The following is a 57,671-nucleotide window of genomic DNA, read 5'->3' as shown; positions in this document are numbered from 1 at the left end:
ATTGTTTTCATCTTAATCCAGTGCGATATCTTATCTGAATACAAGTCGTTGAGATTATAAGGTCTAATCCCAACAGCGGATAGCGTCAAACCAGGTTGGCGGCAAAAGTCAGATTAAACTGGATCCTTGCCCCCGGGCGGCAGAATGGTCAACATGATACCCTAACCTGACAAACCTAAAAAAAGAACTTTGCCATGAAATTGAATACCCGAGCGCAAACTGCACAATCGCCGAACAATAATTCTCCCATCGTACTGGTTCACGGCCTGTTTGGTAGTCTGGATAACCTGGGCGTGCTGGCGCGCGATTTAGCGACCGATCACAAGATCCTCCAGGTTGATATGCGCAATCACGGTCTTTCAGGACGCTCGGAGGAGATGACCTACGCAGCCATGGCGCAGGATCTGCGGGACACCCTCGATGCGAATAATATCCAGAAAGCGACGCTCATCGGGCATTCAATGGGCGGTAAAGCGGTGATGGCGCTTACAGCGCTGGCCCCTGAGCGAATTTCCGGTCTGGTGGTCATTGACGTTGCGCCCGTCAATTACGACGTTCGCCGTCACGATGAGATTTTCGCTGCGATCAATGCCGTGACAGAGTCAGGCGTCTCCACACGCCAGCAGGCGGCAGCCGTTATGCGCGAGCATCTCGATGAAGAAGGCGTGGTCCAGTTCCTGCTGAAATCCTTTGTTGACGGACAATGGCGCTTTAACGTCCCGGTACTGTGGGATCAGTATTCGCATATTGTGGGGTGGGAAAATGTCCCCGCCTGGCCGCACCCTACCCTCTTTATTCGCGGCGGCAACTCCCCTTACGTCACTGACGCGTACCGTGACACGCTGCTGGCGCAATTTCCGCAGGCTCGCGCTCACGTCATCGCCGGTGCCGGGCACTGGGTCCACGCGGAAAAACCGGATGCGGTCCTGCGCGCCATTCGCCGCTATCTTACTGATACAGCGAATTGATTAAAAAGCCAGCGACCGGAAGACGACGGGCTTCCAGTCGTTGGCGTGTGGATTTGGGTGATGTATGATGGCGCGCTTATCGCCCGGGCATTAGCAGGGCGGCGTGTTTCCCCCGAAGTCTCAGAATCATGGCCAAAGAACAAACGGACCGTACGACACTAGATCTGTTCGCGAATGAGCGTCGACCGGGACGACCGAAAACGAATCCGCTTTCGCGCGATGAACAGCTGCGTATCAATAAACGCAACCAGCTTAAACGCGATAAAAATCGTGGGCTTAAGCGTGTCGAACTCAAGCTGAATGCCGATGCCGTCGATGCGCTTAACGAGTTAGCTGACGCGCGCAACATCAGCCGCAGCGAACTGATCGAAGAGATGCTGATCGCCCAGCTTGAGACGTTACGCGGCAAGGCGTGAGTCAGAAAATCCCCAATATTACCTTTTTCATGTAGCACAGAGTGCAGTCCTGCGTGATAGCTGTTTCCGCAGGGTTGCCTGTTCTGCTATTATTGCCCTTATCCGTGGACAATTTGCGCCACCATACCATTAAGTTTCAAGAGGTTATTTTACTCATGGCAATCATCGGCATTTTCTTTGGCAGTGATACCGGCAATACTGAAAATATCGCAAAAAACATTCAAAAACAGCTCGGTAAAGACGTTGCTGATGTGCATGACATCGCCAAGAGCAGCAAAGAAGATCTCGAGGGCTATGACATCCTGCTGCTGGGCATTCCGACCTGGTACTACGGTGAAGCACAGTGTGACTGGGACGATTTCTTCCCGACGCTGGAAGAAGTCGACTTCAACGGCAAGCTGGTTGCCCTGTTTGGCTGTGGCGATCAGGAAGACTACGCTGAGTATTTCTGTGATGCGCTGGGCACTATTCGCGACATCATTGAGCCGCGCGGTGCGGCGATCGTTGGTCACTGGCCAACAGCGGGTTACCACTTCGAAGCTTCCAAAGGTCTGGCAGATGACGATCACTTCGTTGGCCTTGCCATTGATGAAGACCGCCAGCCAGAGCTGACCGCAGAGCGTGTAGAAAAATGGGTTAAGCAGGTTCGTGAAGAACTGAACCTGGACGATATCCTTAACGCCTGATATCCCTGCGGCGCAACTCCGGTTGCGCCCGTTGTCCAGGTAAAACCGATTAAATTAATTGCTACAAACTTTTAACTTTTTCGTCCAGACCTGTACAATATCCCCCTGGTAAAAAGTGGGTGCCATCGAACAAGTTTGTTGGTGATACCACGTTTTTATAAGCATACTTTGCTTGAGACTTGCAGTTTTCATTTAGCCATGGCAGTTCTATAATGAGACGCATTATCCCAAGTGCATTTTCTGTCACTTCTTCTTTTGAAGTGAATCGTTTAGCAACAGGACAGATTCCGCATGACTGACAACAATACCGCATTAAAGAAAGCTGGCCTGAAAGTAACGCTTCCTCGGTTAAAAATCCTTGAAGTGCTTCAGGGGCCAGACAATCACCATGTCAGTGCGGAAGACCTTTATAAGCGTCTTATCGATATGGGTGAAGAGATTGGGCTGGCAACCGTCTATCGTGTGCTGAACCAGTTTGATGACGCGGGCATTGTTACTCGTCATAATTTCGAAGGCGGTAAATCCGTGTTCGAGCTGACTCAGCAGCACCACCACGATCACCTGATCTGCCTCGACTGTGGCAAGGTCATTGAATTTAGCGATGATTCCATTGAATCACGCCAGCGTGAAATCGCCGCCCGTCATGGCATCCGCCTGACCAACCACAGCCTGTACCTGTACGGTCACTGTGCTGAAGGGGATTGCCGCGAAAATGAACATGCGCACGACGCAAAATAAGTCAGTGTTCATACTCTGAGCCAGCCGTGAGGTTGGCTTTTTTTTGCCTGGAAAAAGCCCGGTAAGCGCAGCGCCACCGGGCGTAAAGCAACTTATTTATTGTTATTGCGAATCTCGTCCCAAATCTTATCGCAACGCTTCGCCACTTCCTGATCGTTACCGGTTTTACGCGCCTGAATACAGGCCTGGTAATCCATCACGCGAACGTTTTCCTGCGTGGCGAATTGCTTATGGGCTTTGTCTTTTTTTAGCTCGTTCAGCACGCTTTGACAGGCTTCAATCTTCTCAGGTGAACCTTGTGCGGTATTGATGCACGCGCTGTAGGCCTCTTTAAGACGGGAGTCTTCTTTCGGCGCCTGATCCTGCGCGCACGCCACCAGCCCGAATGCCAGCAGCGCAACGATTACCCTTTTTTTCATCATGTTCAGTCTCCATAACGGCGGGACACAGCCCGCCGCAGCATTCATCAGAAGATGGTAAATGGCGCAATGACCATAAATTTCACGTCGCGCTCATCCTGGAAGATGTTGCCGTAACCGCCCGCGTAGCTCGGGATATCGGAGTGGTTGTCATACTGGGTGAAGTGCAGTTTGAACATCGTGCCTTTCGCACGCCCCTCCTGCAGGGTGTAAATCGCATCCAGACTGTATGAAGACTCTTTCAGACGGTAGTTCGGATCGTAGTAGGCGTCTGGCGTAGCCATATCCGCTGGCTTCGCGTCCCAGGCGTACGCGTAGGACGCACCCACTGCCCAGCCAGGCAGGTTCCAGTTCTTCAGGTCATACATTGCGCCGAAGAAGACCGCTTTTTCACCGTCGGCGTTGAAGTCAGAGCGGTTATCCCACCAGATATCCAGACGACCATTGGAAGAGGCGTAGGTTGGCGTCATACGTTGCAGGAAGTAGCCCTGCTGCCCTTCTGCCTTCACCCATGTACCCTCCAGACGCAAATCAACCTGACCCACTTTGTAGCCGAAGGTCAGCGCCTGTAACCACGCGGTGCCGTCATAAATATCATTTACGCTGCCATCGCTGACCTTGTCGCGCGTACCGTAGAACTGATAGCTGGTGCTCAGCGGGCTACCTGCGATATCAAATTTGTAGCTGGCTTTAGCAAAGTACTGATCGATATAGCCTTCAGCCTGACCAAAAGCCGCTTCCAGCACCAGATCGTTTTTGAAGTCGTACTTCGCCCCCAGCGAGTGGAGATAATCAACTTTGGTTTTTTTATCGTTTTGATAGAACTTGTCCATCTCAATGTGCCACGGCGCTTTGTACTCGTTGGTCCACATATAGGAGAAGCTCAACGCCCCCGCATCGCCGTAGTCAAAATTAGCACCGGCTTCCGCGCCCTGATAGGTACCTGGCATAAAGCTCCAGTGCGGCGCTAACAGCGTCTGACCGGTTGGCTGGATATAACCACCACGCGCCCAGACCGGGCCATATTTGAATTTTGCAGCCGCTTTATACAGGCTGATTCCGCTTTTATCGCCGGACCAGTCTTCGTCGTAAGCTTTATTGCTGGAGGAGAACGCAATTTCGTTCGGATGGCCGCTGTCGCCATTTTCGGCCATTTCAATTGCGGTGAACGCTGCAATATCGATCCCGAACATATCGGCGGCATATCCCGACTGGAAATCCAGGTTGGCGTTCCAGGTCGAGTGAGAAAGGTTAGTTTTGTATTTATCTTCAGTGACGTCTTTACGGTCACGCTCACGTTGCCAGTAATAAATACCGCCCGTAAGGGTGGAATCTTCAATGAAACCTGCTGCTTTTGCCTCTGGCGCAACCACCAGGCCCGACATTGCTGTCACACCGGCGATAGCCAGCGCCAGCGCACTACGTTTGCCACTGAACGTACGCATAGATTATTCCTCTTTGACGAATTAAAACGCCTTAAACGGCGAAAAACAGAAAAGACCAAATGGTCAGGGGTAGTCAGAAATACCCTCGAATTAACTACCGTCTTTAGGTTATTTTTCGCGACGCGAATTATCAATGCTTTTAATCAGGCAAAAGTCAGGATTATGACGAAGAGCACATATTTCGTAGTGCCTTGTAACATTTACCGTGAAGCGAGTACTGGCGGGGGAATACGCTAATTTTCAGTAAGTAACATTGAGATTGAGAATATATTTTTCAGCGTTTCAGTTTTTGGAAAACAACAAACTTTTTTTAAATAAAATAAGTAGCACCACATTGACCTGGAATGTTGGCTTTAAAAGATTATCCCGATGCTTAACGACATGATCGTTAAATAAAAAAACGCCGCATTACGCGGCGTTTGTTTCTCATTGACCAGAGCAGCGTTATTATTCGCCGATCTTAGTCCAGGTATCACGCAGACCCACGGTACGGTTAAATACCGGTTTTTCTGCCGTGCTGTAACGACTGTCCAGGCAGAAATAACCCTCACGTTCGAACTGGAACGCTTTACCGGCTTCAGCGACTTTCAGAGACGGCTCGGCATACCCCTGCTTGATAATCAGCGACTCAGGGTTAATAACCGCCAGGAAGTCTTCCGCTGCGCCTGGGTTAGGCACGCTGAACAGACGGTCGTAGAGACGGATCTCAACCGGCAGCGCATGCTGCGCGCTCACCCAGTGGATTACACCTTTCACTTTACGGCCATCCGCCGGATCTTTGCTCAGCGTTTCTGCGTCGTACGTACAGAAGATGGTCGTGATGTTACCTTCCGCATCTTTCTCTACGCGCTCGGCTTTGATTACATAGGCGTTACGCAGACGTACTTCTTTGCCCAGCACCAGACGCTTGTACTGCTTGTTCGCTTCTTCGCGGAAGTCGGCACGATCGATCCAGATTTCACCGCTGAACGGCACGTCGCGGGTGCCCATTTCCGGTTTGTTCGGATGGTTAGGCATAGAGACCAGTTCGCTCCCGCCCTGCGGATAGTTTTCGATAACCAGTTTCACTGGATCGATCACCGCCATCGCGCGCGGCGCGTTTTCGTTCAGGTCTTCACGAATGCAGGATTCCAGAGACGCCATTTCGATGGTGTTGTCCTGCTTGGTGACGCCGATACGTTTGCAGAACTCACGAATGGAGGCGGAGGTGTAGCCACGACGACGCAGGCCAGAGATGGTCGGCATACGTGGGTCGTCCCAGCCTTCAACGTGCTTGTCAGTGACCAGCAGGTTCAGCTTACGCTTGGACATCACGGTGTATTCCAGGTTCAGACGAGAGAACTCGTACTGACGCGGATGCACAGGAATGGTGATGTTATCCAGCACCCAGTCGTACAGACGACGGTTGTCCTGGAATTCCAGCGTGCACAGAGAGTGCGTAATGCCTTCCAGCGCATCGCTGATGCAGTGGGTGAAGTCATACATCGGGTAGATGCACCACTTGTTACCGGTCTGGTGGTGTTCTGCGAACTTAATGCGGTACAGCACCGGATCGCGCATCACGATGAACGGAGACGCCATATCGATTTTGGCACGCAGACACGCTTTACCTTCTTCAAAGCCACCGGCACGCATTTTTTCAAACAGCGCCAGGTTCTCTTCCACGCTACGATCGCGGAACGGACTGTTCTTACCGGGCTGAGTCAGCGTACCGCGGTATTCACGGATTTCGTCAGCAGAGAGCTCGTCGACGTATGCCAGACCCTTGTTAATCAGTTCAACCGCATAGGCATACAGCTGATCGAAATAGTCTGAGGAGTAGCAGATATCGCCAGACCAGTTGAAGCCCAGCCATTGCACGTCGTTTTTAATCGACTCAACGTATTCGATGTCTTCTTTTACTGGGTTGGTGTCATCGAAACGCAGGTTGCACTGCCCCTGGTAGTCTTGCGCAATACCAAAGTTCAGGCAGATCGATTTGGCGTGACCAATGTGCAGGTAGCCATTTGGCTCCGGCGGGAAACGCGTGTGGACTGTGGTGTGCTTACCACTGGCCAGATCTTCATCGATGATCTGACGAATAAAGTTACTCGGGCGGGCTTCTGCCTCACTCATCGTGGATTCCTCAAAGCGTAAACAACGTATAACGGCATATGATCTTATAAGCCGGACGTAGTGACAACCCTTAAAACGTCCCGGAAGAAAATAATGGGGGCAATTGCTGCAAAAAAAAGCGGCGGAGGATATCCCCCGCCGCTAAAGGCATAACTCTACTCAGGAGCGATTACTTGCCTTTAATCTCATACAGTGGCGTTTGGCCTGCAACTACCTGCCCCTGCGCCTGGATCACCAGACCGCTGAAGTCGTCGATGTTGCTGCACACTACCGGGCTTATCATGGAGCGCGCGTTGGCGTTCAGGAACTCCAGATCCATTTCCAGAATCGGCTGGCCTGCCGCCACTTCAGCGCCCTCTTCCACCAGGCGAGTAAAGCCCTGACCGTTCAGCGCAACGGTATCGATACCCATATGGACAACGATCTCCGCGCCTTTTTCCGTTTCAAGGCAGAACGCGTGGTTGGTGTTGAAGATTTTCACGATAGTACCGGCTGCCGGAGAGACCACGGTTTTGTCCGTTGGTTTCACCGCCACGCCATCACCGACCGCTTTGCTGGCAAACGCTTCGTCAGGCACCTGCTCAAGCGCAACAACGCCACCTGTCACCGGAGAAACCAGCGCAGCGATGGTCACCGCATTTGGCACAGCCTGCGGTTTTGCAACCGGCGCGTCAGCCACTGGCGCGTTATCCGTTGAGGCGGCAGCGACCGGCCCACGGGCAACCACTTTTTTCATTTCATCGCCGATAGATTCGGCTTTCGCACCCACGATAACCTGGATGGTTTGTTTGTTCAGCTTCACCACACCAGACGCACCAAGGCGTTTGCACATTGCATCGCTCACGCGTGCGGAGTCGCCCACGGTCAGACGCAGACGGGTAATACAGGCATCGATCGCTTTCAGGTTGTCGGTGCCACCCACAGCGGCAATATAGCTGGTTGCCAGCTGGGTTAAACCCTCTTCGGTATTGCTGTTGGCTTCACTGGTCACAACATCATCTTTCGTATCTTCGCGGCCCGGCGTCTTCAGGTTAAACATACGAATAACCGCGCTGAACAGAACGAAGTAGATAACGAAGAAGATCAGGCCCATCACCACCAGCATCCAGACGTTGCTGCTTGCCGCTGGCAGGTTGTACATCAACACATAGTCGATAGCGCCTGCGGAGAAGGAGAAGCCTGCATGGATACCCAGAAGGGTGGCAACGAACAGGCTGATACCGGTCAGGATCGCGTGCATCAGATACAGCAGCGGAGCCAGGAACATGAACAGGAATTCCAGCGGCTCGGTCACGCCGGTCAGGAAGGCGGTGATCGCAACGGACAGCAGCATCCCGCCAACCATTGGGCGACGCGCTTTCGGCGCAGCCAGGTACATTGCCAGCGCGGCGCCAGGCAGACCAAACATCATGATTGGGAAGAAGCCGGACATGAACATGCCCGCGGTGCCGTCGCCTGCGTAGAAGCGGTTGATATCACCGTGGAATACCGCGCCAGCCGCGTTGGTGAACTCACCAATCTGGAACCAGGCGATGGTGTTCAGTACCTGATGCAGACCGGTGGGGATCAGCAGACGGTTAATGAAACCGAAGATGCCCGCGCCCATTGCGCCCGCAGATACGATCCACTCGCCACCCGCATGGATAGCATGCTGAACCGGTGGCCAAACGTAGCCAAAGATGGCGGCGAGGATCAGACAGAAAAAGCCCGTCGCAATCGGCACAAAACGTTTACCGCCGAAGAAGCTCAGGAAGTCAGGCAGTTTGATACCCGCCCAGCGGTTGTACACGGCGCCACCGACCAGACCGGTAATGATACCCGCCAGTACACCCATGTTGATTTCCGGGTTGATGGTTACCATCGCTTTCGTGAGGATGAAGTAACCTACCGCCCCTGCCAGTGCCGCAGCACCGGCGCTGTCTTTTGACCAGCTTGACGCCACGCCGATGGCGAAAATCAGCGCAAGGTTGTCAAAAATGGCGCCGCCTGCCTGGGCAATAAACGGCACATTAAGAAGATCGGGTTGCCCGAATCGCAGCAGCAATGCTGCAACCGGTAGCACGGCGATAGGGAGCTGCAAAGCCCTACCGAGGCGCTGGAAAAAACCTAAAATATTCATCCTATTCCCCCTACGAGACCCTTTGTTAAGACTCGCGCATAAACTATGTTTTTATTGTGTCACGAACGATAGATACTGTTGATGATTCACTGGCAGTGTGAGTGTGTGAAAAATTAATTCGTATCGCAAATTAAACACCTATTTTTTGTGATTATTGTCACCAAATATCGTATTAAACCCTCCCTTTCACTGGCTAACCACGAAAACTTATTTTATCATTCAAAAAATCAAGACGGATTGATCCGGCCTGAAAGGTTCCAGGTTACGCTTAGTTCAGGTTGCACTAATCATCCGCCCACTTTTACTTAAACTTTAGAGGTGAATAATGAGACTGATTCCCCTGGCAACAGCTGAACAAGTCGGAAAATGGGCTGCTCGTCATATCGTTAACCGCATCAACGCGTTCAAACCAACAGCCGATCGTCCTTTCGTACTCGGTCTTCCAACCGGTGGTACTCCCCTGACCGCGTATAAGGCTTTGGTTGAAATGCACAAAGCGGGCCAGGTTAGCTTTAAACATGTTGTGACCTTCAACATGGACGAATATGTCGGCCTGCCAAAGGAACATCCGGAAAGTTACCACAGCTTTATGCACCGTAATTTCTTCGATCACGTTGATATTCCGGCTGAAAACATTAACCTGCTGAATGGAAACGCGCCTGATATTGACGCAGAATGCCGTCAGTATGAAGAAAAAATCCGTTCTTACGGTAAAATCCACCTGTTTATGGGCGGCGTAGGCAACGATGGTCATATCGCGTTCAACGAACCGGCATCTTCACTGGCTTCCCGTACCCGTATTAAAACGTTGACCCATGACACGCGTGTGGCTAACTCCCGCTTCTTTGACGGCGACGTCAATCAGGTGCCTAAATACGCGCTGACCGTGGGTGTGGGTACACTGCTGGATGCCGAAGAAGTGATGATTCTGGTGCTGGGCGCAGTGAAAGCGCAAGCGCTTCAGGCTGCCGTTGAAGGCAACGTGAACCATATGTGGACGATCAGCTGCTTACAGTTGCATCCAAAAGCGGTTGTCGTGTGTGACGAACCGTCCACCATGGAGCTGAAAGTGAAAACGCTGAAATACTTCAACGAGCTGGAAGCTGAGAACATTAAAGGTCTGTAATTGAATAACCGCCTCTTTTATCAGGGGCGGTCGCTTTTTTAACCGGGGGTCGTTATGTACGCTTTAACCCACGGTCGGATTTATACCGGCCATGAAATTCTGGATGACCATGCGATTGTAATCGCCAATGGCCTGATTGAACGTGTTTGCCCGCTGGCGGAACTGCCGCCGGAGATCGAACAACGTTCCCTCAATGGAGCAGTAATCTCCCCCGGTTTCATCGACGTACAGCTTAACGGCTGCGGCGGTGTCCAGTTTAACGATACCGCAGAGGCGGTAACGGTTGAAACGCTGGAAATCATGCAAAACGCCAACGAGAAATCGGGCTGCACCAGCTATCTGCCAACGCTGATTACCAGCAGCGATGACCTGATGAAACAGGGTATCCGCGTCATGCGCGAATACCTGGCAAAACATCCGAATCAGGCGCTGGGTCTGCACCTGGAAGGACCATGGCTGAATATGGTCAAGAAAGGCACCCATAACCCGAACTACGTGCGCAAACCGGATGCCGAGCTGGTGGATTACATGTGCGCCAATGCCGATGTGATCACTAAAGTGACGCTGGCACCGGAAATGACCGGCACGGACGTTATCAGCAAACTGGCCGCCGCCGGGATTGTGGTATCTGCGGGCCATTCGAACGCGACGCTTAAAGAGGCGAAGGCCGGTTTCCGCGCAGGTATTACATTTGCCACACACCTTTATAACGCGATGCCGTATATTACCGGTCGCGAACCGGGACTGGTTGGCGCAATTCTGGATGAACCAGACGTCTACTGCGGCATTATCGCCGACGGCTTGCATGTCGATTACACCAACATCCGCAACGCCAAGCGCCTTAAAGGCGACAAGCTCTGCCTGGTCACGGATGCTACCGCTCCGGCAGGAGCGAATATTGACCAGTTCATTTTTGCTGGTAAAACAATATACTACCGGAATGGACTGTGTGTGGATGAGAACGGCACGCTGAGCGGTTCTTCTCTGACGATGATCGAAGGGGTACGTAACCTCGTTGAACATTGCGGCATTGCGCTTGAGGAAGTGCTGCGCATGGCTACGCTTTATCCGGCGCGCGCTATTGGCGTCGATAAACAGCTCGGCGGTATTGCGCCAGGTATGGTTGCAAACCTGACGGCGTTCACACACGATTATAAAATTATTAAGACCATCGTTAATGGTAACGAGGTCGTCACTGAGTAAGTAAAAGTATGACACCAGGCGGACAAGCTCAAATCGGTAATGTCGATCTCGTTAAACAACTTAACAGCGCGGCAGTTTATCGCCTGATTGACCAGCACGGGCCAATCTCACGCATTCAGATAGCCGAACAAAGCCAGCTTGCTCCCGCCAGCGTGACAAAAATTACACGTCAGCTTATTGAGCGCGGCCTGATCAAAGAAGTGGATCAGCAGGCCTCCACCGGCGGCCGCCGCGCGATTTCCATCGTCACTGAAACCCGCAATTTTCAGGCCATTGGCGTTCGCTTAGGCCGTCATGACACCACGCTTACGCTCTACGATCTCAGCAGCAAGGCCATTGCCGAAGAGCACTACCCCCTTCCTGAGCGCACACAGGAGACGCTCGAACACGCGTTACTGAATACCATCGCGCAGTTTATCGAAAGCTGTCAGCGCAAGATCCGTGAACTCATCGCCATCTCGGTGATTTTACCCGGTCTGGTTGACCCGGAAAGCGGCGTTATTCGCTACATGCCGCATATTAAAGTAGAGAACTGGGGGCTGGTTGAGGCGCTGGAAAAACGCTTCAAGCTGACCTGCTTTGTTGGTCACGATATCCGCTCGCTGGCGCTGGCGGAGCACTACTTTGGTGCGAGCCAGGACTGCGAAGACTCTATTCTGGTGCGCGTTCACCGTGGTACAGGTGCGGGTATCATCTCGAATGGCCGCATTTTTATTGGTCGTAACGGTAACGTAGGCGAGATCGGTCATATCCAGGTGGAACCGCTTGGCGAGCGCTGCCACTGCGGTAACTTTGGCTGTCTTGAAACCGTTGCCGCCAATGCCGCCATTGAACATCGCGTCCGCCACCTGCTGGAGCAGGGTTATCAGAGCCGCGTCACGCTGGGCGACTGTAAGATCGGTGCCATCTGCAAAGCGGCAAACAAAGGCGATGCGCTGGCCTGCGAAGTGATCGAACAGGTAGGACGCCACCTGGGTAAGACCATCGCCATTGCCATCAACCTGTTTAATCCGCAAAAAGTGGTGATTGCCGGCGAGATCGTTGAAGCCGAAAAAGTATTACTGCCTGCCATTGAAGGCTGCATCAATACCCAGGCGCTGAAGGCATTTCGCCAGAATTTGCCGGTGGTGCGATCTACGCTCGATCACCGCTCGGCAATTGGCGCATTCGCCCTGGTAAAACGTGCCATGCTCAACGGGATCCTGCTGCAACATTTGCTGGAATCCTGATCGGACCTTATAGTAACGCCTTCTTTTTTTGATGTCGGATTGTCCATGACCATTAAGAATGTAATTTGTGATATCGACGGCGTGCTGATGCACGACAACGTTGCCGTGCCAGGTGCTGCGGAGTTTCTTCACCGCATCATCGACAAAGGAATGCCACTGGTTCTTCTCACGAACTACCCTTCACAGACTGGTCAGGATCTGGCAAATCGCTTTGCTACCGCGGGTGTCAACGTCCCGGACAGCGTGTTTTATACCTCTGCGATGGCGACCGCGGATTTTCTGAAGCGTCAGGAAGGCAAAAAAGCCTACGTGGTTGGCGAAGGCGCGCTGATCCACGAGCTGTATAAAGCGGGCTTCACCATCACCGACGTGAATCCGGACTTTGTCATCGTGGGCGAAACGCGCTCCTTTAACTGGGAGATGATGCATAAAGCAGCCTACTTTGTCGCCAATGGTGCACGTTTTATCGCCACTAACCCGGATACGCATGGTCGTGGTTTTTATCCCGCCTGCGGTGCGCTGTGCGCCGGTATCGAAAAAATCTCAGGCCGTAAGCCGTTTGTTGTCGGCAAACCGAGCCCGTGGATCATCCGCGCTGCACTGAATACGATGCAGGCACACTCAGAAGAAACCGTCATTGTTGGCGACAACCTGCGCACCGATATTTTGGCCGGCTTCCAGGCCGGGCTTGAAACCATCCTGGTGCTTTCTGGCGTTTCACAGCTTGATGACATTGATACGATGCCGTTCCGGCCAAGCTGGATTTACCCCTCTGTCGACGAAATCGACGTTATTTGATTCAGAACCACGCCTCAGGGCGTGGTTTTTCATTTCTGCTGCCTGAAAATATCACTTCATCTAACGAAATCAGCTCTTCATTGAGAAATCATCAATAGAATGGCTTAATGCATACTCTTTTTTTAAGATTCGGCAATTGCCATTGCACTTTTTACGTTTTCATCGGTAAAACGCTTGCGCCCCCTCCCCTTTTTGCGGCATTTTCATAAGCAAGCAACATCACAACGCAACAGGGTTAACGGAGAAGGTTATGTGTTCTATTTTTGGCGTACTGGATATTAAAACTGACGCGGGCGAACTGCGTAAAAAAGCACTCGAATTGTCCCGCCTGATGCGCCATCGCGGTCCGGACTGGTCAGGCGTATACGCCAGCGATAAAGCGATTCTGGCTCACGAACGTCTCTCCATTGTTGATGTCAACGCTGGCGCACAGCCGCTGTATAACGAGAAAAAAACGCACGCGCTGGCTGTTAACGGTGAAATTTACAACCATCAGGCGCTGCGCGCCGAGTACGGCGATCGCTACGCGTTTCAGACCGGCTCAGACTGCGAAGTGATCCTGGCGCTGTATCAGGAGAAAGGCCCGGAGTTCCTCGACGACCTGCAAGGTATGTTCGCCTTCGCGCTGTACGACAGCGAAAAAGACGCTTACCTGATTGGCCGCGACCATATTGGTATTATCCCGCTGTACATGGGACACGATGAACACGGTAACTTCTACGTTGCCTCAGAGATGAAAGCCCTGGTACCGGTGTGCCGCACCATCAAAGAGTTCCCGGCAGGTAGCTACCTGTGGAGTAAAGACGGCGAGATCCGCCCGTACTACCAGCGCGACTGGTTTGATTATGAGGCGGTGAAAAACAACGTGACGGACAAAGCCGAACTGCGTCAGGCACTAGAGGAGTCAGTGAAAAGCCACCTGATGTCAGACGTACCCTACGGCGTACTGCTCTCCGGCGGTCTGGACTCCTCCGTGATCTCCGCGATCACCAAGAAATTCGCCGCACGTCGCGTGGAAGATCAGGAGCGCTCTGAAGCCTGGTGGCCGCAGCTGCACTCCTTTGCCGTGGGTCTGGAAGGGGCACCTGACCTGAAAGCCGCCCAGGAAGTGGCGAACCATCTCGGCACGGTGCACCATGAAATTCACTTCACCGTACAGGAAGGTCTGGATGCGATCCGCGATGTGATCTATCACATTGAAACCTATGATGTGACCACCATTCGCGCCTCCACGCCGATGTATTTGATGTCGCGGAAGATCAAAGCGATGGGCATCAAGATGGTGCTCTCCGGCGAAGGTTCTGACGAAGTGTTTGGCGGTTATCTCTATTTCCACAAAGCACCGAACGCCAAAGAGCTGCATGAAGAAACGGTGCGTAAGCTACAGGCGCTGCACATGTTTGACTGCGCGCGCGCCAACAAAGCGATGTCCGCCTGGGGTGTGGAAGCCCGCGTGCCGTTCCTCGATAAGAAATTCCTCGATGTGGCGATGCGTATCAACCCGCAGGACAAAATGTGCGGCAACGGCAAAATGGAGAAACATATCCTGCGTGAATGTTTTGAATCCTACCTGCCGGCGAGCGTGGCGTGGCGTCAGAAAGAGCAGTTCTCGGATGGCGTGGGTTACAGCTGGATCGACACCCTGAAAGAGGTAGCGGCAAAACAGGTTTCTGATCAACAACTGGAAACTGCGAGCTTCCGCTTCCCGTACAACACGCCAGCCTCGAAAGAAGCGTATTTGTACCGTGAGATCTTTGAGGAGCTGTTCCCGGTTCCAAGTGCAGCCGAGTGCGTACCGGGTGGTCCATCGGTCGCCTGCTCTTCTGCTAAAGCCATTGAATGGGATGAATCCTTCAAAGCCATGAACGATCCGTCAGGACGCGCAGTGGGCGTTCACCAGTCTGCCTATAAATAATGTTCAGAGTATCATCAGGCCCTCCGGGGCCTGATTTTTTTGCCTCTCTTTTCCCCGCATAAAATCGATTAATAACCAATAATTGTCGAATATTCGGCCTCGCTGTTCGCAACCTAACCAAACAGTCACATTCCGGCTATTTTCATTGAAAAAGGTGTTGACGCTGCAAGGGTCTATACGCATAATGCGCCCCGCAACGCCGATAAGGTAACGCGAAAAAAAGATGGCTACGTAGCTCAGTTGGTTAGAGCACATCACTCATAATGATGGGGTCACAGGTTCGAATCCCGTCGTAGCCACCATCTTTTTTGCGGGAGTGGCGAAATTGGTAGACGCACCAGATTTAGGTTCTGGCGCCGCAAGGTGTGCGAGTTCAAGTCTCGCCTCCCGCACCATTCCCAGGTAAGCGTTGCACGGATGGGGTATCGCCAAGCGGTAAGGCACCGGTTTTTGATACCGGCATTCCCTGGTTCGAATCCAGGTACCCCAGCCATATTTCTTCGATCATGCGGTTCTCCGCGGTATTGGGGTATCGCCAAGCGGTAAGGCACCGGTTTTTGATACCGGCATTCCCTGGTTCGAATCCAGGTACCCCAGCCATCGAAGATTGCAGTACTGGCTACGTAGCTCAGTTGGTTAGAGCACATCACTCATAATGATGGGGTCACAGGTTCGAATCCCGTCGTAGCCACCATATTTATGTTATCGAATACGATTCGGTAAACTGAACATTGTTGGGGTATCGCCAAGCGGTAAGGCACCGGATTCTGATTCCGGCATTCCGAGGTTCGAATCCTCGTACCCCAGCCACTTTAAAGTCGTTAAGCAGTTTGTTTAACGCAATTGGGGTGTCGCCAAGCGGTAAGGCTCTGGTTTCTGATACCAGCATTCCGGGGTTCGAATCCCTGCACCCCAGCCACTTAAAACAAACAAGCCCGCTCTGCGGGCTTTTTTGTTTTTGTTGCTCAGAATAGTGCGGCCTGATGCCCTCACCCTAACCCTCTCCCACGGGGCTGAGGGATCCCCAGTAATTTTTTTATGCAGAAGCAATAAAGTTGCTTTCTAAATGACTGAGGGCTGTCAGCGATGCTCTGGTCCGGCTGTAAATCGCTGAGGCGTTTGCCTTCCGGCCGGGGCGAGGCGCAGGGATGCGCCGAGAGGGCGGCTTTACAGGGACGTTACCTCCGCCCGTACCCGATAAGCCGGAAGGAATAAGCCGAGGGCACCGCGAAGCGGGGATTTACCGCCGGGAGCCCGGGTCGCCAGGGTGGTGGCGACTGAGCCACCCTGGCACGTTCACCGGTCATGTCGTTACAAAGTAGCAAGGAACATAAAGTGAACGGAATGACCACCACCGCCGTATGTTCCCCTCACCCTCACCCTCTCCCCGGAGGGGCGAGGGGATTGCTCAGTGCTCGCATTAATATGTGGGGAACCCTCAGCCCACGGGGAGAGGGAATAAAGATTAGAGTCCGAGGGCGTATTTCAGTGCCTGACGCTTCAGACCACCGGCGCGCTCCGCCGCCATCAGTCCGATATTTCGCAATATCCGCACCGGACCCACGTCATTGCTGAACCCGGCATAGAACAGATCCATCCCCGACTGCATAATGAAGTTATCCGCCATACGGCGCGTCTGGTAGCGCTTCAGTACCTCATGGCTGGCCCAGGCTTCCGCGTGGGCGCGAGCGTTACCCAGCACATCCAGTAACGCATCGACGTCACGGTATCCCAGGTTAACCCCCTGCCCCGCCAGCGGATGAATGGTGTGCGCCGCGTCTCCCACCAGGACCAGCCCTTCACGGGCATACTGCAACGCATGGCGTCGCATCAGCGGGAATGCGCCAGCGGCAACCGGGGTCACGTTACCCAGACGGCGCGGGAAGTGCTGGCGGATTTCGCGCTGCAACTGATCCATGGACAGCCCCTGCAACTGTCGAATGCGCGCCGGCTTGTCGTACCACACCAGCGAAGCCCAGTTATCAAACAACGGTAAGAATGCATGCGGGCCGTTCGGCGTAAAATGCTGCCAGGTGCTTTCGCCCGGCGCGTTTTCTGACTGCACGGTGATCAGCATGCAGGACTGGTGATACTGCCAGGCATGGATCCCAATGCCTGCCATCTGCCTGACCTGCGAGTTCGCGCCATCCGCCCCCACCACCAGCTTTACGGCCAGCTCATCGTCGTTATCCAGCGTCAGGAGATATCCACCTTCATGACGATGCAGGGCTTTCAGCGAGTCCGGAACGCGCAGCGTCACCTTCGGGTGCACCTCCAGCGCCTGCCAGAGTGCCTGCTGGAGCACGTTGTTTTCCACCATATAGCCCAGGCGCGGCAGTTTCAGCTCGGCGGCGTCAAACGAGACGTGAGCATTTTCCCACTCCCAGGTTTCAAGACGGCTGTAAGGGTGCGCGCGCATCGCCAGCACCGCCTCCCAGACGCCCAGCCCGCGAAGCAGATCAACAGAGGACGCGCTGATGGCGGAAATACGCACGTCCGGTTGGCTGGCAGGATCGAATACCGGCGGAGCCGCCTGTTCAATAACGGTTACGTCAAATCCCTGCTGCGCCAGCCCCAGCGCCAGTGCGCCGCCGACCATACCGCCGCCAACAACGGCAACTTCGGTGTTCAGGAGTGTCATGGTCACTATTCCTTATTGGAGAATACCTTAAGTTTACCGGATTTTTGCGGCCCTGAGGTTGACAACCTTCATACTGGTCACAACCGCACCAAAGCATTACAATACGCGGCTTGCAATCCTGAGCTGAGCAAGTCGATGACTAAAAAACTCCATATAAAAACCTGGGGCTGTCAGATGAACGAATACGATTCATCGAAGATGGCCGATCTGCTGGATACCACCCACGGATACCAGCTGACTGAAAATGCGAAAGAAGCCGATGTGCTGCTGCTGAACACCTGTTCAATTCGTGAAAAAGCACAGGAAAAAGTCTTTCATGTGTTAGGCCGCTGGAAGCTTCTCAAACGGAAAAATCCGGACCTGATCATTGGCGTGGGTGGCTGCGTCGCATCGCAGGAAGGTAAGCTGATCCGCCAGAGAGCACCCTATGTGGATATCGTTTTTGGCCCTCAGACCCTTCACCGCCTGCCAGAGATGATTAATCAGGTTCGCGGCAGCCGTAGCCCGGTGGTTGACGTGAGTTTCCCGGAAATCGAGAAATTTGACCGTCTGCCAGAGCCGCGCGCTGATGGCCCGACCGCCTTCGTCTCCATCATGGAAGGCTGCAACAAATACTGTACTTACTGCGTGGTACCTTACACCCGCGGTGAAGAAGTGAGCCGCCCGGCAGACGATATCCTGTTTGAAATCGCGCAGCTTGCCGCGCAGGGCGTTCGCGAAGTGAACCTGCTGGGCCAGAACGTGAACGCCTGGCGCGGGGAAAACTACGACGGCACCACTGGCAGCTTTGCTGAACTGCTGCGTCTGGTGGCGGCGATTGACGGCATTGACCGCATTCGCTTTACCACCAGCCATCCGATGGAATTTACCGACGACATTATTGACGTCTATCGCGATACGCCAGAGCTGGTGAGCTTCCTGCACCTGCCGATCCAGTGCGGCTCTGACCGCGTGCTGAACCTGATGGGTCGTCCACATACGGTGCTGGAGTATAAGTCCACCATCCGCAAGCTGCGTGAAGCGCGCCCGGATATCCAGATTAGCTCCGACTTTATCGTCGGCTTCCCTGGCGAAACCGCTGATGACTTCGAGCGCACCATGAAGCTCATCGGCGAGGTGAATTTCGACGTCAGCTACAGCTTCATCTTCTCAGCACGCCCGGGCACCCCAGCGGCCGATATGGTTGACGATGTGCCGGAAGAAGAGAAAAAGCAGCGTCTGTATATTTTGCAGGAGCGTATCAACCAGCAGGCCAACGCCTGGAGCCGTCGTATGCTCGGCACTGTCCAGCGTATTCTGGTGGAAGGCACTTCCCGTAAGAGCATCATGGAACTGTCTGGTCGAACCGAAAATAACCGCGTGGTGAATTTTGAAGGCACCCCGGACATGATTGGTAAGTTTGTGGACGTCGAGATTATCGAAGTGCTCACGAACTCGCTGCGCGGGAAGGTGGTACGCACTGAGGACGAAATGGGTCTGCGTATTGCACAGACTCCGGAATCCGTTATCTCTCGCACCCGTAAAGTCAACGATTCTGGCGTAGGTATTTACCAGCCCTGATCCCTCTGGCCTGCCTGTCCGGCAGGCCTTGTATTTCCTCTCATCACCCCCAATATCTACCGCAACGCTTGCGCCTTTATTCTATGGCGTGAATAATTTCGGTAATGACCGTTTTATTACGCCGTGTGGCCACAGGTCAGTTAACCAAATAAAGAGGAACAGTTTGAACATAGATACGCGTGAAATTAGCCTTGAGCCCGCAGACAACGCTCGCCTGCTGAGCCTGTGCGGGCCGTTTGATGACAATATCAAACAACTGGAGCGACGTCTGGGTATCGAAATCAATCGTCGCGATAACCATTTCAAACTCACCGGACGCCCAATCTGCGTTAACGCCGCGGCAGATATTCTCCGCAGCCTGTATGTTGATACCGCCCCGATGCGCGGTGAGATCCAGGATATTGAACCTGAACAGATCCACCTGGCCATCAAAGAGGCGCGCGTGCTTGAGCAGAGCGCGGAGAGCGTGCCGGACTATGGCAAAGCCATCAACATCAAAACTAAACGCGGCGTGATTAAGCCTCGTACCCCGAACCAGGCGCAGTACATCGCCAATATTCTCGACCATGACATCACCTTCGGCGTGGGCCCGGCGGGTACGGGTAAAACCTATCTGGCCGTTGCTGCTGCGGTCGATGCACTTGAGCGTCAGGAGATCCGCCGTATCCTGCTGACCCGCCCTGCTGTAGAAGCCGGTGAGAAACTCGGCTTCCTGCCGGGCGATTTAAGTCAGAAAGTGGACCCCTACCTGCGCCCGCTGTACGACGCGCTGTTCGAAATGCTCGGCTTCGAGAAAGTTGAAAAGCTCATTGAACGTAACGTGATTGAAGTCGCCCCGCTGGCCTACATGCGTGGCCGTACGCTTAACGACGCGTTCATCATTCTGGATGAGAGCCAGAACACCACCATCGAACAGATGAAGATGTTCCTGACGCGTATCGGCTTTAACTCGAAAGCGGTTATCACCGGTGACGTGACCCAGATTGACCTGCCGCGCAACACCAAATCGGGTCTGCGTCACGCCATCGAAGTGCTGGCCGAGGTAGACGAAATCAGCTTTAACTTCTTCCACAGTGAAGATGTGGTACGCCACCCGGTGGTCGCGCGTATCGTTAACGCTTATGAGGCCTGGGAAGAGGCAGATCAGAAGCGCAGGGCCGAGCTGGCCGCAGAACGTAAGCGCGAAGCGCAGGAGCATGAACAGAAATGAGTCAGGTGATCCTCGATTTACAGCTGGCCTGTGAAGATAATTCCGGCATGCCAGAAGAGGCACAGTTTCAGAAATGGCTGGATGCCGTTATCCCCCAGTTTCAGGAAGAATCAGAGGTCACGATTCGCCTGGTGGATGAAGCAGAAAGCCATGAGCTCAACCTGACCTATCGCGGGAAAGATAAGCCGACCAATGTGCTCTCTTTCCCGTTCGAAGCCCCACCGGGCATTGAGATGCCGCTGCTGGGCGATCTGATCATCTGCCGTCAGGTGGTTGAGCAGGAAGCCAAAGAGCAGCAAAAGCCGCTGGAAGCGCACTGGGCACACATGGTGGTGCACGGTAGCCTGCATCTTCTGGGTTACGACCATATTGAAGATGACGAAGCGGAAGAGATGGAATCCCTCGAGACAGAGATAATGCTTGCTCTGGGCTATGAGGATCCGTACATTGCCGAGAAAGAATAGTCAGTCACTGACTACCATGCCGCCGCGCAGGGACATAGCGCGGCGGTTAACGTTGAACTAACAAGAGAACCCTTAACAAACGCCATGAGCGACGACAATTCACACAGTAGCGACACGACAACCACTAAAAAGGGATTTTTCTCCCTCATCCTGAACCAGCTTTTCCACGGCGAACCGAAAAACCGTGATGAACTGCTGGAGCTGATTCGTGATTCCGGGCAGAACGACCTTATCGACGAAGATACGCGCGAAATGCTCGAAGGGGTGATGGACATCGCCGACCAGCGCGTCCGCGACATCATGATTCCCCGCTCGCAGATGATTACCCTGAAACGCAACCAGACGCTGGACGAGTGCCTCGATGTGATTATCGAATCGGCTCACTCACGTTTCCCGGTCATCAGCGAAGACAAAGATCACATCGAAGGGATTTTGATGGCGAAAGATCTGCTGCCGTTTATGCGCAGCGATGCCGAAGCCTTCAGTATGGAAAAAGTGTTACGCCCGGCCGTGGTTGTGCCGGAAAGTAAGCGTGTGGATCGGATGCTGAAGGAGTTTCGCTCCCAGCGCTATCACATGGCGATTGTTATTGATGAATTTGGTGGCGTTTCCGGTCTGGTCACAATCGAAGACATCCTTGAGCTGATCGTGGGCGAAATCGAAGATGAGTATGACGAAGAAGAGGATATCGACTTCCGTCAGCTGAGCCGCCACACCTGGACCGTGCGCGCGCTGGCCTCCATTGAAGACTTCAATGACACCTTTGGCACCAGCTTCAGCGATGAAGAAGTGGACACCATTGGTGGTCTGGTGATGCAGGCCTTCGGCCATCTTCCGGCCCGCGGTGAAACCGTTGACATCGATGGTTACCAGTTCAAGGTCGCAATGGCTGACAGCCGACGTATTATTCAGGTTCATGTCAGAATGCCGGACGACTCACCGGTGCCAAAACTGGAAGATTAATGTAAATGGCATTTGCCCCACTCTTTGAACGCCAGCGCGTCCGTTTGCTGCTGGCGCTGTTACTCGGAGCCAGCGGTACGCTGGCTTTTTCTCCTTACGATATCTGGCCAGCCGCTATTCTCTCCCTGATGGGGCTACAGGGTCTTACCCTGAATCGTCGTCCGGTACAGGCCGCGGCCATAGGCTACTTCTGGGGGCTGGGGCTGTTTGGCTCTGGTATCAACTGGGTCTACGTCAGTATCGCGCAATTTGGCGGAATGCCGGGGCCGGTTAACGTCTTCCTGGTTGTGCTGCTCGCCGCCTATCTTTCGCTCTACACTGGCCTGTTCGCCGGTATTCTATCTCGTCTGTGGCCTAAAACGACCTGGCTGCGCGTCGCGATAGCGGCTCCCGTTGTCTGGCAAATCACCGAATTTCTGCGCGGCTGGGTACTGACCGGCTTCCCGTGGTTGCAGTTCGGCTATAGCCAGGTGGACGGCCCGCTGAAAGGTCTGGCTCCCGTCATGGGCGTGGAGGCGATTAACTTCCTGCTCATGGCGGTCAGCGGCCTGCTGGTGCTGGCTCTGGTGACACGTAACTGGAAGCCGCTGGTTGCCTCGTTAATCCTGTTTGCCCTGCCTTTCCCACTGCGTTATATCCAGTGGTTCACGCTGGAGCCCGCGCGCGCCACGCAGGTATCGTTGATACAGGGCGATATCCCGCAGTCATTGAAATGGGATGAGAATCAGCTGCTGAACACGCTGAAAATCTATGCCAACGCCACCGAAAAGGTGATGGGTAAATCGCAGCTCATCATCTGGCCTGAGTCTGCGATCCCGGATCTGGAGATCAATCAGCAGCCCTTCCTGAAGATGATGGACGATCTGCTGCGCGCGCGCGGCAGTACGCTGATTACCGGACTTGTGGATGCGCGTCTCAATCAGCAGAACCGCTATGACACGTACAACACGATCATTACGCTCGGTAAGGACAGCGAATACAGCTATACCTCCACCAATCGTTACAACAAAAATCACCTTGTACCGTTTGGCGAGTTTGTTCCGCTGGAGTCTATTCTGCGCCCACTGGCACCGTTCTTTGACCTGCCGATGTCCTCATTCAGCCGGGGCCCTTACGTTCAGCCGCAGCTGCATGCGCACGGGTTTGCCCTGACGGCCGCTATTTGCTACGAGATTATCCTCGGCGAGCAGGTGCGCGATAACTTCCGCCCGGACACCGACTATCTGCTGACCATCTCAAACGATGCGTGGTTCGGTAAATCGATCGGCCCGTGGCAGCACTTCCAGATGGCACGAATGCGTTCTCTGGAGCTGGCACGTCCGCTGTTGCGCAGCACCAATAACGGCATCACCGCCGTGATTGGCCCGCAGGGTGAAATCCAGGCCATGATCCCGCAGTTCACCCGTGAGGTGCTGACCACGAAAGTGACGCCAGCTACGGGCCTGACGCCTTATGCGCGCACCGGGAACTGGCCGCTGTGGATCCTGACCACGCTGTTCGGTTTTGCCGCCGTAGTGATGAGCCTGCGTCAGCGTCGTAGATAACCTGGCCTTCTGTTGCCGGGTGGCGGCTACGCCTTACCCGGCCTACTCTCCGGCGCAGCCGCCACCCGACAATTTCCTCCTAAAATTCAATTCTGGCACGCCTGTTGCTTTGTTTAATTACGCAAACGCTGTCTGGCTTAACGTGCAACCTTGTCGCACCAGCATGGATCTCCGGTAGCACCGAAACGGTGCAACGAGAGATTATTGCCTCTGAATGGTGCGGCGTGCTTCGCAAAAATAAACAATAACGCAGCAAAATCTTTACATTAAGCCAGACTAAATGTTAACAAGCTTGCATAACACTGCACTCGCATTGCGCGAGATATAACAACATCACAATGGGTATCAAAGCGTCACTGGCGCTGATAAGAAAGGAGTTGGGTATGCAATTACGTAAACTGGCCACAGCAATGCTGGTTATGGGAATGTCTGCGGGCATCGTTCACGCTGAAGACGCTCCGGCAGCAGGAAGCACTCTCGACAAGATTGCCAAAAACGGCGTGATCGTGGTCGGCCACCGTGAATCTTCTGTCCCGTTCTCTTACTACGACAACACGCAAAAAGTCGTGGGCTATTCACAGGATTACTCCAACGCCATCGTTGAAGCCGTGAAGAAAAAGCTGAACAAACCTGACCTGCAAGTGAAGCTGATCCCCATCACTTCACAGAACCGTATTCCTCTGCTGCAAAACGGCACATTTGATTTTGAATGTGGCTCAACCACCAACAACCTTGAGCGTCAGAAACAGGCCGCTTTCTCGGACACTATCTTCGTTGTAGGCACCCGCCTGCTGACGAAGAAAGGCGGCGATATCAAAGATTTTGCTGACCTGAAAGGCAAAGCGGTTGTCGTGACCTCCGGTACCACGTCCGAAGTGCTGCTGCACAAGCTGAACGACGAGAAGAAAATGGACATGCGCATCATCAGCGCGAAAGATCACGGCGACTCCTTCCGTACCCTGGAAAGCGGTCGTGCCGTTGCGTTTATGATGGATGACGCTCTGCTGGCAGGCGAGCGCGCCAAGGCGAAGAAACCAGACAACTGGGAAATCGTCGGGACTGCGCAGTCGAAAGAAGCTTACGGCTGTATGCTGCGTAAAGGCGATGAAGGCTTCAAAAAGCTGATCGATGACACCATCGCTCAGGCGCAAACCTCTGGCGAAGCGGCAAAATGGTTCGACAAATGGTTCAAGAACCCAATTCCACCAAAAAACCTGAACATGAACTTTGAACTGTCTGACGACATGAAAGCGCTGTTCAAATCACCAAACGACAAAGCTCTTAACTAACTAGAACGACAGGGGCGGGATCTCCTGCCCTCTCGATTGTCGGGAAGCATGGACAGACTATACGTTGAGTGGTCGTTCCCCACTCAGCGCAAAAATTGAGCTTCTCACCAATCTTCGAGGGTAGCGCTGCTACCCTCTTTTTTCTGGAGTTTACTATGTCAATTGACTGGAACTGGGGCATCTTTCTGCAACAAGCCCCGTTCGGCAACACCACCTATCTCGGCTGGCTGTGGAGCGGCTTTCAGGTTACCGTTGCGTTATCGATAACGGCGTGGATTATCGCGTTTCTTGTCGGTTCGCTGTTCGGTATTCTGCGTACCGTCCCTAACCGTTTTCTCTCTTCGATTGGCACGCTCTATGTGGAACTGTTCCGTAACGTTCCGCTGATCGTGCAGTTCTTTACCTGGTATCTGGTGATCCCGGAACTGCTGCCGGAAGATCTCGGCATGTGGTTCAAGGCCGAGCTGGATCCTAACGTACAATTCTTTGTCTCCTCCATGCTGTGTCTGGGACTGTTCACCGCTGCGCGCGTCTGCGAGCAGGTGCGTGCCGCCATACAGTCACTGCCACGCGGACAAAAGAATGCGGCACTGGCGATGGGCCTGACCCTGCCACAAGCCTACCGTTACGTACTGCTGCCTAACGCTTACCGCGTCATCGTTCCGCCGATGACCTCCGAGATGATGAACCTGGTAAAAAACTCGGCCATCGCCTCAACCATTGGTCTGGTAGATATGGCGGCGCAGGCGGGCAAACTGCTGGATTACTCCGCTCACGCATGGGAATCCTTCACGGCAATCACGCTCGCCTATGTTCTGATTAACGCTTTCATCATGCTGGTGATGAACCTGGTTGAACGCAAAGTACGCCTGCCGGGCAATCTGGGGGGCAAATAATGTACGAATTTGACTGGAGTTCCATTGTTCCCTCCATGCCTTATCTGCTGGATGGGCTGGCGATCACCTTAAAGATCACCGTAATCGCCATTATCGTCGGTATTGTCTGGGGCACCCTGCTGGCAGTGATGCGCCTGTCGAGCTTTAAGCCGCTCGCCTGGTTTGCTACGGCTTACGTTAACGTGTTCCGCTCCATTCCACTGGTCATGGTGCTGTTGTGGTTTTACCTGATTGTTCCCGGCTTTTTACAGAACGTGCTGGGACTGTCGCCGAAAACCGATATCCGCCTGATCTCTGCCATGGTGGCATTCTCTATGTTTGAAGCCGCCTACTACTCCGAGATCATCCGCGCAGGTATTCAGAGTATCTCGCGCGGGCAGTCCAGCGCTGCGCTGGCGCTCGGTATGACGCACTGGCAGTCCATGAAGCTCATTATTCTGCCGCAGGCGTTTCGCGCCATGGTTCCGCTGCTGCTGACGCAGGGCATCGTCCTGTTCCAGGATACCTCCCTGGTCTACGTGCTGAGCCTGGCAGACTTCTTCCGTACCGCCTCCACCATTGGCGAACGTGACGGAACGCAGGTTGAGATGATCCTCTTCGCGGGCGGGGTCTATTTTGTGATTAGTTTAAGCGCATCGCTGTTGGTCAGCTGGCTGAAGAAAAGGACCGTATAATGATTTCCCTGAAAAATGTTTCTAAATGGTATGGGCACTTTCAGGTGCTGACCGACTGCTCAACAGAAGTGAAAAAAGGCGATGTGGTGGTGGTATGTGGCCCGTCCGGCTCCGGTAAGTCGACGCTTATCAAAACCGTTAATGGGCTGGAACCTGTCCAGCAGGGCGAGATTGTCGTTAACGGCACCAAAGTGAATGACCGCAAAACCAACCTTGCCCAGCTTCGCTCCCACGTTGGGATGGTGTTCCAGCATTTTGAGCTGTTCCCTCACCTCTCCATCATTGAGAACCTGACGCTGGCGCAGGTGAAAGTGCTGAAGCGCGACAAAAAAGCGGCGCGTGAAAAGGGACTGAAGTTGCTGGAACGCGTCGGGCTGTCTGCACATGCGGATAAGTTCCCGGCGCAGCTTTCAGGTGGCCAACAGCAGCGCGTGGCAATCGCGCGTGCGCTGTGCATGGATCCGGTGGCGATGCTGTTTGATGAGCCGACGTCCGCGCTCGATCCTGAGATGATCAACGAAGTGCTGGACGTTATGGTGGAACTGGCGCACGAAGGGATGACCATGATGGTGGTGACGCACGAAATGGGCTTCGCCCGTAAAGTGGCCAACCGTGTGATCTTCATGGATGAAGGGAAAATTGTTGAAGACTCACCGAAAGAAGAGTTCTTCGCAAATCCTAAATCTGAACGTGCAAAAGACTTCCTCGCCAAAATCCTGCATTAATCTTTTTAGTGCGCAATCTGTGGATTGCGCACTGCTTCACGCTTTAGATCTCTTTTTCTATTCGGCGTCACATCGCAGCGTTAACCTTGTCACAAATAATGCTAAGAATGGAGAACGCCATGGCACAGCCTATTATTCTCGACTGCGATCCGGGTCATGATGACGCGATCGCACTCGTCCTTGCTCTTGCCTCCCCTGAACTGGACGTAAAAGCTGTCACCGCCTCTGCAGGGAACCAGACGCCGGATAAAACCCTGCGAAACGTGTTGCGCATGTTAACGCTGCTAAAACGCACCGATATTCCGGTCGCAGGTGGCGCCATTAAGCCGCTAATGCGCGAGCTGATCATTGCGGATAACGTTCACGGTGAAAGTGGGCTGGATGGCCCGGCGCTGCCGGAGCCGGGTTTCGCACCACAAAACTGTACTGCCGTCGAGCTCATGGCGAAAGTTCTGCGTGAAAGCGCAGAGCCCGTGACGCTGGTGGCGACCGGCCCGCAGACCAACGTAGCGCTGCTGCTGAACAGCCATCCTGAACTGCACAGCAATATCGCCCGTATCGTCATCATGGGCGGGGCAATAGGGCTGGGGAACTGGACGCCAGTCGCGGAGTTCAACATCTTTGTTGACCCGGAAGCCGCGGAAATCGTCTTCCAGTCGGGCCTGCCGATTGTGATGGCGGGGCTGGACGTTACCCACCGCGCACAAATTATGGCGCAGGACATCGAACGATTTCGTACTGTGGGTAACCCGGTTGCAACAACCGTGGCAGAGCTGCTCGATTTCTTTATGGAGTATCACAAAGCCGAGAAGTGGGGATTCCACGGCGCCCCGCTGCATGACCCATGCACCATCGCCTGGCTACTGAAGCCGGAAATGTTTACCACGGTCGAGCGTTGGGTTGGTGTGGAAACACAGGGGAAATATACCCAGGGAATGACGGTGGTGGACTATTACTCGCTGACGGGAAACAAGCCGAATACCACAGTGATGGTGGATATCGATCGGAAAGCGTTTGTGGATTTGCTGGCGGAGAGGCTGGCTTATTATTCTGCGGCCTGATGCCCTCTCCCACAGGGAGAGGGAGCAGACACTAAAAACGGCAACGACGTTGCCGTTTTGCTTTTACCTACGGCTCAAACGGCCGACGCTGGAACTGGTCGTGCCCGCATTTCGGACACAGCGACAGCACCTCCGGCGTATAAACGGCGATATGGTGGTGGCACTTCTCACACACAAGGTTCCCTAGCCCCACCACTTCGCCGCTGTGATAGACACCGTGGTGGTTTAAATCCTGGAACACCTCGCGCCACTCCAGTTGGGTTTTATCGGTAATATCCGCCAGCTCCTGCCACAGGCTCTCTTTAATTACCCGCATAAAAACACTGTCGGCGATTTCGTCCTGGCTCTCTTCATAGCTTCGCGCAAACTCTTCCAGGTCGCGGCGCACGGCGCGCGTCACCTCTTCCACTTCGGTTCGCGATAACTCACCCGTTTGCGTCACGCGTGCGCGTGCCTGTTCGACCAACGCGTCGATATCACGCTCGCCGTTACGCAGCCTTTCCGTCAGAGTCGCTACCAGTTCACGGTAAAATTGAGCAACCTTGTTCATCATTTTGCCTCCCGGGTAAGTAACTGTCTCTAATAATAGACCTTATTTCGTCGCCGCTTTGTCAGGTGAAGCACAGACCCGGTAAATTCCTGCAAAGTGCATTTGCGTGAAAGGCTGTTTTGACGCGGGCGTTTGGGCTATGCTATGCGGATCTGAATTACCACATCCATTGGCTACATTTGTAGCTGTATTGAACACAGGACCACTGGCTGCCATGCAAGAGCAATACCGCCCGGAAGAGATAGAATCAAAAGTCCAGCAACACTGGGACGAGAAGCGCACCTTTGAAGTAACCGAAGACGAGAGCAAAGAGAAGTATTACTGCCTGTCGATGCTTCCCTATCCTTCTGGTCGACTACACATGGGCCACGTGCGTAACTACACCATCGGTGACGTGATTGCACGCTACCAGCGTATGCTGGGCAAAAACGTACTTCAGCCTATCGGCTGGGATGCGTTCGGCCTGCCTGCTGAAGGCGCTGCGGTGAAAAACAACACGGCACCGGCTCCGTGGACGTACGACAACATCGCGTACATGAAAAACCAGCTGAAAATGCTGGGCTTTGGCTATGACTGGAGCCGCGAGCTGGCAACCTGTACCCCGGAATACTACCGCTGGGAGCAGAAGTTCTTCACCGAGCTGTATAAAAAAGGCCTGGTCTACAAGAAAACGTCCGCCGTTAACTGGTGCCCGAACGACCAGACCGTTCTCGCGAACGAGCAGGTTATCGATGGCTGCTGCTGGCGCTGCGACACCAAAGTTGAGCGTAAAGAGATCCCGCAGTGGTTTATCAAAATCACCGCCTACGCTGACGAACTGCTGAACGATCTGGATAATCTGGATCACTGGCCTGACACCGTTAAGACCATGCAGCGTAACTGGATCGGCCGTTCCGAAGGTGTGGAAATTACCTTTAACGTAGAAAACTACGACCAGACGCTGACCGTCTACACCACCCGTCCGGACACCTTCATGGGCGCGACCTACCTGGCCGTGGCCGCAGGTCACCCGCTGGCGCAAAAAGCGGCGAAAAACAATCCGGAGCTGGCGACCTTTATCGACGAATGCCGCAACACGAAAGTGGCCGAAGCCGACATGGCGACGATGGAGAAAAAAGGCGTTGATACCGGCTTCAAAGCGATCCACCCGCTGACGGGCGAAGCAATACCTGTCTGGGCCGCCAACTTCGTACTGATGGAATACGGCACAGGCGCCGTGATGGCCGTGCCGGGTCACGATCAGCGCGACTACGAATTTGCCACCAAATACGGCCTGACCATCAAGCCTGTTATTCTTGCTGCTGACGGCTCTGAACCCGATCTCTCTGAGCAAGCGCTGACTGAAAAAGGCACCCTGTTTAACTCCGGTGAGTTCAGCGGCCTGAGCTTCGAAGAGGGCTTCAACGCCATCGCCGACAAACTGGCCTCCCTGGGCGTGGGCGAGCGTAAAGTGAACTACCGTCTGCGCGACTGGGGCGTTTCCCGTCAGCGTTACTGGGGTGCGCCAATCCCAATGGTGACCCTGGAAGACGGCACCGTGATGCCAACGCCGGAAGATCAGCTGCCGGTGATCCTGCCGGAAGACGTGGTCATGGACGGCATCACCAGCCCGATCAAAGCCGATCCTGAGTGGGCAAAAACTACCGTCAACGGTCAGCCAGCGCTGCGTGAAACCGACACCTTTGACACCTTTATGGAATCCTCCTGGTACTATGCGCGCTACACCTGCCCGCAGTACAAAGAAGGCATGCTGGATTCCGATGCTGCAAACTACTGGCTGCCGGTAGATATCTATATCGGTGGCATTGAACACGCCATCATGCACCTGCTCTACTTCCGCTTCTTCCACAAACTGATGCGTGACGCAGGCCTGGTCAACTCCGACGAGCCGGCAAAACAGCTGCTGTGTCAGGGTATGGTGCTGGCAGATGCGTTCTACTACGTTGGCGCGAACGGTGAACGTAACTGGGTTTCTCCGGTTGATGCGATTGTGGAGCGCGACGAGAAAGGCCGTATCGTGAAGGCGAAAGACGCCGAAGGTCATGAACTGGTTTATACCGGCATGAGCAAGATGTCCAAGTCTAAAAATAACGGTATCGACCCGCAGGTGATGGTTGAGCGTTACGGCGCTGACACCGTGCGTCTGTTCATGATGTTCGCCTCCCCGGCAGATATGACGCTGGAATGGCAGGAATCCGGCGTTGAAGGGGCCAACCGCTTCCTGAAACGCGTCTGGAAACTGGTTTACGAGCACACCTCACAAGGTGATGCGCCAGCGCTGAACGTGGCTGCACTGAGCGAAGATCAGCAGGCGCTGCGTCGTGATGTTCATAAAACCATTGCGAAAGTCACCGATGATATTGGTCGTCGTCAGACCTTCAATACCGCAATTGCGGCTATTATGGAACTGATGAACAAGCTGGCAAAAGCCCCGCAGGACGGCGAGCAGGATCGCGCGTTAATGCGCGAAGCGCTGCTGGCGGTCGTTCGCATGCTGAACCCGTTCACGCCGCACGTTAGCTTCACCCTGTGGCAGGAGCTGAAAGGCGAAGGGGATATCGACAACGCGCCGTGGCCAGTGGCGGATGAATCCGCTATGGTGGAAAACACCACGCTGGTTGTGGTGCAGGTTAACGGTAAAGTGCGCGGTAAAATTACCGTCGCGGTCGACGCAACCGAAGAACAGGTTCGCGAGCGCGCAGGCCAGGAGCATCTGGTCGCGAAATACCTTGAGGGCGTTACCGTACGTAAAGTGATCTACGTACCCGGTAAACTGCTGAATCTGGTCGTTGGCTAAGCGCGGGAGGAAACGTGCGACACCTGGCAACAATACTCTTATCTCTGGCGGTGCTGGTCACCGCTGGCTGCGGCTGGCACCTGCGCAATACCACGGCAGTGCCTGCTCAGATGAAAACAATGATCTTCGACTCATCCGATCCGAATGGACCGCTGAGCCGGGCCATTCGTAACCAGCTGCGTTTGAACGATGTTGAGCTGATCGAGAAGGGAACCCTGCGTCAGGATGTTCCTTCGCTCCGCGTCCTGAAATCAACGCTGTCACAAGACACGGCATCGATCTTCCAGGATGGACGAACCGCGGAATATCAAATGGTGCTTACCGTTGATGCGGCCGTTTTAATGCCAGGTAAAGATATTTACCCTATCAATACCAAAGTCTACCGCTCGTTCTTCGATAACCCGCAGACGGCCCTGGCAAAAGACGCCGAACAGCAGATTATCATCAAGGAAATGTATGATAAGGCCGCGGAGCAACTGATCCGCAGACTGCCTGCCATTGCCGCGTCGACGAAAAAAGGCGCTGACGTTATCGAAACACCGGATGCCAGCACGCCGGATATGCCAACGTCGCTGGGTAACTGATGATCAGGTTGTATCCTGAACAACTCCGCGCGCAGCTCAACGAAGGGCTGCGCGCGGCCTATCTGCTACTCGGCAATGACCCCCTGTTACTTCAGGAAAGCCTTGATGCGGTTCGCCATGCGGCAGCCGCGCAGGGTTTCGATGAGCATCATACGTTCCAGATCGATAACAGTACCGACTGGAACGCTATCTTCTCGCTTTGTCAGGCCATGAGCCTGTTTGCCTCTCGTCAGACAATCCAGATCGTGCTGCCAGAGAATGGTCCTAACGCGGCCATCAATGAACAGCTGACCATGCTGGTGAGTTTATTACACGGCGATCTGCTGCTTATTGTACGCGGTAACAAGTTCACGAAAGCGCAGGAAAACGCGGCCTGGTTTACCCAGCTTGCCACCAATGCGGTACTGGTCACCTGCCAGACGCCAGAACAGGCGCATCTGCCAAAATGGGTTGCCGCGCGCGCAAAGCTGCACAATCTGCAACTGGATGATGCCGCCAGCCAGCTCCTTTGCTATTGCTATGAAGGCAACCTTCTGGCACTGGCGCAGGCGCTGGACAGGCTCGCCCTGCTGTGGCCCGATGGCAAGCTGACGCTACCGCGCGTGGAACAGGCGGTGAATGATGCCGCGCACTTTACTCCCTTCCACTGGGTTGATGCGCTGCTGTCGGCGAAAAGTAAGCGAGCCCTGCACATACTGCAACAGCTGCGCCTGGAAGGGAGTGAGCCGGTCATTCTGCTCCGCACGCTCCAGCGCGAATTACTGCTGCTGAACAACCTTAAACGTCAGTCGGCACATACGCCCCTGCGCGCCTTATTCGATAAACATCGCGTCTGGCAGAACCGTCGGGCGATGACCACGGAGGCGATAAACCGCCTGAGCCAGGAGCAGTTGCGTCAGGCAGTGCAACTTCTGATGCGCGCCGAACTGACGTTAAAACAGGACTACGGCCAGTCTGTCTGGGCGGAGCTGGAGAGCCTCTCTTTGCTGCTCTGCCATAAGGCGCTGGCAGACGTATTTATCGATGGGTGATATGCATTCTTTACAGGCAATGTATGGCGGGACCTTCGACCCGGTACACTATGGGCATCTTAAACCGGTAGAAATCCTCGCGAATTTGATTGGGTTGCAGCGGGTAATCATCATGCCCAACAATGTTCCTCCGCATCGTCCTCAGCCAGAAGCAACCAGCGAGCAGCGCAAAGCGATGCTCGCGCTGGCTATCGCAGATAAGCCTCTCTTCACGCTGGATGAGCGCGAATTGCGCAGGGATACCCCTTCCTGGACATCGCAAACGCTGCGGGAGTGGCGCGCTGAGCAGGGGCCCATGCAACCGCTGGCGTTTATCATCGGCCAGGATTCCTTGCTCAACTTTCCCAGCTGGTACCAGTACGAAACCATTCTGGAAAACAGTCATCTGCTGGTCTGCCGCCGTCCGGGCTACCCGTTGACCATGCGCGACGCGCAGCATCAGCAGTGGCTTGACGCGCATCTGACGGACAATATAGAAGACCTGCACAGTCTACCCGCCGGGAAAATTTACCTCGCTGAAACGCCGTGGTTTGATATTTCCGCGACCCTCATCCGCGAGCGTCTCCAGCAGGGTTTAGACTGTGACGATCTCCTGCCCTCGCCCGTGCTGGCCTATATCCACGCACACGGTTTGTATCAGAAAAGTACAGATGCCTGATCATCACCGGCGAAATTGTCTGTTAATGTTTATCCTGCCTTGACAGGCTAAGCCATACTGATATCCTCCGCTGCCAGACTTTCCCGCCGATCGCTGCTTTACAGAAATTGTTTTACAAAAATGGCGATGCAATCTCAGGCGGAGGGTGGGATGATACCCGCCTTCAAAAGCCGGGCGGTGACATTTGTCCCGCGACTGGCGTCAGTTCAGGTATACTGACTGGCCACGAATTCATAGTTGTACAATCTCATTCACCCAGGGGGAAAACTTGCAGGGTAAAGCACTCCAGGATTTTGTTATCGACAAAATTGATGACCTGAAAGGTCAGGACATCATCGCTATCGACGTTAAGGGTAAATCCAGCATCACCGACTGCATGATCATCTGCACCGGGACCTCAACTCGTCACGTTGTTTCGATTGCTGACCATGTTGTTCAGGAATCGCGCGCGGCAGGGCTGCTTCCGCTGGGCGTTGAAGGTGAAGCGACCGCTGACTGGGTGGTTGTCGATCTCGGCGATGTGATTGTCCACGTCATGCAGGAAGAGAGCCGTCGCCTGTATGAGCTGGAAAAACTCTGGGGTTAATGCGTGAAGTTGCAACTGGTCGCCGTCGGCACCAAAATGCCGGACTGGGTACAAACCGGTTTTACTGAGTATCTGCGTCGTTTCCCAAAAGATATGCCGTTCGAACTGGTGGAGATCCCAGCAGGAAAGCGCGGCAAGAACGCAGATATCAAACGTATTCTCGATAAAGAGGGAGAGCTGATGCTGGCTGCCGCAGGCAAAAACCGCATCGTGACCCTCGATATCCCGGGAAAACCCTGGGATACGCCGCAGCTGGCGCACGAACTGGAGCGCTGGAAGCAGGATGGTCGTGATGTCAGTCTGTTGATTGGCGGACCAGAGGGGTTATCTCCCGCCTGCAAAGCGGCAGCAGAACAAAGTTGGTCACTCTCGGCGCTGACGTTGCCCCACCCGCTTGTGCGGGTTCTCGTGGCAGAAAGTTTGTATCGCGCATGGAGCATCACTACCAACCACCCTTATCACCGCGAGTAATGACTGACCAGGGTAATTTAAGCAGCGGATGAAACTACAGAATTCTTTTCGCGACTATACGGCTGAGTCCGCGCTGTTTGTGCGCCGGGCGCTGGTCGCCTTTACGGGGATTTTGCTGCTTACCGGCGTGCTGATCGCCAACCTCTATAATCTGCAAATTGTCCGCTATACCGATTACCAGACCCGCTCAAACGAAAACCGTATCAAGCTGGTGCCCATCGCGCCCAGCCGCGGCATTATCTACGATCGTAACGGCACCCCGCTGGCGCTAAACCGCACCATCTACCAGATAGAGATGATGCCGGAGAAAGTGGATAACGTGCAGGATACGCTGAACGCGCTGAGAAGCGTTGTCGACCTGACTGATGACGACATCGCTGCGTTCAAAAAAGAGCGCGCACGTTCTCACCGCTTCACCTCTATTCCGGTAAAAACCAACCTGACGGAAGTGCAGGTCGCCCGTTTTGCCGTTAACCAGTACCGTTTCCCCGGTGTGGAAGTCAAAGGCTATAAACGTCGCTACTATCCTTACGGCTCCGCGCTGACGCATGTCATAGGCTACGTCTCCAAAATTAACGATAAAGACGTCGAACGCCTTGATAAAGACGGCAAGCTGGCTAACTACGCCGCAACCCATGATATTGGCAAGCTTGGGATTGAACGTTATTACGAAGATGTCCTGCACGGTCAGACCGGGTATGAAGAGGTTGAAGTTAACAACCGTGGCCGCGTGATCCGTCAGCTCAAAGAGGTTCCCCCACAGGCGGGACATGACGTTTATCTGACGCTCGACCTGAAGCTACAGCAGTATATCGAAACGCTGCTGGCGGGTAGCCGGGCCGCCGTAATCGTGACCGACCCGCGTACCGGCGGTATTCTGGCGATGGTTTCTATGCCAAGCTACGATCCGAACCTCTTCGTGGATGGCATCTCCAGCAAGGATTACTCCGGCCTGCTCAACGATCCAAACACCCCGCTGGTGAACCGCGCCACGCAGGGGGTTTATCCTCCAGCCTCAACGGTAAAACCGTATGTCGCCGTTTCTGCGCTGAGCGCGGGCGTCATTACCCGTAATACCAGTCTGTTTGACCCTGGCTGGTGGCAGTTACCTGGCTCTGAAAAACGCTACCGTGACTGGAAAAAATGGGGTCACGGCCATCTGAACGTGACCAAATCACTGGAGGAGTCGGCGGATACCTTCTTCTATCAGGTCGCCTACGACATGGGTATTGATCGTCTGTCTGAATGGATGAGCAAATTCGGCTACGGACATTACACCGGTATAGATTTGGCGGAAGAACGTTCCGGCAACATGCCAACCCGCGAATGGAAGCTGAAGCGCTTTAAAAAACCCTGGTATCAGGGTGATACCATTCCGGTGGGCATCGGCCAGGGCTACTGGACGGCAACGCCGCTGCAAATGAACAAGGCGATGATGATCCTCATCAACGATGGCGTTGTGAAAGTACCGCACCTGCTGCAAAGCACCGTAGAAGACGGCAAAAAAGTGCCATGGATACAGCCGCACGAGCCGCCGGTGGGTGACATTCATTCCGGGTACTGGGAAATCGCCAAAGACGGGATGTATGGCGTAGCCAACCGCCCTAACGGGACGGCGCACAAATATTTCGCTGGCGCACCGTATAAGGTTGCCGCGAAATCAGGTACGGCTCAGGTCTTCGGTCTGAAAGCGAATGAAACCTATAACGCACATAAAATTGCTGAACGTCTGCGTGACCACAAGCTCATGACGGCGTTTGCCCCTTATGATAACCCGCAAGTTGCGGTGGCGATGATTCTTGAGAACGGCGGCGCAGGCCCGGCGGTGGGTACCATCATGCGTCAAATCCTCGACCACATCATGCTGGGTGATAACAACACCGAACTGCCAGCTGAAAACCCGGCAGCCGCTGCGGCGGAGGACCAATAATCATGACGGATAATCCGAATAAAAAATCGCTGTGGGACAAGATCCACATCGACCCTGCCATGCTGCTGATCCTGCTGGCTCTGCTGGTGTACAGCGCCCTCGTTATCTGGAGCGCCAGCGGCCAGGATATCGGCATGATGGAGCGTAAAGTTGGCCAGATCGCCATGGGTCTGGTCATTATGGTGGTGATGGCGCAAATACCACCGCGCGTGTATGAGGGCTGGGCGCCCTATCTCTATATTTTCTGTATCATTTTGCTGGTGGCAGTAGATGCGTTCGGTGCTATCTCGAAGGGGGCGCAACGCTGGCTGGATCTGGGGATTGTCCGCTTCCAGCCGTCAGAAATCGCCAAAATCGCCGTTCCGCTGATGGTGGCGCGCTTCATTAACCGCGACGTCTGCCCGCCGTCGTTGAAGAATACCGCCATTGCGCTGGTGCTAATTTTCCTGCCGACGCTGCTCGTGGCCGCACAGCCTGACCTCGGTACCTCGATTCTCATCGCCCTCTCCGGCCTGTTCGTCCTGTTCCTGTCCGGCCTGAGCTGGCGTCTGATCGGCATCGCGGTGGTCCTGCTGGCTGCCTTTATTCCTATTCTCTGGTTCTTCCTGATGCATGATTACCAGCGCCAGCGCGTGATGATGCTGCTCGATCCCGAGACCGATCCGCTGGGCGCAGGCTATCATATTATTCAGTCGAAGATTGCGATTGGCTCCGGCGGCCTGCGCGGAAAAGGCTGGCTGCACGGGACACAGTCGCAGCTCGAATTTTTACCGGAACGCCACACCGACTTTATCTTTGCCGTTCTGGCTGAGGAGTTAGGGCTGGTTGGCATTCTGGTGCTGCTTGCACTCTACGTGCTGTTGATCATGCGTGGGCTCTACATTGCCGCACGCGCACAGACCACCTTTGGCCGAGTTATGGCGGGTGGATTAATGTTGATTTTGTTCGTTTATGTCTTCGTAAATATTGGTATGGTGAGTGGTATTCTGCCGGTTGTTGGCGTACCGCTGCCGCTGGTGAGTTACGGGGGCTCGGCACTGATCGTGTTGATGGCCGGGTTTGGTATCGTCATGTCGATCCATACCCACAGGAAAATGTTGTCCAAAAGCGTATAAAAATAAGGGGATCGCAATGCGTAAGCAGTGGCTGGGGATCTGCATCGCAGCAAGTTTACTTGCCGCCTGTACAAGTGATGATGGTCAGCAACAGGCAACCGTCGCGCCGCCGCAGCCTGCGGTCTGTAATGGCCCGATTGTTGAAATTAGCGGTGCCGATCCCGTTTATGAACCGCTGAACGCCAGCGTGAATCAGGATTATCAGCGCGACGGTAAAAGCTATAAAATCGTTCAGGATCCTTCCCGTTTCAGCCAGGCCGGCTTTGCTGCCATCTATGACGCTGAGCCAGGCAGCAATCTGACCGCGTCAGGTGAAACCTTCGATCCGATGCAGATCACGGCGGCACACCCGACACTGCCTATTCCAAGCTATGCGCGCATCACTAACCTGGCGAATGGCCGGATGATCGTGGTACGTATCAACGATCGTGGCCCTTACGGCAACGATCGCGTGATCTCCCTGTCACGCGCGGCAGCCGACCGTCTGAATACCTCAAATAATACAAAAGTGCGTATCGACCCGATTATCGTGGCGCAGGATGGTTCGCTGTCTGGCCCGGGCACGGCCTGTACCACGGTCGCGAAACAGACCTACGCCCTGCCCGCACGCCCGGATCTAAGCGGTGGTATGGGGGGCGCTTCAATGCCAGCAGAGCCCGCGCAGCCGCAGGGTGAAGTGCACGCCATCAGCAACGATACGCTACAAAGTGAAGATGCGACAGGCGCCCCGGTGAAAAGCAGTGGTTTCCTTGGTGCACCCACCACGTTAGCGCCGGGCGTGATTGAATCAAATGAACCTGCCCCAGCGCCTGCGCCCGTTGTTGCTGCACCCGCTACACAACCCGCCCCGGTGACCGCACCGGCTGCTACGCAGACTGCGGCGCCTGCGACGGCGAGCGGCAGCTACGTGGTTCAGGTTGGCGCCGTCAGCGATCGGGCCCGTGCAGAGCAGTATCAGCAGCGTTTAAGCCAGCAGTTTGGCGTGCCAGGCCGCGTTGAGCAAAACGGTGCGGTATGGCGTATCCAGATGGGTCCGTTTGCCAGCAAATCGCAGGCAGCGTCCCTGCAACAGCGTTTGCAGAGCGAGGCGCAGCTCCAGTCGTTTATCGCTGTTGCGAAGTAATTAATCGGTGGTATCCGAAATGTCAGTTTGTGTAAACCACGTTAACACTCTCATGATGAAAGTCGGATGCCTGCCCGTATAGCATTTGCTATAGTAAGGCACTTTTTTTAATTCCATCACGGATGTCGTAGTTCTGACCATGAAGACCACTTTTTCTGCTCGTTTTGTGCAGCGCATGGCGCTGACCACGGCCCTTTGCGCTGCTGCGTTCTCCGCAGCTCACGCGGATGACCTGAACATCAAGACCATGATCCCTGGCGTTCCGCAGATCGACGCGGAATCCTACATCCTGATTGATTACAACTCCGGCAAAGTTCTGGCAGAACAGAACGCCGATGCCCGCCGCGACCCGGCCAGCCTGACCAAAATGATGACCAGCTATGTTATCGGCCAGGCCATGAAAGCGGGTAAATTTAAAGAAACCGATCTGGTGACTATCGGTAACGATGCGTGGGCAACCGGCAACCCGGTGTTCAAAGGTTCATCGCTGATGTTCCTGAAGCCAGGCATGCAGGTTCCGGTCTCTCAACTTATCCGTGGCATCAACTTGCAGTCCGGTAACGACGCCTGCGTGGCAATGGCCGATTTTGCAGCGGGCAGCCAGGACGCGTTTGTGGGCCTGATGAACAGCTACGTCTCTGCGCTGGGCCTGAAAAACAGCCACTTCCAGACCGTTCACGGCCTGGACGCCGAAGGTCAGTACAGCTCCGCGCGTGACATGGCGCTGATCGGTCAGGCGCTGATCCGCGATGTGCCAAACGAGTACTCTATCTACAAAGAGAAAGAGTTCACCTTCAACGGTATTCGTCAGACCAACCGTAACGGCCTGCTGTGGGACAATAGCCTGAACGTCGACGGCATCAAAACTGGTCACACCGACAAAGCTGGCTATAACCTGGTGGCTTCTGCCACTGAAGGCCAGATGCGTCTGATCTCTGCCGTGATGGGGGGCCGCACGTTTAAAGGACGCGAAACGGAAAGTAAAAAACTGCTGACCTGGGGCTTCCGCTTCTTCGAAACCGTGAATCCGCTGAAAGCCGGTAAAGAATTTGCCTCTGAACCTGTCTGGTTTGGCGATAACGACCGTGCTTCCCTGGGTGTGGACAAAGATCTCTATCTGACGATCCCACGCGGTCGTATGAAAGATCTGAAAGCCAGCTACGTGCTGAATACCACCGAGCTGCACGCCCCGCTGCAAAAGAATCAGGTCGTGGGTACCATCAACTTCCAGCTGGATGGCAAAACCATCGATCAGCGCCCGCTGGTGGTGCTGGAGGAAATTCCTGAAGGCAATTTCTTCGGCAAAATCATTGATTACATTAAGCTGATGTTCCATCACTGGTTTGGTTAAAAATTGAACACTTGAAAGTGTGATTTTGATCCCCATATACTACGTATCAGTAAAACTCCCGCCCCGTGGCGGGAGTTATTATTTTTTATACACACGCCGGAGCTGACATGAAAACCAAACTTAACGAACTGCTTGAATTCCCTACCCCTTTTACTTACAAAGTAATGGGTCTGGCGAAACCTGAGCTGGTTGATCAGGTGGTTGAAGTGGTACAGCGCCATGCGCCGGGCGACTACTCTCCATCAGTCAAACCGAGCAGCAAAGGTAACTACCACTCGGTCTCAATCACCATCACTGCGACACACATTGAGCAGGTTGAGACGCTGTACGAAGAGCTCGGCAATATTGAAATTGTTCGTATGGTGCTGTAGTCCTTCTGCGGTTACCCGGTTTGCCGGGTAACCCACTTCCCCGCTGTGATATACTCCCCGTTACCTATTCTCCCTTGTCTTCGGAGACATCCTTTTGTACCAGGATAAAATTCTTGTCCGCCATCTTGGGCTACAGCCTTACGAGCCTGTCTCTCAGGCTATGCATGACTTTACCGACAGGCGCGATGACACCACGCCTGATGAAATCTGGCTGGTTGAACACCTGCCGGTGTTCACTCAAGGCCAGGCAGGAAAAGCCGAACATTTATTGATGACGGGCGATATCCCGGTGATCCAGAGCGATCGCGGTGGACAGGTGACCTACCACGGCCCGGGCCAGCAGGTGATGTATGTTCTGCTTAACCTGAAACGCAGAAAGCTGGGCGTGCGTGAGCTCGTGACCTTACTGGAGCAAACCGTGGTGAATACGCTGGCTGAGTACGATATTGACGCTCACCCTCGAGCCGATGCCCCGGGCGTTTATGTGGGAGAGATGAAGATCTGTTCGCTGGGGCTGCGTATCCGCAAAGGCTGCTCGTTCCACGGGCTGGCGCTGAATATCAATATGGATTTGGCCCCCTTCCAGCGCATCAACCCATGTGGGTATGCCGGTATGGAAATGACGCAAATGCGCCAGTGGGTCGATACCGCCACGCCTGACAATATCCGGCCCGTGCTTCTGAAGAACTTTTTAGCACTGCTTAACAATCCCACCTACGAATATATTGCTGCTTAACTTACCTTGGGCAGTGGCTCAATTATTTGACCAGCCACTGCTTAATTACCGCATTTACGCTTTACAATAAACCGCATATTCTATATTTTCGAGTCGCCCATATATTAGCGTCACATATTAATTAGAACCTTAATAGAACCATCACCGGGTTTCGTGTAACGTGCGTGACAATCACCCAACTGCTTGTTTTCGATAAATAATGGAAACTTACTAAACACTTTACGAATCTCTGCAAGCATAATAAATAAATTCAACTATCATTCATATTGTGAATGGATACGGAGTAAGAGCGTGGAGCCTACTAATTTACCAGCCAAACGCCTGAATGAAACCAGCGGCGAAGATAAGCCGCAAATTTTTCGGACTTTACGTAATATTGATCTCAATTTATTGACTATTTTTGAGGCGGTATATGTCCATAAAGGTATCGTTAATGCTGCGAAAATTCTTAATCTCACGCCCTCTGCTATTAGCCAGTCAATTCAAAAATTGCGCGCGATATTTCCCGATCCGTTATTTATTCGTAAAGGCCAGGGCGTAACCCCAACCGCGTACGCCACCCATCTGCACGAGTACATCAGCCAGGGTCTGGAATCAATACTGGGCGCGCTGGATCTCACCGGCAGTTACGATAAGCAACGAACTATCACCATAGGCACCTCTCCCTCAGTGGGCGTTCTGGTCATGCCAGCCATCTATCAGGCGGTGAAACAGCATGCGCCACAGTTGCTTATCCGCAACGTGCCCGTCACCGATCCGGAAACACAGCTGGCGCAATTCCAGACGGACCTGATCATCGACGGCAATAGCTTTACGGCCAGAGCGTTAGGGCATAACGTACTTTATACCGACACTCTGGCGCTCGTTTGTCGTCAGGCTCACCCTGCGTTGAGCGCACCTTTGACGCCAGAAAATTTGCGCCATTACGAACATGCGACATTTATGTCCGAAGGACAGGGTCAGGATCCGCTGCGACAACGTATTGACGAACTGTTCCCGGACCGTCCGATCAGCTTTAGCAGTTACAATATGTTTACCCTCGCGGCCCTGATTGGCAGCAGCGACTTGCTCTGTATCATGCCTGTGCGTCTCTTCACTTTGCTTCAAAAGTGCTGGCCACTGGAGAGCATTCCATTAAGTCAACTTACGACGGAATCTATTGAAATCTCACTGCATTACAACAAGCTAAGCCTGCGCGATCCGGTGCTGGAAAACGTCATCAATGTGATCCGCCAGACTTTTTGATCCGCCTTTCAGCGTAAGGCCCTGCCGCATGCGGGGCAAAAGGCACAAAACAACAACTATTTTACAAATTGGCGACCTGGCAGGCTGCTTTACCGCCCCTTTAAATGTTATACTGCCTGTCGTTCGTTCAAAAATAGTTGATAATTACAACATTCCCTTGAATTGAAACGCTTTCCTTCGATATTCGCAACTGGAACACGCACGCTATGAGTAAACCCATTGTGATGGAACGCGGTGTTAAATACCGCGATGCCGATAAAATGGCCCTTATCCCGGTTAAAAACGTGGCTACAGAGCGCGAGGCGCTGTTAAGAAAACCGGAATGGATGAAAATTAAACTTCCGGCTGACTCTTCGCGTATTCAGGGGATCAAAGCGGCGATGCGCAAAAATGGCCTCCACTCTGTCTGTGAAGAGGCCTCCTGCCCTAACCTTGCTGAATGTTTCAATCACGGTACCGCGACGTTTATGATTCTGGGTGCCATCTGCACCCGCCGCTGTCCGTTCTGTGACGTTGCCCATGGCCGTCCTGTTGCGCCTGACGCTAACGAACCGCAAAAACTGGCGCAGACCATTGCCGATATGGCGCTGCGTTATGTTGTTATCACCTCCGTTGACCGTGACGATCTGCGCGATGGCGGTGCTCAGCATTTCGCTGACTGCATTACCGCCATCCGCGAAAAAAGCCCGAACATTAAGATTGAGACGCTGGTGCCGGACTTCCGTGGCCGTATGGACCGCGCGCTCGATATCCTGACCGCGACGCCACCAGACGTGTTCAACCACAACCTGGAGAACGTACCGCGTATCTACCGTCAGGTGCGTCCAGGTGCAGATTACAACTGGTCGCTGAAGCTGCTGGAGCGCTTTAAAGAAGCCCATCCGCATATTCCTACCAAGTCTGGCCTGATGGTGGGACTGGGTGAAACCAACGCTGAGATCATTGAAGTGATGCGCGATCTGCGCCGCCACGGCGTCACCATGCTGACGCTGGGGCAGTACCTACAGCCAAGCCGTCACCACCTGCCTGTACAGCGTTACGTGAGTCCGGATGAGTTCGATGAAATGAAAGCCGAAGCGATGGCGATGGGCTTTACCCACGCTGCGTGCGGTCCGTTTGTTCGCTCCTCTTATCACGCCGATATGCAGGCGAAGGGCGAAGAAGTGAAATAAAGCTGTAAAACTTATTTACAGTAAAACAAAAAACCGGCCTCGTGAGCCGGTTTTTTTATGCAAGCCTTGCAGCATTGCCATTACTCTTTGTGTGAAAGCTTCTGTGCTGCGATGTCATCTTCGGCACTTTTCTTCGCTGCCGCGTCGTCATCGTTCATTGCTTTCTTAAAGCCTTTAATGGCAGCACCCAGGTCTCCACCCAGCGTGCGTAACTTCTTGGTACCGAACAGCAGGACGACCAGTGCGGCAACCACCAGCAGTTTGGTAATACTAATCTCACCCATAAATACCTTCTTTACATGAAACAGGCTGCATTCAGCGCCAAAGAAACCTGAACGTATTAACGGTCATCAGGCGCGCGCACACAATAGCAATCTGTAACAAGGTGAATCAAGCATTGTTGAAAAAAACATCATATTAATTGCGGTGGCGCAAACCTGCGGTTGCGCAGAACAGGTAATTGCTGACGCGCAAGCGTTATTCGTGCTGACGTTATCTCCGTCAGCAGTAAAGCAGGCGCTTCCGCCGCCGCGGCTACTGTCACTCCCAGCGGATCGACAACCCTGCTCTGTCCAATATTTTTATTGCCACATTCACCCGCAGCCACTACATAGCAGGTGGTGTCCAGCGCGCGTGCGGCCAGTAGCGTTACCCAGTGATGCTCCTTAAGCGGTCCTCTGACCCACGCGGCGGGCAGAACCAGCACCTCGGCCCCCTGTAGTGCCAGGTTCAGCGCCAGCTCCGGAAAGCGGATATCGTAGCAGGTCATCAGGCCAACCTTAAAACCCTCCACCTCAATCAGCGGCGGAATTACACTCCCCGGATCGACCAGTCGCGACTCCTGGACGCTGAACGCATCATACAGATGAAGTTTGGCGTAGCTTGCGACAATAGCGCCTTCACGTATCGCCACCAGCGTGTTCACCGCCCGCCCCGGCGTGGAGGGAACATGGATAGTCAAAATGGTGGTGAGCGCGTTACCGACGCTTTCGGCCAGCAGTCGTTTCAGAAACGCCCCTTCCAGCATTTGCGCAGACTTTACCGACAGGTCCGGATCGCCATCATCGCGCGCCAGTAACGCTTCAGGAAGCACCAGCAGCGCCGCCCCTTTTTGCTTCGCCTGGTTCATCAGGGAGATGCACTTGTCCGCGTTTTCATTCCAGTCCGGCGTCACCGCAAACTGCCCTACTGCAACATACATAATTGTCTCCCGGTTAAAAACAGCGTTACACTCGACGCACTTACACAGCAAATAGCAGGTATTGACAGTGTTACAACTACTTATAGCCGTTTTTATTGGTGGGGGCACGGGTAGCGTTGCGCGCTGGCTCTTAAGCATGCGGTTTAACCCGCTGCATCAGGCCATTCCGATGGGGACACTGGCGGCAAACCTGATCGGGGCATTTATCATCGGGATGGGGCTGGCGTGGTTTAATCGCATGACCAACATCGACCCTATGTGGAAGGTATTGATTACGACCGGTTTCTGCGGCGGTTTAACGACGTTTTCTACCTTCTCTGCGGAGGTGGTGTTTCTGTTTCAGGAAGGCCGGATGGGCTGGGCGCTGACGAACATTGCCGTTAACATGCTTGGCTCGTTTGCGATGACTGCGATCGCATTCTGGTTATTTTCCTCCGCCAGCGGACATTAAGCGCGACAACCTTAATGTTGGCTTAATTTTTCTCTGTCATTCTTGGCTCAATATTGAACGAGGGTGATAGCATGAGAGAGAATCTGTCAGGCGTGGGTATGGTATTGCTAAGCGTCGCGATCGTCGCCAGCTTTCTGAAGATCTATCTTTTTGGTTGATTCATAACGAAAAAAACCCGCTCATTGAGCGGGTTTTGAAATTCTTGCTGACGCGTCTGAATTACAGAGCGATTACGTTAGCAGCAGAAGGGCCTTTGGCACCGTTAGTGATTTCGAACTCTACGCGCTGACCTTCAGCCAGAGTTTTGAAACCATTAGACTGGATTGCAGAGAAGTGTACGAACACGTCTTTGCTGCCATCTTCAGGAGTAATGAAACCGAATCCTTTGGACTCATTAAACCACTTAACGTTACCTTTAATCTTAGACATCAAAATTACCTTTACATTAAAAAACGACACAAATGCTGTGTCGGGTATCAGTACAACAATTGTGAGGCGTTTTGTCCAGCGGATCTTTGATAAAAAGTGACAAAAGTCGCGTTAATTTTCGCTGTCCGATTTTTATCCTTTACATTTCAATGTCTGTGCGTTTTTTGGCCGATTTACCAGACAAATTCAGTTAAAACTGAAACCGCATCCAGGCAAAGTAAACGTTACCGTTGTTATACGTACCCGGTATGTAGGTCATCTGAAACGTTGCAGGACCATAGCCGATGGAGGCAAGCGGCAACAGTACCGGAACAGGAATGTATTTCCAGTTATCACGCGCCGTGAACCCTGCCGTATAGCCCAGCCCAAGACGGAAGTTGTCGTCTGATAACGGACGCCAGGTTTTTTCCCAGCCGTAGCCACCAATAGGCTCCCATTTATTGTAGGAGTCCTTAAACGCCATCAGGTACAGGCCATGCCAGTTACCTTTTTCATCCCAGCGAGACTGACCGAAACCAGCCCCCCACGGACGCTCGTTATAACGGTCTGTTTTTTCTTTATCGTAGGCAAAACGTGCATGCCACGTAATGGCCGGAATATAGAGATCGTAATGTTCAGGTTCGTTCCATGTTTGCGCAACGTTATCCGTGAAGGTGGTGAACCAGCTTTTATCCGCTGTATTGCTCTGTGCATTAACAGCAGACGCAAATGATAACTGCGCAATAATAAACAATAAAATCAGGGGGAATTTAATTCGTACAATCACAATGCCATTACCATATTTAGTATTCGGTGCAGACCTTAGCACAGAATACTTGAATGAACGCTTAACAGCATGGGTGTTATTCCTAATTACCATCCCGCTCCTGGGAATAGTCTGACGATACATAAACTGCATGCCTGAATAAGCACATGCAGTTGACATTTTTAACGTTGATGTAACAATTTGTAGAGTGCGGGAATAACTAACATCGACAATAACGGTGCAGTAACCATGCCACCAATCATCGGTGCAGCAATACGTTGCATCACCTCCGAGCCACTCCCATTGCCCCACATGATGGGCAGCAGTCCCGCCATAATCGTGGCGACCGTCATCACCTTCGGACGCACGCGCAGCACGGCACCTTCGTGGATCGCCCGCAATAGCACCGTATTTCCCCCTTCTGGCTCAAGCCTGTGATATTTATCAAGCGCATGATTCAAATATAGAACCATAATTACGCCGAATTCTGCTGCCACCCCGGAAAGGGCGATAAAGCCAACGGCCCCCGCCACAGACAAATTATATTCAAGCAGCCATAATAACCACACCCCACCAATAAGCGCGAAAGGCAATGTCCCCATTATTATCAGGACATTTGATATCCGCCTGAAGGTTAACCATAAAAGGATGAATATAATCATCAGCGTGACAGGTAAGACTATTTTAAGCGTCGCGGTCGCCCGTTCCAGATATTCAAACTGCCCGGACCAGGAGAGAGATACGCCCTGCGGCAATACCACCTTCTCCTCCACCCGTTTTTGCATTTCATCTACGGCGGACTTCAGATCGCGCCCGCGTAAGTCCACGTAGATCCAGCTGGAAAGGCGCGCATTTTCACTTTTTAGCATCGGTGGGCCTTCCGTCACGACGATATCGGCCAGTTCCCCCAGCGCCACCTGGCTACCGCTGGCGGTTACTACCGGCAACACCCGCAACGTGTCGACGTTATCACGCAAATCGCGGGGATAACGCAGGTTGATGGGGTACCGCTCGCGTCCCTGGATCACCTCACCAATGTTATCGCCCCCGACCAGCGTGGAGACCAGGCTTTGCAGTTCATCGACGGAAACGCCGTAGCGCGCGGCTTTTTGCCGGTCGATACGAATATCCACGTAGCGCCCGCCTTCCAGTCGCTCCGCCAGCGCCGAGGAGACGCCAGGAACGTCCTTCACCTCCAGCTCAATCTGCCGGGCCACGCGCTCAATGTCGGCAATATTATTGCCGTTCACCTTAATGCCGACCGGGCTTTTGATCCCGGTTGCCAGCATGTCCAGACGGTTACGGACAGGGGGCGCCCACACATTGGCAATGCCCGGCAGCGACACGGTTTTATCGAGCTCCTCCACCAGCTTTTGCGGCGTCATTCCAGGCCGCCACTGCTCGCGGGGCTTAAAGTGGATAGTTGTTTCCAGCATGGTTAATGGCGCGGGATCGGTTGCCGACTCCGCCCGACCAGCTTTGCCAAACACGCTCGCCACCTCCGGTACGCTTTTGATCAAGCGGTCCGTCTGCTGAAGCAGCCGCGATGCCTCGCGAGCAGAGATCCCCGGCAGCGTGGAGGGCATATAGAGTAAATCCCCTTCATCCAGCGGCGGCATAAACTCACTGCCCAGGCGGCTCAGCGGCCAGAGCGTGGCGATCAGCAGCAGACATGCCAGTGCCAGGGTCGTTTTCGGGAAGGTCAGTACCTTATCAAGCAACGGCTCATACAGGCGGATCAGGAGGCGGTTTATTGGGTTTGCCTTCTCATCCGGGATTTTCCCGCGAATAAAGAAGCCCATTAGCACCGGTACAAGGGTTATCCCAAGCCCGGCGGCCACGGCCATCGACCAGGTTTTGGTGAACGCCAGCGGCGAGAACATTCGCCCCTCCTGCGCTTCCAGCGAAAATACCGGTATAAATGACAGCGTGATGATTAACAGGCTGCAAAACAGCGCCGGTCCCACTTCAACCGCCGCCTTTTCCGCCAGACGCCAGTACTCTCCCGACGCAGGCTCTTTGCCCGGATTATCATGCCGCCACTGCTCCAGCACCTTGTGCATATTTTCAATCATGACAATTGCCGCATCCACCATCGCTCCGATGGCAATGGCGATCCCGCCGAGCGACATCATATTCGCGTTAATGCCCTGATAGTGCATCACCACAAAAGCCCCGAGGATCCCCAGCGGCAGAGAAACCATCGCCACCAGCGCGGAACGCAGGTGGAACAGGAACAGCGCGCACACCAGTACCACCACGGCAAACTCTTCGAGCAGCTTGTGCGTCAGCGTTTTGACCGACTCCTCAATCAGCGTGGAGCGATCGTAGACCGGAACAATCTCGACGCCCTGCGGCAGCGTTTTTTGCAGCTCGCTCAGTTTCGCTTTTACCGCGCGAAGGGTTTCCAGCGCGTTCTGCCCGTAGCGCATCACGATTACGCCGCCAGCAACCTCCCCTTCACCGTTAAGCTCCGCCACGCCCCGGCGGATCTCCGGGCCAATGCCAATGGTGGCGACATCTTTCAGCAGGACAGGTACGCCATCGCGGGTGGCGATCACCACATTGCGAAAATCCTCCAGCGAGCGCAAATAGCCCGTTGTCCGCACCATATACTCCGCTTCGCCCATCTCCAGCAGGGCGCCGCCGCTCTCTTTATTGGCGGCCTGCACCGCGCCGGATAGCTGGCTGTGGGTAATATTCAGCGCGCGCATTTTCGCCGGGTCCGCCACGATCTGATACTGACGCACCATTCCGCCAATGCTTGCCACTTCAGATACATTCGGTACCGTCTTAAGCTCGAACTTAAGCGTCCAGTCCTGAAGGGCCCGCAGATCTGCCAGGCTGTGTTTTCCACTACGGTCGATCAGCGCATATTCGTAGATCCAGCCCACGCCCGTCGCATCCGGCCCCAGCGACACCTTCACGCCCGGCGGAAACTGCGCCTGTACCTGGCTTAAATATTCCAGCACCCGGGATCGCGCCCAGTAGAGATCGGTGCCATCCTCAAACAGCACATACACATAAGCGTCACCAAACATTGAAAAACCGCGCACGGTTTTGGCACCCGGCACAGACAACATGGAGGTTGTCAGCGGCCAGGTCACCTGATCTTCAATCACCTGCGGCCCTTTCCCGGGGTAACTCGCTTTGATAATGACCTGCACATCAGACAGATCGGGCAACGCGTCCAGCGGCGCGCGCTGCACCGCCCACCAGCCCCAGCTGGCCATCATCAGCGCGGCCAGGATCACCAGCAGGCGGTTACGCAACGAGGCGCGAATCACAGCGGCAATCATGGCGTCACCTCCGGCATCACGCTACGCAGGCTGGCTTCGGAATCAATCAGGAATTGCCCGGACGTCACCACCTTATCGCCCTCTTTGACCCCGGACAGGATCGCCGTCCAGCCCTGCGCCGTCAGGCCGGTTTTCACCGTCACAGGCTGGAAATAACCGTCCCCGGTAGCCAGCAGCAGACGCGCAGACTCTCCGCTGTTAATCACCGCTTCTTCCGGCACCGCCAGCACCTGCGGGCCTTTCAGCTCTTCCGCACGGCTGACGGAGAGGTACATGCCCGGCTTCAGCTTATGTGCGGAATTTTCCAGCACGATACGGGCTTTCAGGGTTCGCGTGGCCGCCTCCATCTGCGGCAGCAATTCGCTGACCGTGCCGTGGAACTGCTCCCCCGGCCAGCTTTCTGAGGTTGCTACCACCTTGCTGCCCACCGCCAGAGACTGCGCCTGCGTTTGCGGGTAGTCGACCACCAGCCAGACCGGATCGAGGCTGGCGATCTCAAACAGCGGCGCCGTTGCGGTGATTTGCGCCCCTTCCCGCACGTCCAGCTTCACCACATAGCCCGCCCGGTCGGTGCGCAGAATGAGCGTGGTCTGCGGCTTACCGCTACGCTCCAGCAAACGAATGACCTCTTCTGGCATAAACTGCAACGCCAGCCGCTCGCGAGCGGCGCGGGTCAATGCGGCATCGCCAAGCTGACGAACCGCGAGATACTCCTGCTGGGCGGCGGTCCACTGCGGGATCCACAGTTGCGCCAGTGCCTCTCCGGCTTTTACCTGCTGCTGCGGCGCATTAACAAACAATTTTGACACCACGCCATTGGCCGGGGCTGACAACACCGAGACGTTACGTTCATCCGTTGCAACCGTGGCAAAGGCCGAGAACGGCGAAACCAGCTGGCGCCTCTCAACGTTGGCGGTTTTCATCCCCAGGTTTTGCTGCTGTTGAGTGCTGATGGCCACGCCTGACGCCGCCTGCGCTTCATCGGCGTAGCGTGGGACCAGATCCATATCCATAAAAGGGGATTTACCCGGCTTATCGAAGCGCTGACCGGGCACCATGGGGTCGTACCAGTAAAGCACCTTGCGTTCTGATGGTTGTGAAGCCGCATCCGGCTGATGCGTCTGCTTCTGTCCGACAAAATAGCCGCCAACGGCAGCTATCGCGATGGCAATCGCCATTAACGTTGTTTTTTTCATTGCGCCAGCTCCTGCGGGATCAGCCAGTTCACGGCAGCCCAGGTTCGCGCCATTTCGCGCTCCGCCTGGTTCACCGCCAGTTCCGTATCCAGTACGCCACGACGCGCCTCCAGCAGGGCCGGAAGCGCCGACTGTCCAGAACGATATTGCGCCGTCAGCACCGCCAGCCGTTGTCGCTGCAACGGTAGTACCTCGTCCCGCTGACGCTGCCACACCGTTTGCGCAGCCTGATACTGCGCCACCAGCGTTTGCACCTGGGCAATGTGTTCGCGTTTGAGCAGCGTCAGTTGATCCACCGCCTGCATTGAGCGGGAAACATCGGCGGCGTAATCCTTGTCCTGACGTTTTGACTGGAACAAAGGCAGATCCACGCTGAACATCACGCCAGCCATATCGTCATAGCCTTCGGCGCGGTGGGCGTAATAGACCTCCACATCCACATCGGGTAGCGCTGCCACGGCAGATTGCGCTGAACGCGCTTTCGCGGTCTCTGCTTCACGTCGCGCGGCCTCCACTTCCGGGTGTCTGGCAATCCCCTCCTGCAACGTTTTTTCATCGGCAGGAAGGCGCTGATAGCGCGGCAGCGGACCGCGAACCGCCGTAATAGCGTGCCCTGTTAGCTCCAGCAGACGGCTTTGCGCCAGCTGCACATCCCGCTGCGCCAGCGTCTCTTTGTCGCGCATGGCGCTGAGGATCATTTGCAGGGCCAGTACGCTGTCCGGCGTTGCGCCTCCCGCCCCGACGCTCGCCTTCTGCACGCCCCGCTGGCGTTCCGTTTCACGGACCAGCGTTCTGGCCGTTTTCAGCGCCTGCTGTGCCAGCGCCAGATCCAGCCAGGCCTGGGCGGTATCACGCTGAAGCGCGGCACGTACGGCCTCGGATTTTGCCAGCACGCTTCGCGCCTGCGCCTGAAAAGTCTGTGCTTTACGTTCCCGCTTCTCTGAGCTGACGTAGCTTTGCATGATGCCAACCTTCTGCATGGTCATCCCTTCGCGCGTAAGCCGCCGATCGTTGCTGCCCTGTACCGGCACGTTTTCAATACCGAATTTCAGTTTTGGATCAGGTAATTGCGTGGCGGAATCCGCCATCGCATCCAGCGCCTGCGCTTCGTTACGGCTGGCGGAGAGTTCTGCCGAGTAGCGCTGGGCTTCGGTCAGGGTGTGTTCGAGCGTCCACGGCTCCGCCTGCGCGGCGGAGGTTAACAGGCCGAACAACACCCCACCGAGCCACAGGCTCAGTGTGTGTTGTTTCATGGTGACCTCGCTTAGCGCGCTGGCGTCAGCGAGATAATCTGGAAACCGTCACCCGCACGCTCAAGCGTGAAGGTCACCTCATCCCCCGGTTTGGCGCCATTCAGCGTGGCGCCGGCAGATAAAGTAAACGGCATGGTCATCGCTGGCCATTTTAGTTCCGGTATGGCCTCGTGACGGAGCATGACGGCATTGTCAGAGATCGACTGAACCACGCCGCGGCCCTGCCAGGTCTGGTTTGCCTGAACGGTATAAGAAGCGAAAGAGATGGACGCGCCAACCAGCGCGGAAAGGAATAGGGTACGCATGATAAAACTCCTGTTAAACGTTAAGTAAATAAAATCAACGAATTAACAGGTTTTTACTCCCGAAACCGGCAATAGCGGATCGTTGCCGGCGGCCCCACAGCAGGAGGTGTAACAGACCACGCAGAATGGCTTGCAGATGAACACTCTGGCGTCGTTAAGGTCAGGGTCATGGCGGCAGGCAGCGCCACCAGATGCGGCTGGGCAGGATCTTTTTGTACCTGATCCGGCACACAATGTTTTTCACACAGCGGTGAAGCACCGGCAGCATAATGCGGCCCCGGTTCCGCCATCATATCCATATGCTGGATGGTTGCCACCTCACCGCGCAAATCCATTGAACATTGATGGGAGGCGACGGCCACCTGACTCTGGATTAACAGCCAGCCAAACGCCAGCAAAAACATCAGCAGATGTTTTTTGATAAAGCGCAGGCGATACGTCCAGCTGGCGTGCATATTCAGATCGTCGGATAGGGTAAAAGTGAACCGAGTATAAGCAGGCAAAAGAATGAAAGAGAAGTAGTTTTAAAGAGATTTACGTTTTTAAATCGATTGTCGGCAAGTAATACTCAAAACCTTAACACTTCACCATCAATTTAATGACATATAATATCTATTCATCAGGTCAATAACGTCTTAATATAAATGACGCAGGGTTAGCAAAAATATCGTCATCATTGCCTTTAGTAGTCTCTTTCTTGATTTTAATCAGCAAGGACTGGCCATTTATTCGGCACATTTCAGGCTTCTTTTTTATTGATTATTTGTCTCTCGGGCAGCAAAGATACAGGGGAAATCATGCTTACTTTTCTCGAACTCCTCATTGGAGTCGTGGTCATTGTCGGTGTAGCACGCTACATCATTAAAGGTTACTCAGCCACTGGCGTGCTATTTGTCGGCGGCCTGACGCTGCTGATCATTAGCGCGCTAATGGGTCATCAGGTTTTACCCGCCAGCGAAGCCAGCACCGGATATACCGCTACCGATATTGTGGAATATATAAAAATTCTGCTGATGAGCCGCGGCGGCGACCTGGGCATGATGATCATGATGCTCTGCGGATTTGCTGCCTATATGACCCATATCGGCGCGAATGATATGGTGGTGAAGCTGGCTTCTAAACCGCTGCAATATATTAACTCCCCCTATCTGCTGATGGTCGCGGCTTATTTCCTGGCCTGTCTGATGTCATTAGCCGTTTCCTCAGCAACGGGCCTTGGCGTGCTGTTAATGGCGACGTTATTCCCGGTAATGGTTAACGTCGGGATCAGCCGTGGCGCAGCGGCGGCTATTTGCGCCTCTCCGGCGGCGATTATTCTCTCCCCTACTTCCGGTGACGTGGTGCTGGCCGCGAAAGCCGCGGAAATGTCGCTGATTGACTTCGCCTTCAAAACCACACTGCCAATCTCCATCACCGCTATTCTCGGCATGGGCGTGGCGCATTTCTTCTGGCAACGCTACCTCGATAAGAAAGAGAACGTCAGCCATGAGATGATGGACGTCAGTGAAATCACCACTACCGCCCCGGCGTTTTATTCCATCCTGCCCTTCACGCCGATTATTGGCGTGCTTATTTTTGACGGCAAATGGGGCCCTCAGCTGCACATCATCACTATCCTGGTGATCTGTATGCTGCTGGCGGCCATCCTGGAATTTGTTCGTGGCTTTAATACCCAGAAGGTGTTCACAGGTCTTGAAGTCGCCTTCCGCGGTATGGCGGATGCCTTCGCGGGCGTGGTGATGCTGCTGGTTGCCGCGGGGGTGTTTGCTCAGGGGCTGAGCACAATCGGCTTTATCCAGAGCCTGATCTCTATCGCCACCTCGTTCGGCTCGGCCAGCATTATCCTGATGCTGGTGCTGGTGGTACTGACCATGCTGGCGGCGATGACTACCGGCTCCGGTAACGCGCCGTTCTATGCGTTTGTTGAGATGATCCCTAAGCTGGCACACTCCTCCGGCATCAACCCGGCTTACCTGTCCATTCCGATGCTCCAGGCCTCCAACCTGGGTCGTACCATTTCTCCGGTATCGGGCGTGGTGGTTGCGGTGGCGGGGATGGCAAAAATCTCTCCGTTTGAAGTGGTAAAACGCACGTCAGTGCCGGTGCTGGTTGGCCTGATTATCGTTATTATCGCCACCGAAGTGCTGGTTCCCGGCGCTGCCTAAGCGAAATTCCTGCTTTCCAAAAAGCGCCTGCGGGCGCTTTTTGTGCTTTAATAACCTCCAGAAATTAATCGCGCCCAACCAATCAGGAAAGCAAATGTTCAGGAAGGATATCGTTATCCCGTCTGGCGCAGTAGCGCTTGCACTCTGTGTCTTCTCAATTCAGGCAGATCCGCTTAAGCCAACCCAGTACGGCGATTTCGATCGCTACGTTCTGGCGCTTTCCTGGCAAACGGGATTTTGCCAGAGTATGGTCGAACGTAACCGTGACGAACCGGAAGAGTGTCGCCTGCAAAAAGAGAGCAGCAACAAAACCGATTTTCTGACCGTCCACGGCTATGGCCAGCGCTGCCGAAATCTATTGCCGCTCGCGGAGTGGATGAACGCCGCTGGATGCGCTTCGGCTGTGCCACTCGTCCGGTTCCGAATTTGCCGGAAGCAAAAGCCAGCCGCAAATGTGACGCCGCAGAGACCGGGCTATCGCTAACGGGCGCGGCGAAGCTGAACAGCGTGATGCCCGGCGCGGGCGGCAACTCCTGCCTTGAACGTTATGAATACGCGAAACACGGCGTCTGCTTTGGTTTTGATCCCGACGCTTACTTCGGCACCATGGTGCGCATGAACCAGGAAGTGAAAAATAGTGCGGTTGGGGAATTTCTGGCGGAAAACTATGGCAAGACCGTCCGCCGTAGCGATTTTGATGCAGCCGTGGCCAAAAGCTGGGGGAAACAGAACGTAAAAGCGTTCAAGCTTACCTGCCATGGCAATCCGGCTTATCTGACCGAGATGCAGATCTCGCTAAAATCCAGCACCATTAACAACTCGCTCTCAGCCAGCACCTTTGCGCCACAGCCGCATCCGGGCAACTGCGGCAAACAGTTTGTTATCGATAAAGCTGGTTACTGATTGTTCCTGCGCGCATCCGGGCGTACCAGATCGAAGCGATGGCTGTCGCTGATGCCGTAGTAGGCGGACGGTCCACCCGCACGCAGAATGGGCTGCGCTTTCGCGGTCTGGTAAATCCCCTCTTCCAGCAAACTCTCAGCGATATGGACGCCCACCACTTCGCCGAGCACCAGCCAGGTATCAATCGGTGTCCCATCCGCGCCGGTCAACTGAATGCACTGTGACAATCGACACTCGAAATTCACCGGGCTTTCCGCCACGCGCGGCGAGCTCACAAGCTGGCTGGCTACGGGCGTCAGGCCGGCAAAGGTAAATTCATCCTCGCCATGAGGGAGTGTGGCGGAGGTTTCATTCATCGCCTCAGCCAGATCGCGCGTTGCGAGATTCCAGACAAACTCTTCCGTTTCGGTAATATTCCGCACGCTATCCTTCCAGCCGTTGCTGGAAAAACCAATGATCGGTGGGCGATAGTTAAAGCAGTTAAAGAAGCTGTACGGGGCAAGGTTCAGTTGACCGGCCTTATCACAGGATGAAATCCAGCCAATCGGACGTGGACCGATAATGGCGTTCAGCGGGTCGTGCGGCAGACCGTGCCCCTGAGACGGTTGGTAAAAGTACATATCGCTCTCTCTACGCTGGGGCTGCAACGCGCATTGCCCGGTTTAAGTTTTACCAGCGTAACGAAATTTCCGTTCAGCGTGAATCGGGATGCCGGGTTTATTGCCAAAAATTCATATGGCGCACGAATGTGACCTTCATCACTTCAAACTTAGGGTTTCAGACAGTATCATCAGATAAGTTAAACCCTCGCTGCCAGACGGCGAGGGTTTTCTTTTGGATTGGTTTCTGCGTTACACGCAGCATTAACGACATGGAGTAAAAATGTCCAGACCTACGATTATCATCAATGAACTCGACGCAGAACGTATTGACCGACTGTTGGAGAAACCAGAATTCGCCTCGCTGCCGGTAGCCGATGCGCTGAACGAAGAGCTAGACCGGGCGCAGATGTGTACGCCTGAGACCATGCCGCATGATGTGGTCACCATGAACAGCCAGGTGAAGTTCCGCAACCTGACCACCGGGGAGGAACTCACCCGTACGCTGGTCTATCCGGCGCAGATGACCGACAGCAGCATGCAGCTTTCGGTGCTGGCACCCGTGGGCGCGGCGCTGCTTGGACTGCGCACGGGCGATACTATCCACTGGGAACTCCCGGGCGGCGCCTCAGCCCATCTGGAAGTGCTTGAGCTGCTCTACCAGCCCGAAGCCGCTGGCGATTACCTGCGTTAATCCCTTCTGAACAAGCGACCCCGCTTTGCACAGAGGATGCACCTGCATCCTCTTTCCGCAAATTCACCGATTGTGTTATATCGGACAAAAACCGCTTAATCCACGCTTACTCTGTTGTAGTGCCATGGGGACGAAACCTCACACAACGCCACCGGGGAAGGCATTCACCAGTCCCTTCACTTTCTGCTGCGCTGCCTCCGGGGTATCTGCGCCAGGCACCAGGATCACCTTGCGGCACTCCTCCTCCCGTTTTTCGAAGATCTTATAGGCGCGCTCCGCATCAGCCAGCGGAAGATAGTGGGTCACAATATCTTCCGGTGTAAGCAACCCTTTTTCGATAAGCGGCAGCAGCTCTCCCAGCCAGGCGTGGACGTGCGTCTGCCCCATCTTAAAGCTCAGCCCTTTATCGAAGGCATCGCCAAACAGGAAGCCATGGATGAAACCGGCGTACACGCCCGGCACGCTGACCACGCCGCCGCGTCGCACCGCAGCAATGCACTGGCGCAG

Annotated in this window: 54 protein-coding genes, 7 tRNA genes and 1 pseudogene (2 of these 62 cut by a window edge); 44 read left to right on the top strand and 18 right to left on the bottom strand. The window is 54.2% G+C overall.

The features are described from left to right. A protein-coding gene (gene seqA, locus ACOT1A_RS14500) for a replication initiation negative regulator SeqA (RefSeq protein WP_003858650.1) crosses the window boundary here: on the bottom strand, positions 1-11 show its start. Its footprint begins 535 nt before the window's first position; the window shows 11 of its 546 coding nt (coding positions 1-11); the start codon lies at positions 9-11; its stop codon lies off the left edge, out of view. A 183-nt stretch (positions 12-194) separates the two neighbouring features. Here seqA and ybfF point away from each other — a divergent pair, with 183 nt between their 5' ends. From ybfF to fur, 4 genes are all read left to right on the top strand, one after another. Beyond that, positions 195-968, top strand: a complete 774-nt coding sequence (gene ybfF / locus ACOT1A_RS14495) for an esterase (protein WP_421625519.1) — start codon at positions 195-197, stop codon at positions 966-968. Between the two features lie 128 nt (positions 969-1,096). Beyond that, positions 1,097-1,384, top strand: coding sequence for a LexA regulated protein (gene ybfE / locus ACOT1A_RS14490; RefSeq protein ID WP_003858652.1), 288 nt, complete (start codon positions 1,097-1,099; stop codon positions 1,382-1,384). A 155-nt stretch (positions 1,385-1,539) separates the two neighbouring features. Continuing rightward, entirely contained in the window at positions 1,540-2,070 is a 531-nt protein-coding gene (fldA, locus tag ACOT1A_RS14485) for a flavodoxin FldA (protein ID WP_003858653.1), read from the top strand. Between the two features lie 291 nt (positions 2,071-2,361). After that, on the top strand, positions 2,362-2,808 hold the full coding sequence (gene fur / locus ACOT1A_RS14480; RefSeq protein ID WP_003858655.1) for a ferric iron uptake transcriptional regulator: 447 nt from the start codon (positions 2,362-2,364) through the stop codon (positions 2,806-2,808). A 92-nt stretch (positions 2,809-2,900) separates the two neighbouring features. Here fur and chiQ read toward each other — a convergent pair whose 3' ends face one another. The 4 genes from chiQ to nagE form a co-directional block, all read right to left on the bottom strand. Beyond that, positions 2,901-3,227: a ChiQ/YbfN family lipoprotein gene (gene chiQ / locus ACOT1A_RS14475; protein WP_105323039.1), complete on the bottom strand. Its 327-nt coding sequence runs from the start codon at positions 3,225-3,227 to the stop codon at positions 2,901-2,903. A 47-nt stretch (positions 3,228-3,274) separates the two neighbouring features. Beyond that, a complete protein-coding gene (gene chiP, locus ACOT1A_RS14470; RefSeq protein WP_017694280.1) occupies positions 3,275-4,672 on the bottom strand; it encodes a chitoporin ChiP in 1,398 nt (465 codons plus the stop codon). Positions 4,673-5,119: 447 nt separating this feature from the next. Beyond that, entirely contained in the window at positions 5,120-6,787 is a 1,668-nt protein-coding gene (glnS, locus tag ACOT1A_RS14465; RefSeq protein WP_058645949.1) for a glutamine--tRNA ligase, read from the bottom strand. Positions 6,788-6,956: 169 nt separating this feature from the next. Further along, a complete protein-coding gene (nagE, locus tag ACOT1A_RS14460; protein ID WP_276170368.1) occupies positions 6,957-8,906 on the bottom strand; it encodes a PTS N-acetyl glucosamine transporter subunit IIABC in 1,950 nt (649 codons plus the stop codon). Between the two features lie 325 nt (positions 8,907-9,231). On the opposite strand from nagE, the gene nagB reads away from it, so the two are divergent. The 12 genes from nagB to ACOT1A_RS14400 all read left to right on the top strand — a co-directional run bounded on the left by nagB (position 9,232) and on the right by ACOT1A_RS14400 (position 16,096). After that, entirely contained in the window at positions 9,232-10,032 is an 801-nt protein-coding gene (gene nagB, locus ACOT1A_RS14455; protein ID WP_003858663.1) for a glucosamine-6-phosphate deaminase, read from the top strand. A gap of 54 nt (positions 10,033-10,086) precedes the next feature. Beyond that, entirely contained in the window at positions 10,087-11,235 is a 1,149-nt protein-coding gene (gene nagA, locus ACOT1A_RS14450; RefSeq protein ID WP_023299598.1) for an N-acetylglucosamine-6-phosphate deacetylase, read from the top strand. 8 nt (positions 11,236-11,243) lie between these two features. After that, entirely contained in the window at positions 11,244-12,464 is a 1,221-nt protein-coding gene (nagC, locus tag ACOT1A_RS14445) for a DNA-binding transcriptional regulator NagC (protein ID WP_022647442.1), read from the top strand. A gap of 45 nt (positions 12,465-12,509) precedes the next feature. Then, positions 12,510-13,262, top strand: coding sequence for a ribonucleotide monophosphatase NagD (gene nagD / locus ACOT1A_RS14440; protein ID WP_003858667.1), 753 nt, complete (start codon positions 12,510-12,512; stop codon positions 13,260-13,262). Positions 13,263-13,512: 250 nt separating this feature from the next. Beyond that, on the top strand, positions 13,513-15,177 hold the full coding sequence (gene asnB / locus ACOT1A_RS14435; protein ID WP_276170367.1) for an asparagine synthase B: 1,665 nt from the start codon (positions 13,513-13,515) through the stop codon (positions 15,175-15,177). A 225-nt stretch (positions 15,178-15,402) separates the two neighbouring features. Beyond that, a tRNA-Met gene (locus ACOT1A_RS14430) sits at positions 15,403-15,479 on the top strand. Positions 15,480-15,487: 8 nt separating this feature from the next. Then, positions 15,488-15,572 (top strand) — tRNA-Leu (locus ACOT1A_RS14425). 23 nt (positions 15,573-15,595) lie between these two features. Next, positions 15,596-15,670: transfer RNA gene (locus tag ACOT1A_RS14420), tRNA-Gln, on the top strand. 32 nt (positions 15,671-15,702) lie between these two features. After that, positions 15,703-15,777 (top strand) — tRNA-Gln (locus ACOT1A_RS14415). 17 nt (positions 15,778-15,794) lie between these two features. Beyond that, a tRNA-Met gene (locus tag ACOT1A_RS14410) sits at positions 15,795-15,871 on the top strand. A gap of 41 nt (positions 15,872-15,912) precedes the next feature. Further along, a tRNA-Gln gene (locus ACOT1A_RS14405) sits at positions 15,913-15,987 on the top strand. 34 nt (positions 15,988-16,021) lie between these two features. Further along, positions 16,022-16,096 (top strand) — tRNA-Gln (locus ACOT1A_RS14400). Between the two features lie 546 nt (positions 16,097-16,642). Here the strand turns inward: ACOT1A_RS14400 and ubiF are convergent. Further along, entirely contained in the window at positions 16,643-17,818 is a 1,176-nt protein-coding gene (gene ubiF, locus ACOT1A_RS14395; protein WP_276170225.1) for a 3-demethoxyubiquinol 3-hydroxylase, read from the bottom strand. 135 nt (positions 17,819-17,953) lie between these two features. Here ubiF and miaB point away from each other — a divergent pair, with 135 nt between their 5' ends. From miaB to rihA, 10 genes are all read left to right on the top strand, one after another. After that, positions 17,954-19,378: a tRNA (N6-isopentenyl adenosine(37)-C2)-methylthiotransferase MiaB gene (gene miaB, locus ACOT1A_RS14390; protein ID WP_108367302.1), complete on the top strand. Its 1,425-nt coding sequence runs from the start codon at positions 17,954-17,956 to the stop codon at positions 19,376-19,378. 163 nt (positions 19,379-19,541) lie between these two features. Beyond that, positions 19,542-20,588 carry a PhoH family protein gene (locus ACOT1A_RS14385; protein ID WP_022647440.1) on the top strand — a complete coding sequence of 349 codons (1,047 nt, stop codon included), beginning with the start codon at positions 19,542-19,544 and terminating at the stop codon, positions 20,586-20,588. After that, positions 20,585-21,052 (top strand): rRNA maturation RNase YbeY, encoded by a 468-nt coding sequence (gene ybeY / locus ACOT1A_RS14380; protein WP_003858677.1) that lies wholly within the window; start codon positions 20,585-20,587, stop codon positions 21,050-21,052. Before ACOT1A_RS14385 ends, ybeY begins: the two co-directional genes overlap by 4 nt. An 84-nt stretch (positions 21,053-21,136) precedes the next feature. Then, entirely contained in the window at positions 21,137-22,015 is an 879-nt protein-coding gene (gene corC / locus ACOT1A_RS14375; protein ID WP_003858679.1) for a CNNM family magnesium/cobalt transport protein CorC, read from the top strand. A gap of 5 nt (positions 22,016-22,020) precedes the next feature. Then, a complete protein-coding gene (gene lnt, locus ACOT1A_RS14370) occupies positions 22,021-23,559 on the top strand; it encodes an apolipoprotein N-acyltransferase (RefSeq protein ID WP_276170226.1) in 1,539 nt (512 codons plus the stop codon). A gap of 383 nt (positions 23,560-23,942) precedes the next feature. Continuing rightward, on the top strand, positions 23,943-24,848 hold the full coding sequence (locus tag ACOT1A_RS14365; protein WP_022647438.1) for an amino acid ABC transporter substrate-binding protein: 906 nt from the start codon (positions 23,943-23,945) through the stop codon (positions 24,846-24,848). A 155-nt stretch (positions 24,849-25,003) separates the two neighbouring features. Continuing rightward, on the top strand, positions 25,004-25,744 hold the full coding sequence (gene gltJ, locus ACOT1A_RS14360; protein WP_015571133.1) for a glutamate/aspartate ABC transporter permease GltJ: 741 nt from the start codon (positions 25,004-25,006) through the stop codon (positions 25,742-25,744). Next, positions 25,744-26,418, top strand: a complete 675-nt coding sequence (gene gltK, locus ACOT1A_RS14355; RefSeq protein ID WP_022647437.1) for a glutamate/aspartate ABC transporter permease GltK — start codon at positions 25,744-25,746, stop codon at positions 26,416-26,418. The genes gltJ and gltK overlap by 1 nt, the downstream gene beginning before the upstream one ends. Beyond that, positions 26,418-27,143, top strand: a complete 726-nt coding sequence (locus ACOT1A_RS14350; protein ID WP_006809622.1) for an amino acid ABC transporter ATP-binding protein — start codon at positions 26,418-26,420, stop codon at positions 27,141-27,143. The genes gltK and ACOT1A_RS14350 overlap by 1 nt, the downstream gene beginning before the upstream one ends. Before the next feature lie 119 nt (positions 27,144-27,262). Continuing rightward, entirely contained in the window at positions 27,263-28,204 is a 942-nt protein-coding gene (rihA, locus tag ACOT1A_RS14345) for a pyrimidine-specific ribonucleoside hydrolase RihA (protein WP_276170227.1), read from the top strand. Between the two features lie 67 nt (positions 28,205-28,271). Here the strand turns inward: rihA and ACOT1A_RS14340 are convergent, their stop codons facing one another. Then, positions 28,272-28,754, bottom strand: coding sequence for a zinc ribbon-containing protein (locus ACOT1A_RS14340; protein ID WP_032621827.1), 483 nt, complete (start codon positions 28,752-28,754; stop codon positions 28,272-28,274). Positions 28,755-28,968: 214 nt separating this feature from the next. Between ACOT1A_RS14340 and leuS the strand changes: the two genes are divergently transcribed. The 14 genes from leuS to lipA all read left to right on the top strand — a co-directional run bounded on the left by leuS (position 28,969) and on the right by lipA (position 43,924). Continuing rightward, entirely contained in the window at positions 28,969-31,551 is a 2,583-nt protein-coding gene (leuS, locus tag ACOT1A_RS14335) for a leucine--tRNA ligase (RefSeq protein ID WP_171932701.1), read from the top strand. Positions 31,552-31,565: 14 nt separating this feature from the next. Continuing rightward, positions 31,566-32,135, top strand: coding sequence for an LPS assembly lipoprotein LptE (lptE, locus tag ACOT1A_RS14330; RefSeq protein WP_022647432.1), 570 nt, complete (start codon positions 31,566-31,568; stop codon positions 32,133-32,135). After that, positions 32,135-33,166 (top strand): DNA polymerase III subunit delta, encoded by a 1,032-nt coding sequence (gene holA / locus ACOT1A_RS14325; protein WP_022647431.1) that lies wholly within the window; start codon positions 32,135-32,137, stop codon positions 33,164-33,166. The genes lptE and holA overlap by 1 nt, the downstream gene beginning before the upstream one ends. Further along, positions 33,159-33,824, top strand: coding sequence for a nicotinate-nucleotide adenylyltransferase (nadD, locus tag ACOT1A_RS14320; protein ID WP_023299589.1), 666 nt, complete (start codon positions 33,159-33,161; stop codon positions 33,822-33,824). Before holA ends, nadD begins: the two co-directional genes overlap by 8 nt. Positions 33,825-34,092: 268 nt before the next feature. Beyond that, positions 34,093-34,410: a ribosome silencing factor gene (gene rsfS, locus ACOT1A_RS14315; RefSeq protein WP_003858696.1), complete on the top strand. Its 318-nt coding sequence runs from the start codon at positions 34,093-34,095 to the stop codon at positions 34,408-34,410. A gap of 3 nt (positions 34,411-34,413) precedes the next feature. Beyond that, positions 34,414-34,881 (top strand): 23S rRNA (pseudouridine(1915)-N(3))-methyltransferase RlmH, encoded by a 468-nt coding sequence (gene rlmH / locus ACOT1A_RS14310; RefSeq protein ID WP_003858701.1) that lies wholly within the window; start codon positions 34,414-34,416, stop codon positions 34,879-34,881. A 28-nt stretch (positions 34,882-34,909) separates the two neighbouring features. Continuing rightward, complete coding sequence (mrdA, locus tag ACOT1A_RS14305) at positions 34,910-36,811, top strand: peptidoglycan DD-transpeptidase MrdA (RefSeq protein WP_015571138.1); 1,902 nt, start codon at positions 34,910-34,912, stop codon at positions 36,809-36,811. Between the two features lie 2 nt (positions 36,812-36,813). After that, positions 36,814-37,926, top strand: a complete 1,113-nt coding sequence (gene mrdB / locus ACOT1A_RS14300; RefSeq protein ID WP_022647428.1) for a peptidoglycan glycosyltransferase MrdB — start codon at positions 36,814-36,816, stop codon at positions 37,924-37,926. Positions 37,927-37,942: 16 nt separating this feature from the next. Continuing rightward, complete coding sequence (gene rlpA, locus ACOT1A_RS14295; protein ID WP_023305687.1) at positions 37,943-39,049, top strand: endolytic peptidoglycan transglycosylase RlpA; 1,107 nt, start codon at positions 37,943-37,945, stop codon at positions 39,047-39,049. Positions 39,050-39,188: 139 nt separating this feature from the next. After that, positions 39,189-40,400 carry a D-alanyl-D-alanine carboxypeptidase DacA gene (gene dacA / locus ACOT1A_RS14290; RefSeq protein WP_003858714.1) on the top strand — a complete coding sequence of 404 codons (1,212 nt, stop codon included), beginning with the start codon at positions 39,189-39,191 and terminating at the stop codon, positions 40,398-40,400. Between the two features lie 107 nt (positions 40,401-40,507). Next, a complete protein-coding gene (gene ybeD / locus ACOT1A_RS14285; protein ID WP_003858718.1) occupies positions 40,508-40,771 on the top strand; it encodes a DUF493 family protein YbeD in 264 nt (87 codons plus the stop codon). 94 nt (positions 40,772-40,865) lie between these two features. Continuing rightward, positions 40,866-41,507, top strand: coding sequence for a lipoyl(octanoyl) transferase LipB (gene lipB, locus ACOT1A_RS14280; protein WP_023299587.1), 642 nt, complete (start codon positions 40,866-40,868; stop codon positions 41,505-41,507). Positions 41,508-41,798: 291 nt separating this feature from the next. Then, on the top strand, positions 41,799-42,752 hold the full coding sequence (locus tag ACOT1A_RS14275; protein ID WP_022647425.1) for a YbeF family transcriptional regulator: 954 nt from the start codon (positions 41,799-41,801) through the stop codon (positions 42,750-42,752). Positions 42,753-42,958: 206 nt separating this feature from the next. Next, positions 42,959-43,924, top strand: a complete 966-nt coding sequence (lipA, locus tag ACOT1A_RS14270) for a lipoyl synthase (protein WP_006809637.1) — start codon at positions 42,959-42,961, stop codon at positions 43,922-43,924. Positions 43,925-44,004: 80 nt separating this feature from the next. Here the strand turns inward: lipA and tatE are convergent, their stop codons facing one another. Further along, on the bottom strand, positions 44,005-44,208 hold the full coding sequence (tatE, locus tag ACOT1A_RS14265) for a twin-arginine translocase subunit TatE (RefSeq protein ID WP_022647424.1): 204 nt from the start codon (positions 44,206-44,208) through the stop codon (positions 44,005-44,007). Positions 44,209-44,336: 128 nt separating this feature from the next. After that, positions 44,337-45,125: a deaminated glutathione amidase gene (locus ACOT1A_RS14260; protein WP_022647423.1), complete on the bottom strand. Its 789-nt coding sequence runs from the start codon at positions 45,123-45,125 to the stop codon at positions 44,337-44,339. Between the two features lie 67 nt (positions 45,126-45,192). On the opposite strand from ACOT1A_RS14260, the gene crcB reads away from it, so the two are divergent. Further along, positions 45,193-45,576 (top strand): fluoride efflux transporter CrcB, encoded by a 384-nt coding sequence (gene crcB / locus ACOT1A_RS14255; RefSeq protein WP_017382474.1) that lies wholly within the window; start codon positions 45,193-45,195, stop codon positions 45,574-45,576. A gap of 219 nt (positions 45,577-45,795) precedes the next feature. On the opposite strand, the gene cspE is transcribed toward crcB, so the two are convergent. The 7 genes from cspE to ACOT1A_RS14220 form a co-directional block, all read right to left on the bottom strand. Next, positions 45,796-46,005, bottom strand: coding sequence for a transcription antiterminator/RNA stability regulator CspE (gene cspE, locus ACOT1A_RS14250; RefSeq protein WP_002439184.1), 210 nt, complete (start codon positions 46,003-46,005; stop codon positions 45,796-45,798). Positions 46,006-46,195: 190 nt separating this feature from the next. Beyond that, positions 46,196-46,771 (bottom strand): lipid IV(A) palmitoyltransferase PagP, encoded by a 576-nt coding sequence (gene pagP, locus ACOT1A_RS14245; RefSeq protein ID WP_032621658.1) that lies wholly within the window; start codon positions 46,769-46,771, stop codon positions 46,196-46,198. Between the two features lie 161 nt (positions 46,772-46,932). Continuing rightward, entirely contained in the window at positions 46,933-50,049 is a 3,117-nt protein-coding gene (locus ACOT1A_RS14240) for an efflux RND transporter permease subunit (RefSeq protein ID WP_105322546.1), read from the bottom strand. Further along, on the bottom strand, positions 50,046-51,245 hold the full coding sequence (locus tag ACOT1A_RS14235; protein WP_105322545.1) for an efflux RND transporter periplasmic adaptor subunit: 1,200 nt from the start codon (positions 51,243-51,245) through the stop codon (positions 50,046-50,048). Before ACOT1A_RS14235 ends, ACOT1A_RS14240 begins: the two co-directional genes overlap by 4 nt. After that, a complete protein-coding gene (locus tag ACOT1A_RS14230) occupies positions 51,242-52,498 on the bottom strand; it encodes a TolC family protein (RefSeq protein ID WP_032624672.1) in 1,257 nt (418 codons plus the stop codon). The genes ACOT1A_RS14235 and ACOT1A_RS14230 overlap by 4 nt, the downstream gene beginning before the upstream one ends. 11 nt (positions 52,499-52,509) lie before the next feature. Beyond that, positions 52,510-52,803 carry a copper-binding protein gene (locus ACOT1A_RS14225; RefSeq protein ID WP_023299583.1) on the bottom strand — a complete coding sequence of 98 codons (294 nt, stop codon included), beginning with the start codon at positions 52,801-52,803 and terminating at the stop codon, positions 52,510-52,512. A gap of 53 nt (positions 52,804-52,856) precedes the next feature. Next, positions 52,857-53,258, bottom strand: coding sequence for a hypothetical protein (locus tag ACOT1A_RS14220; protein ID WP_023305682.1), 402 nt, complete (start codon positions 53,256-53,258; stop codon positions 52,857-52,859). A 342-nt stretch (positions 53,259-53,600) separates the two neighbouring features. On the opposite strand from ACOT1A_RS14220, the gene dcuC reads away from it, so the two are divergent. After that, positions 53,601-54,968 carry an anaerobic C4-dicarboxylate transporter DcuC gene (gene dcuC, locus ACOT1A_RS14215; RefSeq protein WP_017382481.1) on the top strand — a complete coding sequence of 456 codons (1,368 nt, stop codon included), beginning with the start codon at positions 53,601-53,603 and terminating at the stop codon, positions 54,966-54,968. A 94-nt stretch (positions 54,969-55,062) separates the two neighbouring features. After that, positions 55,063-55,871: pseudogene (gene rna / locus ACOT1A_RS14210) on the top strand (ribonuclease I). Here the strand turns inward: rna and ACOT1A_RS14205 are convergent. Further along, on the bottom strand, positions 55,865-56,491 hold the full coding sequence (locus ACOT1A_RS14205; protein ID WP_023299579.1) for a flavin reductase family protein: 627 nt from the start codon (positions 56,489-56,491) through the stop codon (positions 55,865-55,867). The pseudogene rna and the gene ACOT1A_RS14205 sit on opposite strands and share 7 nt — an antisense overlap. 262 nt (positions 56,492-56,753) lie before the next feature. Between ACOT1A_RS14205 and rnk the strand changes: the two genes are divergently transcribed. Further along, on the top strand, positions 56,754-57,164 hold the full coding sequence (gene rnk / locus ACOT1A_RS14200) for a nucleoside diphosphate kinase regulator (protein WP_022647414.1): 411 nt from the start codon (positions 56,754-56,756) through the stop codon (positions 57,162-57,164). Positions 57,165-57,302: 138 nt separating this feature from the next. Here the strand turns inward: rnk and ACOT1A_RS14195 are convergent, their stop codons facing one another. Next, positions 57,303-57,671, bottom strand: partial view of a zinc-dependent alcohol dehydrogenase gene (locus ACOT1A_RS14195; RefSeq protein WP_015571156.1) — the 3' end only. 870 nt of this gene lie beyond the right edge of the window; 369 of the gene's 1,239 nt are visible here — the last part of the coding sequence; the start codon falls outside the window, past its right edge; its stop codon occupies positions 57,303-57,305.

Source organism: Enterobacter cloacae complex sp. SYL003 (assembly GCF_049236925.1).
Lineage (GTDB): Bacteria > Pseudomonadota > Gammaproteobacteria > Enterobacterales > Enterobacteriaceae > Enterobacter > Enterobacter intestinihominis.
The sequence above is the reverse complement of the archived record's forward strand: the minus strand, read 5'-3'. Positions and strand labels throughout refer to the sequence as shown.

Excerpts from the sequence above, each read along its gene's own strand:
- ybeD (WP_003858718.1), top strand. The coding sequence starts at position 40,508 with ATGAAAACCAAACTTAACGAACTGCTTGAATTCCCTACCCCTTTTACT.
- mrdA (WP_015571138.1), top strand. The coding sequence starts at position 34,910 with ATGAAACTACAGAATTCTTTTCGCGACTATACGGCTGAGTCCGCGCTG.
- corC (WP_003858679.1), top strand. The coding sequence starts at position 21,137 with ATGAGCGACGACAATTCACACAGTAGCGACACGACAACCACTAAAAAG.
- dcuC (WP_017382481.1), top strand. The coding sequence starts at position 53,601 with ATGCTTACTTTTCTCGAACTCCTCATTGGAGTCGTGGTCATTGTCGGT.
- ybeY (WP_003858677.1), top strand. The coding sequence starts at position 20,585 with ATGAGTCAGGTGATCCTCGATTTACAGCTGGCCTGTGAAGATAATTCC.
- asnB (WP_276170367.1), top strand. The coding sequence starts at position 13,513 with ATGTGTTCTATTTTTGGCGTACTGGATATTAAAACTGACGCGGGCGAA.
- ACOT1A_RS14220 (WP_023305682.1), bottom strand. The coding sequence starts at position 53,258 with ATGCACGCCAGCTGGACGTATCGCCTGCGCTTTATCAAAAAACATCTG.
- dacA (WP_003858714.1), top strand. The coding sequence starts at position 39,189 with ATGAAGACCACTTTTTCTGCTCGTTTTGTGCAGCGCATGGCGCTGACC.
- chiP (WP_017694280.1), bottom strand. The coding sequence starts at position 4,672 with ATGCGTACGTTCAGTGGCAAACGTAGTGCGCTGGCGCTGGCTATCGCC.
- chiQ (WP_105323039.1), bottom strand. The coding sequence starts at position 3,227 with ATGAAAAAAAGGGTAATCGTTGCGCTGCTGGCATTCGGGCTGGTGGCG.
- rnk (WP_022647414.1), top strand. The coding sequence starts at position 56,754 with ATGTCCAGACCTACGATTATCATCAATGAACTCGACGCAGAACGTATT.
- lnt (WP_276170226.1), top strand. The coding sequence starts at position 22,021 with ATGGCATTTGCCCCACTCTTTGAACGCCAGCGCGTCCGTTTGCTGCTG.
- ubiF (WP_276170225.1), bottom strand. The coding sequence starts at position 17,818 with ATGACACTCCTGAACACCGAAGTTGCCGTTGTTGGCGGCGGTATGGTC.
- ybfE (WP_003858652.1), top strand. The coding sequence starts at position 1,097 with ATGGCCAAAGAACAAACGGACCGTACGACACTAGATCTGTTCGCGAAT.
- rihA (WP_276170227.1), top strand. The coding sequence starts at position 27,263 with ATGGCACAGCCTATTATTCTCGACTGCGATCCGGGTCATGATGACGCG.
- ACOT1A_RS14230 (WP_032624672.1), bottom strand. The coding sequence starts at position 52,498 with ATGAAACAACACACACTGAGCCTGTGGCTCGGTGGGGTGTTGTTCGGC.
- ACOT1A_RS14350 (WP_006809622.1), top strand. The coding sequence starts at position 26,418 with ATGATTTCCCTGAAAAATGTTTCTAAATGGTATGGGCACTTTCAGGTG.
- ACOT1A_RS14240 (WP_105322546.1), bottom strand. The coding sequence starts at position 50,049 with ATGATTGCCGCTGTGATTCGCGCCTCGTTGCGTAACCGCCTGCTGGTG.
- gltJ (WP_015571133.1), top strand. The coding sequence starts at position 25,004 with ATGTCAATTGACTGGAACTGGGGCATCTTTCTGCAACAAGCCCCGTTC.
- nagC (WP_022647442.1), top strand. The coding sequence starts at position 11,244 with ATGACACCAGGCGGACAAGCTCAAATCGGTAATGTCGATCTCGTTAAA.
- fur (WP_003858655.1), top strand. The coding sequence starts at position 2,362 with ATGACTGACAACAATACCGCATTAAAGAAAGCTGGCCTGAAAGTAACG.
- ybfF (WP_421625519.1), top strand. The coding sequence starts at position 195 with ATGAAATTGAATACCCGAGCGCAAACTGCACAATCGCCGAACAATAAT.
- tatE (WP_022647424.1), bottom strand. The coding sequence starts at position 44,208 with ATGGGTGAGATTAGTATTACCAAACTGCTGGTGGTTGCCGCACTGGTC.
- nadD (WP_023299589.1), top strand. The coding sequence starts at position 33,159 with ATGGGTGATATGCATTCTTTACAGGCAATGTATGGCGGGACCTTCGAC.
- rlpA (WP_023305687.1), top strand. The coding sequence starts at position 37,943 with ATGCGTAAGCAGTGGCTGGGGATCTGCATCGCAGCAAGTTTACTTGCC.
- miaB (WP_108367302.1), top strand. The coding sequence starts at position 17,954 with ATGACTAAAAAACTCCATATAAAAACCTGGGGCTGTCAGATGAACGAA.
- ACOT1A_RS14365 (WP_022647438.1), top strand. The coding sequence starts at position 23,943 with ATGCAATTACGTAAACTGGCCACAGCAATGCTGGTTATGGGAATGTCT.
- glnS (WP_058645949.1), bottom strand. The coding sequence starts at position 6,787 with ATGAGTGAGGCAGAAGCCCGCCCGAGTAACTTTATTCGTCAGATCATC.
- fldA (WP_003858653.1), top strand. The coding sequence starts at position 1,540 with ATGGCAATCATCGGCATTTTCTTTGGCAGTGATACCGGCAATACTGAA.
- ACOT1A_RS14225 (WP_023299583.1), bottom strand. The coding sequence starts at position 52,803 with ATGCGTACCCTATTCCTTTCCGCGCTGGTTGGCGCGTCCATCTCTTTC.
- lipA (WP_006809637.1), top strand. The coding sequence starts at position 42,959 with ATGAGTAAACCCATTGTGATGGAACGCGGTGTTAAATACCGCGATGCC.
- nagA (WP_023299598.1), top strand. The coding sequence starts at position 10,087 with ATGTACGCTTTAACCCACGGTCGGATTTATACCGGCCATGAAATTCTG.
- cspE (WP_002439184.1), bottom strand. The coding sequence starts at position 46,005 with ATGTCTAAGATTAAAGGTAACGTTAAGTGGTTTAATGAGTCCAAAGGA.
- ACOT1A_RS14235 (WP_105322545.1), bottom strand. The coding sequence starts at position 51,245 with ATGAAAAAAACAACGTTAATGGCGATTGCCATCGCGATAGCTGCCGTT.
- ACOT1A_RS14260 (WP_022647423.1), bottom strand. The coding sequence starts at position 45,125 with ATGTATGTTGCAGTAGGGCAGTTTGCGGTGACGCCGGACTGGAATGAA.
- nagD (WP_003858667.1), top strand. The coding sequence starts at position 12,510 with ATGACCATTAAGAATGTAATTTGTGATATCGACGGCGTGCTGATGCAC.
- gltK (WP_022647437.1), top strand. The coding sequence starts at position 25,744 with ATGTACGAATTTGACTGGAGTTCCATTGTTCCCTCCATGCCTTATCTG.
- nagE (WP_276170368.1), bottom strand. The coding sequence starts at position 8,906 with ATGAATATTTTAGGTTTTTTCCAGCGCCTCGGTAGGGCTTTGCAGCTC.
- leuS (WP_171932701.1), top strand. The coding sequence starts at position 28,969 with ATGCAAGAGCAATACCGCCCGGAAGAGATAGAATCAAAAGTCCAGCAA.
- nagB (WP_003858663.1), top strand. The coding sequence starts at position 9,232 with ATGAGACTGATTCCCCTGGCAACAGCTGAACAAGTCGGAAAATGGGCT.
- mrdB (WP_022647428.1), top strand. The coding sequence starts at position 36,814 with ATGACGGATAATCCGAATAAAAAATCGCTGTGGGACAAGATCCACATC.
- holA (WP_022647431.1), top strand. The coding sequence starts at position 32,135 with ATGATCAGGTTGTATCCTGAACAACTCCGCGCGCAGCTCAACGAAGGG.
- ACOT1A_RS14205 (WP_023299579.1), bottom strand. The coding sequence starts at position 56,491 with ATGTACTTTTACCAACCGTCTCAGGGGCACGGTCTGCCGCACGACCCG.
- ACOT1A_RS14340 (WP_032621827.1), bottom strand. The coding sequence starts at position 28,754 with ATGAACAAGGTTGCTCAATTTTACCGTGAACTGGTAGCGACTCTGACG.